The organism is Gulosibacter chungangensis (assembly GCF_008831155.1).
Classification (GTDB): domain Bacteria; phylum Actinomycetota; class Actinomycetes; order Actinomycetales; family Microbacteriaceae; genus Gulosibacter; species Gulosibacter chungangensis.
Genome location: NZ_WBKB01000011.1, coordinates 1 through 55,288 on the forward strand (window position 1 = coordinate 1; position 55,288 = coordinate 55,288).

63 protein-coding genes and 1 pseudogene (1 of these 64 cut by a window edge) are annotated in these 55,288 nt (G+C 62.5%); 52 read left to right on the plus strand and 12 right to left on the minus strand.

Annotated elements, in window-relative coordinates:
• Positions 1-163: 163 nt before the first annotated feature.
• Together F8O05_RS13495 and F8O05_RS13500 are read left to right on the plus strand one after the other, a co-directional pair.
• Entirely contained in the window at positions 164-355 is a 192-nt protein-coding gene (locus tag F8O05_RS13495) for an antitoxin (RefSeq protein WP_158053281.1), read from the plus strand.
• Positions 356-559: 204 nt separating this feature from the next.
• Complete coding sequence (locus tag F8O05_RS13500) at positions 560-2,407, plus strand: hypothetical protein (protein WP_158053282.1); 1,848 nt, start codon at positions 560-562, stop codon at positions 2,405-2,407.
• Positions 2,408-2,558: 151 nt separating this feature from the next.
• Here F8O05_RS13500 and F8O05_RS13505 read toward each other — a convergent pair whose 3' ends face one another.
• A complete protein-coding gene (locus tag F8O05_RS13505) occupies positions 2,559-3,197 on the minus strand; it encodes a TetR/AcrR family transcriptional regulator (RefSeq protein WP_158053283.1) in 639 nt (212 codons plus the stop codon).
• Positions 3,198-3,339: 142 nt separating this feature from the next.
• Between F8O05_RS13505 and F8O05_RS13510 the strand changes: the two genes are divergently transcribed.
• The 3 genes from F8O05_RS13510 (at position 3,340) to F8O05_RS13520 (ending at position 6,855) form a co-directional block, all read left to right on the plus strand.
• Positions 3,340-4,425 carry an agmatine deiminase family protein gene (locus tag F8O05_RS13510; RefSeq protein WP_158053353.1) on the plus strand — a complete coding sequence of 362 codons (1,086 nt, stop codon included), beginning with the start codon at positions 3,340-3,342 and terminating at the stop codon, positions 4,423-4,425.
• On the plus strand, positions 4,422-6,113 hold the full coding sequence (locus F8O05_RS13515; protein WP_158053284.1) for an amidase: 1,692 nt from the start codon (positions 4,422-4,424) through the stop codon (positions 6,111-6,113). The genes F8O05_RS13510 and F8O05_RS13515 overlap by 4 nt, the downstream gene beginning before the upstream one ends.
• 76 nt (positions 6,114-6,189) lie before the next feature.
• Complete coding sequence (locus F8O05_RS13520) at positions 6,190-6,855, plus strand: APC family permease (RefSeq protein ID WP_192497196.1); 666 nt, start codon at positions 6,190-6,192, stop codon at positions 6,853-6,855.
• On the opposite strand, the gene F8O05_RS13525 is transcribed toward F8O05_RS13520, so the two are convergent.
• The gene (locus F8O05_RS13525) at positions 6,848-7,618 is read right to left on the minus strand and encodes an isocitrate lyase/PEP mutase family protein (RefSeq protein ID WP_158053286.1); all 771 of its coding nucleotides are present in this window, start codon (positions 7,616-7,618) and stop codon (positions 6,848-6,850) included. The genes F8O05_RS13520 and F8O05_RS13525 overlap by 8 nt on opposite strands.
• A 580-nt stretch (positions 7,619-8,198) precedes the next feature.
• On the opposite strand from F8O05_RS13525, the gene rpsJ reads away from it, so the two are divergent.
• The 24 genes and pseudogenes from rpsJ to F8O05_RS13645 all read left to right on the plus strand — a co-directional run bounded on the left by rpsJ (position 8,199) and on the right by F8O05_RS13645 (position 21,055).
• Positions 8,199-8,507, plus strand: a complete 309-nt coding sequence (gene rpsJ / locus F8O05_RS13530) for a 30S ribosomal protein S10 (RefSeq protein ID WP_026935977.1) — start codon at positions 8,199-8,201, stop codon at positions 8,505-8,507.
• Between the two features lie 8 nt (positions 8,508-8,515).
• Positions 8,516-9,169, plus strand: a complete 654-nt coding sequence (gene rplC / locus F8O05_RS13535) for a 50S ribosomal protein L3 (protein WP_158053287.1) — start codon at positions 8,516-8,518, stop codon at positions 9,167-9,169.
• A gap of 4 nt (positions 9,170-9,173) precedes the next feature.
• Positions 9,174-9,824, plus strand: a complete 651-nt coding sequence (gene rplD / locus F8O05_RS13540) for a 50S ribosomal protein L4 (protein ID WP_158053288.1) — start codon at positions 9,174-9,176, stop codon at positions 9,822-9,824.
• Complete coding sequence (rplW, locus tag F8O05_RS13545; RefSeq protein ID WP_158053289.1) at positions 9,821-10,120, plus strand: 50S ribosomal protein L23; 300 nt, start codon at positions 9,821-9,823, stop codon at positions 10,118-10,120. Before rplD ends, rplW begins: the two co-directional genes overlap by 4 nt.
• A 20-nt stretch (positions 10,121-10,140) precedes the next feature.
• Positions 10,141-10,980, plus strand: a complete 840-nt coding sequence (gene rplB, locus F8O05_RS13550) for a 50S ribosomal protein L2 (RefSeq protein WP_158053290.1) — start codon at positions 10,141-10,143, stop codon at positions 10,978-10,980.
• Positions 10,981-10,998: 18 nt separating this feature from the next.
• Positions 10,999-11,280, plus strand: a complete 282-nt coding sequence (rpsS, locus tag F8O05_RS13555; RefSeq protein ID WP_026935972.1) for a 30S ribosomal protein S19 — start codon at positions 10,999-11,001, stop codon at positions 11,278-11,280.
• A 24-nt stretch (positions 11,281-11,304) separates the two neighbouring features.
• Positions 11,305-11,688: a 50S ribosomal protein L22 gene (rplV, locus tag F8O05_RS13560; protein WP_158053291.1), complete on the plus strand. Its 384-nt coding sequence runs from the start codon at positions 11,305-11,307 to the stop codon at positions 11,686-11,688.
• The gene (rpsC, locus tag F8O05_RS13565; RefSeq protein WP_026935970.1) at positions 11,688-12,437 is read left to right on the plus strand and encodes a 30S ribosomal protein S3; all 750 of its coding nucleotides are present in this window, start codon (positions 11,688-11,690) and stop codon (positions 12,435-12,437) included. Before rplV ends, rpsC begins: the two co-directional genes overlap by 1 nt.
• Before the next feature lie 2 nt (positions 12,438-12,439).
• Positions 12,440-12,856 (plus strand): 50S ribosomal protein L16, encoded by a 417-nt coding sequence (rplP, locus tag F8O05_RS13570; protein WP_158053292.1) that lies wholly within the window; start codon positions 12,440-12,442, stop codon positions 12,854-12,856.
• Between the two features lie 3 nt (positions 12,857-12,859).
• Positions 12,860-13,165, plus strand: a complete 306-nt coding sequence (rpmC, locus tag F8O05_RS13575) for a 50S ribosomal protein L29 (protein ID WP_158053293.1) — start codon at positions 12,860-12,862, stop codon at positions 13,163-13,165.
• Positions 13,165-13,470 (plus strand): 30S ribosomal protein S17, encoded by a 306-nt coding sequence (gene rpsQ / locus F8O05_RS13580; protein ID WP_158053294.1) that lies wholly within the window; start codon positions 13,165-13,167, stop codon positions 13,468-13,470. Before rpmC ends, rpsQ begins: the two co-directional genes overlap by 1 nt.
• A gap of 43 nt (positions 13,471-13,513) precedes the next feature.
• Positions 13,514-13,882, plus strand: coding sequence for a 50S ribosomal protein L14 (rplN, locus tag F8O05_RS13585; RefSeq protein WP_158053295.1), 369 nt, complete (start codon positions 13,514-13,516; stop codon positions 13,880-13,882).
• 3 nt (positions 13,883-13,885) lie between these two features.
• Positions 13,886-14,212, plus strand: a pseudogene (gene rplX / locus F8O05_RS13590) (50S ribosomal protein L24); the annotation flags it as partial.
• A gap of 93 nt (positions 14,213-14,305) precedes the next feature.
• Complete coding sequence (gene rplE, locus F8O05_RS13595) at positions 14,306-14,890, plus strand: 50S ribosomal protein L5 (protein ID WP_158053297.1); 585 nt, start codon at positions 14,306-14,308, stop codon at positions 14,888-14,890.
• 104 nt (positions 14,891-14,994) lie between these two features.
• Positions 14,995-15,393: a 30S ribosomal protein S8 gene (gene rpsH / locus F8O05_RS13600; protein WP_158053298.1), complete on the plus strand. Its 399-nt coding sequence runs from the start codon at positions 14,995-14,997 to the stop codon at positions 15,391-15,393.
• A 6-nt stretch (positions 15,394-15,399) separates the two neighbouring features.
• A complete protein-coding gene (rplF, locus tag F8O05_RS13605; RefSeq protein ID WP_158053299.1) occupies positions 15,400-15,936 on the plus strand; it encodes a 50S ribosomal protein L6 in 537 nt (178 codons plus the stop codon).
• Positions 15,937-15,938: 2 nt separating this feature from the next.
• On the plus strand, positions 15,939-16,298 hold the full coding sequence (rplR, locus tag F8O05_RS13610; RefSeq protein ID WP_158053300.1) for a 50S ribosomal protein L18: 360 nt from the start codon (positions 15,939-15,941) through the stop codon (positions 16,296-16,298).
• Positions 16,295-17,023, plus strand: coding sequence for a 30S ribosomal protein S5 (rpsE, locus tag F8O05_RS13615; RefSeq protein ID WP_263970331.1), 729 nt, complete (start codon positions 16,295-16,297; stop codon positions 17,021-17,023). The genes rplR and rpsE overlap by 4 nt, the downstream gene beginning before the upstream one ends.
• The gene (gene rpmD / locus F8O05_RS13620) at positions 17,023-17,211 is read left to right on the plus strand and encodes a 50S ribosomal protein L30 (protein ID WP_158053301.1); all 189 of its coding nucleotides are present in this window, start codon (positions 17,023-17,025) and stop codon (positions 17,209-17,211) included. Before rpsE ends, rpmD begins: the two co-directional genes overlap by 1 nt.
• The gene (gene rplO, locus F8O05_RS13625) at positions 17,211-17,681 is read left to right on the plus strand and encodes a 50S ribosomal protein L15 (protein WP_158053302.1); all 471 of its coding nucleotides are present in this window, start codon (positions 17,211-17,213) and stop codon (positions 17,679-17,681) included. Before rpmD ends, rplO begins: the two co-directional genes overlap by 1 nt.
• A gap of 73 nt (positions 17,682-17,754) precedes the next feature.
• Positions 17,755-19,116 (plus strand): preprotein translocase subunit SecY, encoded by a 1,362-nt coding sequence (gene secY / locus F8O05_RS13630; RefSeq protein ID WP_158053303.1) that lies wholly within the window; start codon positions 17,755-17,757, stop codon positions 19,114-19,116.
• Entirely contained in the window at positions 19,113-19,715 is a 603-nt protein-coding gene (locus tag F8O05_RS13635) for an adenylate kinase (protein ID WP_158053304.1), read from the plus strand. Before secY ends, F8O05_RS13635 begins: the two co-directional genes overlap by 4 nt.
• A gap of 350 nt (positions 19,716-20,065) precedes the next feature.
• On the plus strand, positions 20,066-20,308 hold the full coding sequence (locus F8O05_RS13640) for a hypothetical protein (protein ID WP_158053305.1): 243 nt from the start codon (positions 20,066-20,068) through the stop codon (positions 20,306-20,308).
• 36 nt (positions 20,309-20,344) lie between these two features.
• Positions 20,345-21,055, plus strand: coding sequence for a sugar transferase (locus tag F8O05_RS13645; protein WP_158053306.1), 711 nt, complete (start codon positions 20,345-20,347; stop codon positions 21,053-21,055).
• Positions 21,056-21,140: 85 nt separating this feature from the next.
• Here F8O05_RS13645 and F8O05_RS13650 read toward each other — a convergent pair whose 3' ends face one another.
• The 3 genes from F8O05_RS13650 to F8O05_RS13660 form a co-directional block, all read right to left on the minus strand.
• Positions 21,141-22,301, minus strand: coding sequence for an acyl-CoA dehydrogenase family protein (locus F8O05_RS13650; RefSeq protein WP_158053307.1), 1,161 nt, complete (start codon positions 22,299-22,301; stop codon positions 21,141-21,143).
• A gap of 74 nt (positions 22,302-22,375) precedes the next feature.
• The gene (locus F8O05_RS13655) at positions 22,376-23,608 is read right to left on the minus strand and encodes a CaiB/BaiF CoA transferase family protein (RefSeq protein WP_192497197.1); all 1,233 of its coding nucleotides are present in this window, start codon (positions 23,606-23,608) and stop codon (positions 22,376-22,378) included.
• 54 nt (positions 23,609-23,662) lie between these two features.
• Complete coding sequence (locus F8O05_RS13660) at positions 23,663-23,878, minus strand: hypothetical protein (RefSeq protein WP_158053308.1); 216 nt, start codon at positions 23,876-23,878, stop codon at positions 23,663-23,665.
• 272 nt (positions 23,879-24,150) lie between these two features.
• Here F8O05_RS13660 and F8O05_RS13665 point away from each other — a divergent pair, with 272 nt between their 5' ends.
• Complete coding sequence (locus tag F8O05_RS13665; protein WP_158053309.1) at positions 24,151-25,743, plus strand: APC family permease; 1,593 nt, start codon at positions 24,151-24,153, stop codon at positions 25,741-25,743.
• A gap of 85 nt (positions 25,744-25,828) precedes the next feature.
• Here the strand turns inward: F8O05_RS13665 and F8O05_RS13670 are convergent, their stop codons facing one another.
• The 4 genes from F8O05_RS13670 to F8O05_RS13685 form a co-directional block, all read right to left on the minus strand.
• The gene (locus tag F8O05_RS13670) at positions 25,829-26,536 is read right to left on the minus strand and encodes a cache domain-containing protein (protein WP_158053310.1); all 708 of its coding nucleotides are present in this window, start codon (positions 26,534-26,536) and stop codon (positions 25,829-25,831) included.
• Positions 26,537-26,591: 55 nt separating this feature from the next.
• Complete coding sequence (locus tag F8O05_RS13675) at positions 26,592-27,341, minus strand: FadR/GntR family transcriptional regulator (RefSeq protein WP_158053311.1); 750 nt, start codon at positions 27,339-27,341, stop codon at positions 26,592-26,594.
• Positions 27,342-27,447: 106 nt separating this feature from the next.
• A complete protein-coding gene (locus F8O05_RS13680) occupies positions 27,448-27,921 on the minus strand; it encodes a flavodoxin domain-containing protein (protein WP_158053312.1) in 474 nt (157 codons plus the stop codon).
• Positions 27,922-28,041: 120 nt separating this feature from the next.
• Positions 28,042-29,364, minus strand: coding sequence for an FAD-dependent oxidoreductase (locus F8O05_RS13685; RefSeq protein ID WP_158053313.1), 1,323 nt, complete (start codon positions 29,362-29,364; stop codon positions 28,042-28,044).
• Positions 29,365-29,660: 296 nt separating this feature from the next.
• Here F8O05_RS13685 and F8O05_RS13690 point away from each other — a divergent pair, with 296 nt between their 5' ends.
• The 6 genes from F8O05_RS13690 to F8O05_RS13715 all read left to right on the plus strand — a co-directional run bounded on the left by F8O05_RS13690 (position 29,661) and on the right by F8O05_RS13715 (position 36,545).
• Complete coding sequence (locus F8O05_RS13690) at positions 29,661-30,869, plus strand: cytochrome P450 (protein ID WP_158053314.1); 1,209 nt, start codon at positions 29,661-29,663, stop codon at positions 30,867-30,869.
• Between the two features lie 157 nt (positions 30,870-31,026).
• A complete protein-coding gene (locus F8O05_RS13695; protein ID WP_158053315.1) occupies positions 31,027-32,520 on the plus strand; it encodes a glutamine synthetase family protein in 1,494 nt (497 codons plus the stop codon).
• Positions 32,520-33,299, plus strand: a complete 780-nt coding sequence (locus F8O05_RS13700) for an ABC transporter substrate-binding protein (RefSeq protein WP_158053316.1) — start codon at positions 32,520-32,522, stop codon at positions 33,297-33,299. Before F8O05_RS13695 ends, F8O05_RS13700 begins: the two co-directional genes overlap by 1 nt.
• The gene (locus tag F8O05_RS13705) at positions 33,296-34,258 is read left to right on the plus strand and encodes a gamma-glutamyl-gamma-aminobutyrate hydrolase family protein (protein ID WP_225735920.1); all 963 of its coding nucleotides are present in this window, start codon (positions 33,296-33,298) and stop codon (positions 34,256-34,258) included. Before F8O05_RS13700 ends, F8O05_RS13705 begins: the two co-directional genes overlap by 4 nt.
• Complete coding sequence (locus tag F8O05_RS13710) at positions 34,245-35,063, plus strand: gamma-glutamyl-gamma-aminobutyrate hydrolase family protein (RefSeq protein ID WP_225735921.1); 819 nt, start codon at positions 34,245-34,247, stop codon at positions 35,061-35,063. The genes F8O05_RS13705 and F8O05_RS13710 overlap by 14 nt, the downstream gene beginning before the upstream one ends.
• Positions 35,064-35,153: 90 nt before the next feature.
• Positions 35,154-36,545: an NAD-dependent succinate-semialdehyde dehydrogenase gene (locus F8O05_RS13715; RefSeq protein WP_158053317.1), complete on the plus strand. Its 1,392-nt coding sequence runs from the start codon at positions 35,154-35,156 to the stop codon at positions 36,543-36,545.
• Positions 36,546-36,720: 175 nt separating this feature from the next.
• On the opposite strand, the gene F8O05_RS13720 is transcribed toward F8O05_RS13715, so the two are convergent.
• Positions 36,721-38,196, minus strand: coding sequence for an APC family permease (locus F8O05_RS13720; RefSeq protein WP_225735922.1), 1,476 nt, complete (start codon positions 38,194-38,196; stop codon positions 36,721-36,723).
• Between the two features lie 198 nt (positions 38,197-38,394).
• Here F8O05_RS13720 and map point away from each other — a divergent pair, with 198 nt between their 5' ends.
• From map to F8O05_RS13795, 15 genes are all read left to right on the plus strand, one after another.
• A complete protein-coding gene (map, locus tag F8O05_RS13725; RefSeq protein WP_158053318.1) occupies positions 38,395-39,228 on the plus strand; it encodes a type I methionyl aminopeptidase in 834 nt (277 codons plus the stop codon).
• A gap of 240 nt (positions 39,229-39,468) precedes the next feature.
• Entirely contained in the window at positions 39,469-39,690 is a 222-nt protein-coding gene (gene infA / locus F8O05_RS13730; protein WP_124970725.1) for a translation initiation factor IF-1, read from the plus strand.
• Positions 39,691-39,774: 84 nt separating this feature from the next.
• Positions 39,775-39,888: a 50S ribosomal protein L36 gene (rpmJ, locus tag F8O05_RS13735; RefSeq protein ID WP_087004896.1), complete on the plus strand. Its 114-nt coding sequence runs from the start codon at positions 39,775-39,777 to the stop codon at positions 39,886-39,888.
• Positions 39,889-40,009: 121 nt separating this feature from the next.
• Entirely contained in the window at positions 40,010-40,384 is a 375-nt protein-coding gene (rpsM, locus tag F8O05_RS13740; protein ID WP_158053319.1) for a 30S ribosomal protein S13, read from the plus strand.
• Between the two features lie 52 nt (positions 40,385-40,436).
• Positions 40,437-40,832: a 30S ribosomal protein S11 gene (gene rpsK / locus F8O05_RS13745; protein ID WP_158053320.1), complete on the plus strand. Its 396-nt coding sequence runs from the start codon at positions 40,437-40,439 to the stop codon at positions 40,830-40,832.
• A 164-nt stretch (positions 40,833-40,996) separates the two neighbouring features.
• Positions 40,997-41,992 carry a DNA-directed RNA polymerase subunit alpha gene (locus F8O05_RS13750; protein ID WP_158053321.1) on the plus strand — a complete coding sequence of 332 codons (996 nt, stop codon included), beginning with the start codon at positions 40,997-40,999 and terminating at the stop codon, positions 41,990-41,992.
• A gap of 39 nt (positions 41,993-42,031) precedes the next feature.
• Entirely contained in the window at positions 42,032-42,601 is a 570-nt protein-coding gene (gene rplQ / locus F8O05_RS13755) for a 50S ribosomal protein L17 (protein WP_158053322.1), read from the plus strand.
• Between the two features lie 643 nt (positions 42,602-43,244).
• A complete protein-coding gene (locus F8O05_RS13760; protein ID WP_318655829.1) occupies positions 43,245-44,069 on the plus strand; it encodes an NUDIX hydrolase in 825 nt (274 codons plus the stop codon).
• A 381-nt stretch (positions 44,070-44,450) separates the two neighbouring features.
• Positions 44,451-45,929, plus strand: a complete 1,479-nt coding sequence (nadA, locus tag F8O05_RS13765) for a quinolinate synthase NadA (RefSeq protein WP_158053323.1) — start codon at positions 44,451-44,453, stop codon at positions 45,927-45,929.
• Positions 45,926-47,662 (plus strand): L-aspartate oxidase, encoded by a 1,737-nt coding sequence (locus F8O05_RS13770; RefSeq protein ID WP_158053324.1) that lies wholly within the window; start codon positions 45,926-45,928, stop codon positions 47,660-47,662. The genes nadA and F8O05_RS13770 overlap by 4 nt, the downstream gene beginning before the upstream one ends.
• A gap of 7 nt (positions 47,663-47,669) precedes the next feature.
• On the plus strand, positions 47,670-48,521 hold the full coding sequence (gene nadC / locus F8O05_RS13775; RefSeq protein ID WP_158053325.1) for a carboxylating nicotinate-nucleotide diphosphorylase: 852 nt from the start codon (positions 47,670-47,672) through the stop codon (positions 48,519-48,521).
• 14 nt (positions 48,522-48,535) lie between these two features.
• Complete coding sequence (locus F8O05_RS13780; RefSeq protein WP_158053326.1) at positions 48,536-49,723, plus strand: cysteine desulfurase family protein; 1,188 nt, start codon at positions 48,536-48,538, stop codon at positions 49,721-49,723.
• 20 nt (positions 49,724-49,743) lie between these two features.
• A complete protein-coding gene (locus F8O05_RS13785; RefSeq protein ID WP_158053327.1) occupies positions 49,744-51,186 on the plus strand; it encodes an AAA family ATPase in 1,443 nt (480 codons plus the stop codon).
• 2 nt (positions 51,187-51,188) lie between these two features.
• The gene (locus F8O05_RS13790) at positions 51,189-51,788 is read left to right on the plus strand and encodes an RloB family protein (protein ID WP_158053328.1); all 600 of its coding nucleotides are present in this window, start codon (positions 51,189-51,191) and stop codon (positions 51,786-51,788) included.
• 155 nt (positions 51,789-51,943) lie between these two features.
• Positions 51,944-53,131, plus strand: a complete 1,188-nt coding sequence (locus tag F8O05_RS13795; protein WP_158053329.1) for a hypothetical protein — start codon at positions 51,944-51,946, stop codon at positions 53,129-53,131.
• Positions 53,132-53,149: 18 nt separating this feature from the next.
• On the opposite strand, the gene F8O05_RS13800 is transcribed toward F8O05_RS13795, so the two are convergent.
• Both F8O05_RS13800 and F8O05_RS13805 read right to left on the minus strand, forming a co-directional pair.
• A complete protein-coding gene (locus F8O05_RS13800; RefSeq protein ID WP_192497198.1) occupies positions 53,150-53,713 on the minus strand; it encodes a PIN domain-containing protein in 564 nt (187 codons plus the stop codon).
• A gap of 9 nt (positions 53,714-53,722) precedes the next feature.
• Positions 53,723-54,229, minus strand: coding sequence for a helix-turn-helix domain-containing protein (locus F8O05_RS13805; protein WP_158053331.1), 507 nt, complete (start codon positions 54,227-54,229; stop codon positions 53,723-53,725).
• A gap of 140 nt (positions 54,230-54,369) precedes the next feature.
• Here F8O05_RS13805 and F8O05_RS13810 point away from each other — a divergent pair, with 140 nt between their 5' ends.
• Positions 54,370-55,288: the 5' portion of a glycosyltransferase family protein gene (locus F8O05_RS13810; RefSeq protein WP_158053332.1), read on the plus strand. It continues 305 nt past the right edge of the window; only the first 919 of its 1,224 coding nucleotides appear in the window; it begins with the start codon at positions 54,370-54,372; the stop codon falls past the right edge of the window.

Genomic DNA, 55,288 nt, shown 5'->3' on the forward strand with positions numbered 1-55,288 from the left:
CTCTCGTCCAGGAGACGAGTTCGTCGTGATCACCATCGTAAAGAGCAAGGGCCGGGGCTGGAGAATTCGCCATGCATTATTCTCTCAACCCACTAACCATTTAGGAACTAACGACACGCGACACTAGTCTCTTTCCACAAGCACATCTATGAAAGGCAACGTGATGGTAGATTTCGGCAAGCTCGGGGACCAGCTCGGCGACGCAGCGAAGAACATTGACCCGAAGCAGGCGGACCAGGTTATCGACAACGTCGCTGACGGCGCGAAGAAGGTAACTGGCGGTAAGTTCGACGAGCAGATCGACACCGCAGCAGACAAGGCTTCGGACCTCTTCAACAAGGGCGAAAACAAGTAGCCACTGCATAAAGTTCAACGGCGGGACGAGTGAGCAAACTCGTCCCGCCGTTCCTTATTTCTCGAGAGAAACACCAACGCTCTCGGCCTACCGTGCGATCTCGGGTCAACTCCATACAACTCCGGTATAGAACTCGCGATCAGCGCGCACATCCGTTGCTAACCTCAGGCCAACGCTATTCGCAGCGACCGATATGGGGGAGCCATGACTTACGACCCGAATGCCCCACGGCATCCCGACTCCCCGCAAGGTAGCGGCCAGAACCAGCTGGGATACGGAAATCAGCAGTATGGGCAGTCGCCGAGGTACGGCCAGCACGATGCACAGGGCCAGTTCGGCCAGCAGCCCGGTTACGGCAATCAGCAGTCTGGGCAGAACCCTGGCGGGTATCAGCAGGGTGGATACGGTAATCAGCAGCCGGGGCAAAGTCCCGGTGGTTACCAGCAGGGTGGTCAGCAGCCCGACGGTACATACGGCGGGAACTACAGCGGCGGTACTTACGACTCAGGCCAGCAGAACCCGGGGTATGGATCCAACCCACAGAACTCCGGCTACGGTGTCGGGCAACAGAATCCGACCTATGGCTATGATCAGCAGAGCCCGACCTATGGCTCCGGTCAGCAGGATCCGACCTACGGGTCTGGCCAGCAGAACCCGGCCTACGGCGCTGGTCAACAGAACCCCAGCTATGAGCAACCGCCCCAGCCCACTCAAGGCAACGCGACCTACGGACAGTACGCCGCATCCAGCCCCGCCCAACCACCGAAGAAGGGCCGCAAAAAGTGGTGGATCATCGGCACCGCGATCGTCGTTGTGCTCGGGCTTGCGACCTGGGGCGGCATCGCGCTGTTCGGCAAATTCGGGGGAGCGCGCACCCCGGAAGCCGCGGTCGAAAACTACCTCTCCTCGGTCGCATCCTTCAACATCGTCGACGCCGCGCTCGGCACCGCACCCAGCGAGCGGGAGATCTTCCAGGACGCCGTGCTGCAGATTCGCGACGCCGGCCTCGGCGAAGCTGAGGGTGACGGCGAGCGGGAAATTCCGTCGATCTTTGATTCACTGAAGGATGCGCAATCGGCGTTGAAGATCACCCGTGACGGGTTCGAGTACGAGACCGAGGAACTGGTCGAAGGTGTCGAAGTCGTGAATATCACCGAAGGCGTGATTACCTTCGATGGCGATGAGGAGGCGTTCAAGGAAGCGCTCGTGAACCTCGCCCGCGGCATGCGCTATGAGGCGGAAGTCTCGAGCGGTACTCCCGAAGACGAGGCGCTCGACCTCGCCTTCGAGATGACCGACGCGGACTTGGATGTTGAGTTCCCGTACGAGTACGACCTCGCGAAGGGTAACGATGACCTGCAGGCCTTCCCCGAGGGGCTGAGCATGGTGACCGTGCAGGAGGGCAGCGGCTGGTACGTCAGCCAGATCATGACCGGCATTCACCTGGCCGCCACCGGGCTCGGCACGAGCTTGACCGGCTCTGAAGGCTGGCCGATCGGCGACACGGTGATCGACGCACAGCCCGCCGAGAGCCCGGCGGCCGCGGGTATGCAATTTGCGGATGGTCTCGCGAACTACTTCTCGATGGCAGGCGGGGTATCGGGTGTGGACACGGAGCTCGGCATCAGCACGCTGACCGAGGCAGAGCGTACGGTCGCCTCTCTTTATCTGCTGCCGTGGCTGCAGGGCTTCGCCGAGAGCAGCGCTGGCGGTGCGAGCTTCGAATATGAGGTCAGCGGCGACTTCGAAGAATTCGAGTTCGGCGGGAAGACAATGGTCCTGCCAGACGGGCTCGCGATCTCCTATGACGGCGACACCGCGCTCGAGGTAGACGGCTACTGCGCCTCGGTACTCCGCGAGGAAGTCGGGTGTCTCACCGACTGGGATGCATACTCGCAGCTCGGCTGGGATCAGCTCGGCCTCGTGGTGGTGCAGGAGGGCGGCGGTTGGCTCGTGAGCCCGTACCAGACGGTCGAGATCTTCCTCGAGACCGGTGTTGACCGCTACCTAGAGCTGCGCGAAGACGGCGATCTGCACCTGCTTTACGGCTAGGGGGCAGCGAGGTAAGGGACGGCGTAGCGCGAGCGTTTCCTCACCGGTTACCACCCGATATCTAGTCGACTGCTTTCAGGAAAGTGGCCGACTAGATATCGGGTGGTATTTCGTGGAGAGAGCGCAGCCGGCGGCGGTGTGCGCTTTACGGCTAGGGGGCAGCGAGGTGGCGTCGGACCGTATCGGGTTCGGCGCCGACGAGGGTCTCGGATGCTTGGGCCAGCCGGGTTGCGAAGAGCGCGGCATCGGTGCCGCGGGTCAGCGCATGCGCGGCGATGCCGTCGATCATTGCCAGTAGTTGCCAAGCCACCGCAGCCGCGTCGTCCACACGGAAGGCGCCTTCGGATTCACCTACAAGAATGATCTCGGTGATGGCGTCCTGCCATGCCGCCATCTGCTCCTCAATCGCGGTGGCGAGCGCCTCGTTGCTTCGGCCGAGGGACCAGGCGTCGACCCACACGAGGGTGATGTCATTGTGGTCGCGGCGCAGCACCGTCGCGATCATGCGCGCGAGCCGGGCAGCGGCGCCGGGTTCTGCCGCGATTTCGGCGCACACCTCCGCAAGCTCGGCGCCAACGAGGTCGTGGAAGGTCCGCGCGACCAGCTCATCCATGCTGCTCGCGTAGTGAGCTACCAAGCCGGATGCGACACCCGCCCGGGTGGCCACGGCCCGCAAGGTCAACGCCGATAGACCGCCTTCGCGCGCCAGGGCGGTGGCTGCCGCGTAGATCTCCTCGGAGCGCTGCTGTGGGCTCTTACGGACGCGTGGTCGGGACGTGGCTGTTGACATGGTGTCTTCAGTCTAGGATCATTAGTTATTGATCGGATGATCAATAACGCGAAATCGAAGTGGATTTGAAGCGGAATCCAGCTGACCAAGACGGTCCGCTCCCGCATCCCGAACGACACGAATGATCGACAAAGGAGACGACATGGCCTGGCGGATGCCGCACGAACGTGACCCGCACGAGCGCACTTGGATGGCTTTCCCGCGTGCAGGGAAGACGCTCGGCGAGGGCGCTGAGCATCAAGAAACGGCGTATCGCGCCTGGAGCGAAACGGCCCTCGCGATCGCTGAATTCGAGCCGGTCACGATGGTGGTCGACCCGACCGAGACCGCCCGCGCGAAGAACCTGCTCGGGCAGGACGTAGAAATCTACGAGGCACCCCTCGACGAGTTCTGGATGCGCGACTTCGGCCCGACCTTCGTGATCGACGATGAGCGCCCCGGCGTGCTCGGCGCGGTCGACTGGATCTTCAACGGCTGGGGCGCACCGGCTTGGGCCGAATGGCAGGTCTCGGCCGGGATCGCGCGAATCATTGCCGCGGAAGTCGGCGCGGAGCTGGTCAGCTCGGTGCTCGTCAACGAGGGCGGCGGCATCCACGTCGACGGCGAGGGCACGGTGCTGCTGACCGACACGGTGCAGCTCGACCCGAACCGCAATCCTTTCGCGGATAAGCTGCGGGTTGAGGCGGAACTTGCGCGCACCATCGGCACTGAGAAGGCGATCTGGCTGCCTCGCGGCCTTACCCGTGACTACGACGACTACGGCACGAACGGTCACGTCGACATCGTGGCGACCTTCGCCGCACCCGGCCAGGTGCTGCTGCACCGGCAGGACGACCCCGCGCATCCCGATTTTGCGGTTACGCGTGACCTGAAAACGCTCCTCGAAAACGAGACGGATGCCGCGGGCCGCACCCTCGAGATCATCGACGTGCCCGCCCCCGCCACACTGCGGGATGCGGAAGGTTTCGTGGACTGGAGCTACCTCAATCACCTCGTGGTCAACGACGGCATCGTCGTCTGCGGCTTTGGCGAGCCGGCGGCGGATGCGCGCGCCCGGGAGATCCTCGAAGGTGCCTACCCGGGTCGGCGCGCCGTGACGGTGGATGCACGCCCGATTTTCGCGCGCGGCGGCGGCATCCACTGCATCACTCAGCAGCAGCCTCGCGTGCCTTCGCAGCAGCCTGGGGTGCCGGAGCAGCAGCCTCAAGTGGCAGGGGGACAGTCATGATCGACGTGGTGGAAACCGGCATCGCTGACCTGCGGGCAGCACTAGAGTCGGGCGCGACAACGAGCGTGGAGCTCGTGCGGGCCTATCTCGCGCGGATCGACGCCTATGACGGCCTCGACACCGAAACCGCACTGAACTCGGTTGTGGTGCGCAATCCCGAAGCGCTCGCGGAGGCAGAAGCGGCAGATGCGCGGCGAGCGGCGGGGGAGTCGCTCGGTCCGCTCGACGGCATCCCCTATACCGCCAAAGACAGCTACCTGGTCAAGGGGCTCACAGCGGCGGCGGGGTCGCCCGCCTTCGCTGAGCTTGTCGCCCAGCGGGACGCCTTCACGATCGAACGGCTGCGCGCAGGCGGCGCGATCTGCCTGGGGCTGACGAATATGCCGCCGATGGCGAACGGTGGGATGCAGCGCGGGGTCTATGGGCGGGCCGAAAGTCCGTACAACGCCGAGTGGCTCACGAGCGCGTTTGCATCCGGGTCTTCGAATGGTTCCGGCACCGCGACCGCTGCAAGCTTTGCGGCGTTTGGACTCGCGGAGGAGACCTGGTCGAGCGGCCGAGCCCCCGCATCCTGCAACGCGCTGTGCGCGTATACGCCGAGCCGCGGCGTGATTTCGGTGCGCGGGAACTGGTCGCTCGTGCCGACCATGGATGTCGTCGTGCCGCACACTCGCACGATGGCTGACCTGCTCGAAGTGCTCGACGTGATCGTCGCGGACGATCTCGAAACCCGCGGGGACTTCTGGCGTGCCCAGCCGTGGGTGCAGATTCCGCAGGCCTCGGAAGTTCGCCCCGAATCGTTCACCTCGCTCGCGCCGGCCGACCTGCGGGGCAAGCGCCTGGGCGTTCCACGGATGTACATCAATGCCGATCCGGATGCGGGGACCGGCACGACCATCGGCGGCCCGACCGGGCAGCGCATCCAGACCCGCGACTCAGTGATGCGGCTCTGGAAGGCCGCGCGCCGCGACCTCGAGGCCGCGGGGGCTGAGGTCGTTGAAGTCGATCTCCCGGTGGTCACGAACTATGAGGGCGACCGTGCTGGGGCCCCAACCTTGGCCACGCGAGGCCTCGTTAGCCCGGAGTACTTGCGCCAGGAGATCGTCGACCTTTCGGCCTGGGCCTGGGATGACTTCCTGCGCGCGAATGGCGACCCGCGCATCCCGTCACTCGCCGCGGTCGACGGGGCTGAGATCTTCCCCGCGCCGGAGGGGGCGCTGCCGGATCGCTATGACGGGTTTGATGACGATATCGCGACCTACCCCGAGCAGGTGGCCGCGCATCCTTATGAGCACTTCACCGAGATTCCGCACCTCGAAGCGGGGGTGCGGGGCCTGGAAGAAACTCGTCGGGTCGACCTCGAAGCGTGGATGGACGACCTCGGTTTCGACGCCGTGGTATTCCCCGCGATGGCCGATATCGGCCGGGCTGACATGGACGTCAATCCGGAGTCAGCGGATGCGGGCTGGCGCAACGGCGTCTGGGTCGCGAACGGCAATCTCGTGCCTCGGCATTTGGGGATACCCACGGTGACCGTGCCGATGGGCACGCTCGACGATATCGGGATGCCGGTCGGGCTCACCTTCGCGGGACGTGCCTATGACGATTCCGCGCTACTCGCGCTCGGGCTCGCCTTCGAGGTCACCGGGCAGCGCCGCAGCGAGCCGCCCCGGACCCCGCGGCTGTAGATCGCATCCGACAACCTGCATCGGCCAGCTGGCGTCAGGTAGCCGCGACCCGGCATCAGGTGCAGCATTCTTTGTCGTGATCACCTACATCATGCAAACCTTCGTGCCGGACCTCGTCGCGCTGCAGGCCATCGCGGATGACATTGAAGGTGCGTCCCCTTATATAGCGCTCGCTATCGGTGGCATCGTCTTCCAGACGATCTTCCTCGCCGGGGCGACCATCTCGGTGCTGTTCTCGGGCCTCGCATCGCAACTCAGTGCATCCCGGCTGCTTTATGCGATGGGGCGGGATGGGATTCTCGCGCGGAAGCTCTTCGGATACGTGCATCCGCGACTGGGTACGCCGGTGTTCAATATCGTGCTGATTGCGGTGATCGGGTTAGTGGCGCTGGGGTTGGATTTGAACGCGGCGACCTCGCTGATCAACTTTGGTGCCTTCACCGCCTTCGCATTCGTGAACCTCTCCGTGATCGCGTTATGGCTCCGGCACCGTAGGACCGGGCACGTGGCCGGATCGACGCTCGCATGGACGCTCGTACCTGCGATCGGGTTCCTAATTAACGCAGCGCTGTGGGTGAGCCTCGATCAGCTCGCGATGACGGTGGGCCTGCTCTGGGCTGCGGTGGGGGTCCTCTATTTGCTGTGGATCACGCGGATGTTCCGCCGGCCCACCCCGGACCTCGCCTTCGACGAGGCCGAGGAGCTCCCCACCGGCATGGTCCGCACCGAAAACGTTAGTTGAGGGCGGGGGTGTCTTCCGGGATTACGCCGTTGCCGTAGAGGTCGGTGGCGAGATCGCGGTAGGCGCGCAGGGCGACGCGCTGTGTGGTCGGGCCGTAGGAGATGCGGGCCACTCCGAGCGCCTCGTACTCTGCGGCGGGGAGCGCACCGGGTAGACCGATCACGCTGAGCTTGCCGCGTCCGAGACCTTCAACAAGGGTTTCGGTTGCCGCGCGATCCAGCACGCCGGGGACGAAGACCAGCGACGCCCCCGCATCCAGGAAGGCCTTGCCGCGCTCGATCGCATCCTTGAGGCTCTCCTCGAGCGGCCGGTCGCCGCCGCGGACAATCGCGTCGGTGCGAGCATTCAGCTGGAAGTCGACGCCCTCCGCTTCGCCGGCCGCGACAATTGCGTGCACATTCGCGACGGCCTCATTAAGAGGTACAAGCCGATCTTCCACGTTCGCGCCGACCACGCCCACGCCGATCGCGCGACGGACAGTCTCGCCCGGGTTCCCGAACCCGGCATCGAGGTCGGCGGTTACGGGGAGCTCGGTTGCCTTCACGATGCGCTCGAGTGCGGGTAGGGCAAGGTCCAGCGGAATTTCACCGTCGGGGTAGCCGTGGGATGCGGCGATCGAGTGGCCTGCGGTGGCGATGGCTTTGGTGCCGGGTAGGTCGGCGACGACTTTGGTGGTGATCGCGTCCCAGACGTTGACGACGCGCAGAATTTCGTCGGCTTCGTGGAGCTGCTTGAGAGTGAGGGCCTTATCTTGAGTGGTCATGGGGTGAACCTAACTAGGCCAGATCAGTATTGGCTGCGACGTGGGGGCCTCGATACGCCGCTGCGCGGCACTCGGCCGGCGACAAGCACGCAGTCGGGCGGCTGGAGGGGGCCTCGATACGCTCCGCTACTCGGCCAGCGACAAAGAGCAGGGGGTGACGGGATGAGGAATAGCGAGTAAACTTGATCGGCCTTCACATGCGAGAGCAACCGTGTGAGCCCGGGTAAAAAGATCTTGAAAAATCCGACACGCCCGGGTTGCATGATGTCGAAATCACGGTCTACACTTGCATAGTTCAACATTTCGGGCGTGCCTTAGGCAGGCGCCCGGATCACTGTCGCGATTGTGACGTGTCCACCGCTTCTTGCGGGGCAGACATTTCCTCCGGCAGCAGAGCACGGCTCCGGTATCACCGGGCAAGGCCTACGGGCCTCACCCACTGATGCCGTACATCTGCCCGAGCGTACGCGCTTACGGGCCGGTGAACTTGACAGAAAAACAGTGGTGCACGCGAACTGCAAGCGCAGTCCGGTAATGCATGTGAGGCCAATTAATAGCCCCAACTAATGAGGAGTAGGACATGGCGGGACAAAAAATCCGCATCCGACTGAAGTCGTATGACCACGAGGTCATCGACAACTCCGCGCGCAAGATTGTAGACACCGTAACGCGCGCTGGTGCATCCGTCATCGGGCCAGTCCCGCTGCCGACGGAGAAGAACGTGGTGACGGTTATCCGTTCGCCTCACAAGTACAAGGACAGCCGCGAGCAGTTTGAAAAGCGCACCCACAAGCGTCTGATCGACATTGTCGACCCCACTCCGAAGGCTGTCGACTCGCTTATGCGCCTCGACCTTCCGGCCGACGTCAACATCGAGATCAAGCTCTAGAGGAATTCATGCCTACCGCTACTAAGACCTACAAGGGCCTGCTCGGCACCAAGCTGGGCATGACCCAGCAGTGGGACTCCGAGAACCGGATGATCCCTGTCACCGTCATCCAGGTGAGCCCGAACGTTGTAACCCAGATTCTCAACACCGAGAAGAACGGCTACGAGGCAATCCAGATTGCCGCTGGCGCGATCGACCCGCGCAAGGTGAACAAGCCCGCCGCCGGTCACTTCGCTGCCGCAGGTGTGACCCCGCGTCGCCACCTCACCGAGATCCGTACCGCTGACGCAGCGGACTACGAGCTCGGCCAGGAACTTACCGTCGAGATCTTCGAAGCCGGCCAGAAGGTCGACGTCGTTGGTACCTCGAAGGGTAAGGGTTTCGCGGGCACCATGAAGCGCCACAACTTCAAGGGTGTTGGCGCATCGCACGGTCAGCACAAGAACCACCGTAAGCCCGGTTCGATCGGTGCTTCGGCTACCCCCAGCCGTGTCTTCAAGGGCACGCGCATGGCCGGCCGCATGGGCGCCGACCGCGTCACCGTGCAGAACCTCACGGTTCACGGTGTCGACGTTGAGCGCAACCTGCTCCTGGTCAAGGGTGCCGTTCCCGGCGCCAAGGGCCGCCTCGTATTCGTCCGTAACGCAGTGAAGGGGGCCTAGCCAAATGGCTGCCAACACCATTGACGTCCTCGACGCAACCGGTAAGAAGGCCGGCACGGTTGAGCTTCCCGAGTCCATCTTCGGTCTCGAAGCAAACATCGCGCTGATCCACCAGGTTGTTGTCGCGCAGCAGGCTGCTGCACGCCAGGGCACCCACAAGACCAAGAACCGCGGCGAGCGCTCGGGCGCCGGCCGCAAGCCGTTCAAGCAGAAGGGCACGGGTAACGCCCGTCAGGGTTCGATCCGTATGCCGCAGCACCGCGGCGGTGGTATCGTGCACGGCCCGACGCCTCGCAACTACGCGCAGCGCACCCCCAAGAAGATGATCGCGGCCGCACTGCTGCAGACTCTCTCGGACCGCGCCCGCAACGGTCAGATCCACGTCTTCACCGAGCTCGTCTCGGGTGACGTTCCCTCGACCCGCAGCGCGATCAACGCGTTCCGCACCGCAGCGCAGGGCAACAAGGTCCTCGTTGTCGTTGAGCAGGATGACCAGATCACCCGCAAGTCGGTCCGCAACGTCGAGTACGCCCACGTGCTCACCGCAGACCAGCTCAACGCATACGACGTGCTGAACGCTGACGACGTTGTATTCCTCAAGGAAGCCTTCGACGGTTTCGTTGACTCGAAGACCAGCAAGGAGCAGAAGGCATGAGCGCCATCAACAAGGACCCGCGCGATGTCATCATCCGCCCGGTGATCTCGGAGAAGAGCTACGGCCTCATTGACCAGGGTCAGTACACCTTCGAGGTAGCTCCGGAAGCGAACAAGGTTGAGGTGAAGTTTGCTATCGAGCAGATCTTCAACGTCGACGTTGAGCGCGTAAACATCATGAACCGACAGGGCAAGACTCGTCGTACCCGCTTCGGTACGGGCAAGCGCAAGGACACCAAGCGCGCCATCGTCACCCTGAAGTCCGGCACCATCGACATCTTCTCGAACGTCGGCTAACCGGAGGACTGAGATAAAAAATGGCGATTCGCAAATTTAAGCCCACGACCCCTGGTCGCCGCGCCGGTTCGGTTTCGGAATTCACCGAGATCACCCGCACGACCCCGGAGAAGTCGCTGCTGAAGCCGCTTCCCAAGACCGGTGGTCGCAACAATCAGGGACGCATCACCACCCGCCACATCGGTGGTGGCCACAAGCGTCAGTACCGTGTAATCGACTTCCGCCGTAACGACAAGGACGGCGTGAACGCGAAGGTTGCACACATCGAGTACGACCCCAACCGCACCGCACGCATTGCGCTGCTCCACTTCGTGGACGGCACCAAGCGTTACATCATCGCTCCGAACAAGCTCAAGCAGGGCGACATCGTTGAGTCGGGTCCCGAGGCTGACATCAAGCCCGGTAACAACCTGCCGCTGCGCAACATCCCCACGGGTACCGTTGTGCACGCTGTCGAGCTCCGCCCCGGTGGCGGCGCCAAGATGGCCCGTTCGGCTGGTGCCTCGGTTCGTCTCGTTGCTAAGGACGGCCCCTACGCGCAGCTTCGTCTGCCCTCGGGTGAAGTTCGCAACGTGGATGCACGCTGCCGCGCAACCGTAGGTGAAGTTGGTAACGCCGAACAGGCAAACATTGACCTCGGTAAGGCCGGCCGCAAGCGCTGGTTGGGTGTTCGCCCGACCGTCCGCGGTGTCGTGATGAACCCGGTCGACCACCCGCACGGTGGTGGTGAAGGCCGCACTTCCGGTGGTCGTCACCCTGTCAGCCCATGGGGTCAGAAGGAAGGCCGCACTCGCAAGCCGAACCTCGAGTCTGACAAGTACATCGTCCGCCGCCGTCCGACCGGCAAGAAGAAGCGCTAGTAGTAGGAGTTCAAGAAGATGCCTCGCAGTCTTAAGAAGGGCCCCTTCGTAGACGAGCACCTGCTACAGAAGGTGCTCAAGCAGAACGAAGCTGGTTCGAACAACGTCATCAAGACCTGGTCACGCCGCTCGATGATCGTGCCCGACATGCTCGGTCACACGATCGCCGTGCACGACGGTCGTAAGCACATCCCGGTATTCGTTACCGAGTCGATGATTGGCCACAAGCTCGGCGAATTTGCGCCGACCCGCACCTTCCGCGGTCACGAGAAGGACGACAAGAAGGGTCGCCGCCGCTAACGCGGGGGCAAGAAGGAGGAAATTATGGTGGAGTCGATCGCCCGCGCGCGACACATCCGCGTTACCCCTCAGAAGGCTCGCCGCGTCGTCGACCTGATCCGCGGTAAGCAGGCGCTGGAAGCGCTAGCCATTCTGAAGTTCGCACCGCAGGGTGCCTCGGAGCCTGTTTACAAGGCTGTTGCCTCGGCAATCGCAAACGCGCGCGTCAAGGCAGACAACAACAACGAGTACCTCGACGAGCGCGACCTGTACATCAGCACCGTGTTTGTTGACGAGGGAGCCACGCTGAAGCGTTTCCGTCCCCGCGCCCAGGGCCGCGCAGGACGCATCAACAAGCGCACCAGCCACATCACCGTAGTCGTGTCGACCCCTGAGGTAGACAACGCAGAGCAGGAGGCGGCGAACTAATGGGCCAGAAAATCAATCCGTACGGCTTCCGCCTCGGCATCACCACCGACCACCGGTCGCGCTGGTACGCAGACTCGACTAAGCCCGGTCAGCGTTACGCCGACTACGTGAAGGAAGACGTCCAGATCCGCAACTACCTGACCGAGTCGCTTGACCGCGCAGGTATCGCGTACATCGAAATCGAGCGCACCCGCGACCGCGTCCGCGTTGACATTCACACCGCCCGTCCGGGCATCGTGATCGGTCGCCGCGGTGCTGAAGCTGAGCGCATCCGCGCCGAGCTCGAGAAGCTCACCGGCAAGCAGATCCAGCTGAACATCCTCGAGGTGAAGAACCCCGACCAGGAAGCTCAGCTCGTCGCTCAGGGCATCGCCGAGCAGCTCGCCGCACGTGTGGCCTTCCGCCGCGCAATGCGCAAGGGCCTCCAGGGTGCACAGCGCGCCGGAGCCAAGGGTATTCGTATCCAGGTTTCGGGTCGTCTCGGTGGCGCAGAAATGAGCCGCTCGGAGTTCTACCGCGAGGGCCGCGTGCCCCTGCACACCCTCCGTGCCAACATCGACTACGGCTTCTATGAGGCCAAGACCACCTACGGTCGCATCGGTGTCAAGGTATGGATCTACAAGGGTGACCTGACCAACAAGGAGCTTGCTCGCGAGCAGGCCAATCAGAAGTCGTCGCGCGATCACCGTGGCGACCGTCCGCGCCGCAACCGTCGTAACGAGCAGGTTGCCGCGGGAGCGGAGGGCTAAGAATGCTGATTCCACGTCGAGTAAAGCACCGTAAGCAGCACCACCCGGGTCGTTCCGGCCAGGCTACCGGTGGCACCAAGGTGTCGTTCGGTGAGTTCGGCATCCAGGCACTGACCCCGGCTTACCTGACCAACCGTCAGATCGAAGCCGCACGTATTGCCATGACCCGTCACATCAAGCGTGGTGGAAAGGTCTGGATCAACGTGTTCCCGGACCGTCCGATCACCAAGAAGCCTGCCGAAGTCCGCATGGGTTCCGGTAAGGGTTCGCCGGAGTGGTGGGTTGCCAACGTCAAGCCGGGCCGCGTCCTCTTCGAGGTCGGTGGCGTTGATGAAGAACTGGCACGTGAAGCACTCACCCGTGCAATTCACAAGCTGCCGCTCAAGGCACGCATCATTACCCGTGAGGAAGGCGAGTAAGACATGGCGATTGGATCGAAAGAGCTCGCCATTAACGAGCTCGACACTTTTGAGAACGGCCGTCTTGTAGACGAGCTGAAGAAGGCCAAGGAAGAGCTGTTCAACCTGCGCTTCCAGGCCGCTACCGGCCAGGCTGAAGAACGCGGTCGCATCCGCGCCGTCAAGCGCGACATCGCTCGCATCTACACGGTTCTCCGTGAGCGCGAGCTCGGCATCCGGGCAACTCCGACGCCGGCTGAGAAGCCCGCGAAGAAGTCCGAGGCTGCGCCGAAGGCTGAGGCCGCCGAGACGATCGAGGAGACCAAGTAATGGCTGAGACCAACACCAACTCGGCTGCAGCCGAGGTCAGCGGCGAGAAGCTTCAGCGCAACTACCGCAAGACCCGCCGTGGCTACGTCACCAGCGACAAGATGGACAAGACCATCGTCGTCCTGGTTGAGGACCGCGTGAAGCACCCCCTCTATGGCAAGGTGATTCGCCGCTCCACCAAGATCAAGGTGCACGACGAGAACAACACCGCCGGTATCGGCGACCTCGTACGCATCGCCGAGACCCGTCCCCTGAGCGCCACCAAGCGCTGGCGTCTGGTCGAGATCCTCGAGAAGGCGAAGTAGGCCCTAGGCCACTTCGCTGGAATACAGCCAAGGAGACTGACACATGATTCAGCAAGAATCCCGACTCCGCGTCGCTGACAACAGCGGCGCCAAGGAGTTGCTCACCATCCGCGTGCTCGGAGGATCAGGCCGTCGTTACGCCGGCGTTGGTGACACCATCGTCGCAACCGTGAAGGATGCGATCCCCGGTGGCAACGTGAAGAAGGGTGACGTCGTAAAGGCAGTTATCGTTCGCACGAAGAAGCCGACCCGTCGCGTTGACGGTTCGTACATCAAGTTCGACGAGAACGCAGCCGTCATTCTGAAGACTGACGGCGAACCCCGCGGTACCCGCATCTTCGGCCCCGTGGGCCGTGAGCTGCGCGAGAAGCGGTTCATGAAGATCATTTCGCTTGCTCCGGAGGTGCTTTAAACCATGGCGAAGATTCGCAAGGACGACCTCGTTGAGGTTATCTCCGGTGGCGACAAGGGCAAGCAGGGCAAGGTCCTGGAAGTCCTCGTAGCGCAGGAGCGCGTGATCGTCGAAGGCGTCAACTACGTCACCAAGCACGTACGCGAAGGCCAGACCCAGCGCGGCACCAAGACCGGTGGACGAGAGACCGTTGAGGCTCCCATCCACGTGTCCAACGTTGCCCTCGTGAACCCCGAGACCGGCCGCGGTAGCCGCACCGGTATCGAGGTTTCGGAAGAGACGAAGGACGGCGCCACCAAGACCGTTCGTACCCGCGTCTTCAAGGACTCGCGTCGCGCTGCTAAGCCGGCCGAAAAGCCTGCCAAGAAGACCACGAAGAAGGCAGCCCCTAAGAAGGCCGCAGCAAAGGACAGCGAGTAGCGCATGACTGAAAATGCCACGGGAGCTGGCAAAATCCAGCCCCGACTCAAGGTGAAGTACCGCGAGGAACTCAAGGCTCAGCTGCAGGAGCAGCTCGGCGTTAAGAACATCCACCAGGTTCCGACTCTCGAAAAGATCGTCGTGAACATGGGTGTTGGCCGGGCCGCGCAGGATGGCAAGCTGATCGACGGTGCGGTCAACGACCTCACCCTCATCACCGGCCAGAAGCCGAAGATCACCAAAGCACGCAAGTCGATCGCGCAGTTCAAGCTTCGTGAGGGCCAGCCCATTGGTGCTCACGTCACGCTTCGCGGCGACCGCATGTGGGAGTTCCTCGACCGCCTGCTCTCGCTCGCACTGCCCCGTATCCGCGACTTCCGCGGTCTTTCGGACAAGCAGTTCGACGGTCAGGGTAACTACACCTTTGGTCTTACCGAGCAGGTTATGTTCCACGAAATTGATCCGGACAAGATCGACCGCCCGCGCGGTATGGACATCACCGTGGTAACGACCGCACAGGACGACGAAACCGGACGTGCACTGCTAACTGCACTCGGATTCCCCTACCACGCTGGGCTATCGAAGTAGTAAGATAGCTCGTTGGCCCGCCCACATCCGTGGGCGGGCCTTACACCTAAGGTCGGCGCCCCGTGTACGGGACGTCGAAACCAGGCGAAAGGAAATATCGCGTCATGACTATGACCGACCCCGTCGCAGATATGCTTACGCGTCTGCGCAACGCGAGCAAGGCGCACCACGACACCGTGGCACTGCCGAGCTCGAAGCTCAAGAAGAGCATTGCTGACATCCTCAAGCGCGAGGGTTACATCGCCGACTGGAACGCAGAGTCCGCTCGCGTCGGTGAGACCCTGAACATCGCACTGAAGTTCGGTCAGGACCGCCGCCCCGCACTGTCGGGCATCAAGCGCGTCTCGAAGCCGGGCCTTCGCGTGTACGCGAAGTCGACGGAACTGCCCACCGTTCTCGGTGGCCTCGGCATCGCAATCCTGTCCACTTCCTCGGGCGTCCTCACGGACCGCGAGGCAGATGCGAAGGGCGTAGGTGGGGAAGTCCTCGCCTACGTATGGTGATACATAATGTCGCGTATTGGTCGTCTCCCCATCCAGATTCCCGCCGGCGTCGAGGTCAAGATCGACGGCGCTGACGTCGCAGTCAAGGGCCCGAAGGGTGAGCTCTCGCTCACCATCGCATCCCCCATCGAGGCTTCCGTTGAAGACGGTCAGGTGCTGGTCACCCGCCCGAACGACGAGCGTGACTCGCGTTCGCTGCACGGCCTGACCCGTACCCTCATCTTCAACAACATTGTTGGTGTAACCGAGGGCTACAAGAAGTCGCTCGAGGTCGTCGGTACCGGTTACCGCGTCCAGGCCAAGGGCACCTCGCTCGAGTTCGCACTCGGCTTCTCGCACCCGGTCAGCTTCGACGCTCCCGAAGGCATCACCTTCGCCGTCGAGGGCCAGAACAAGATCACGGTCAGCGGTATCAACAAGCAGCAGGTCGGCGAGACCGCTGCGAACATCCGCAAGATCCGTCCGCCCGAGCCCTACAAGGGCAAGGGTATCCGTTACGAAGGCGAGCACGTTCGTCGCAAGGCCGGAAAGGCTGGTAAGTAAGCATGTCTCACACGAGCAAGCAAGCAGCCCGTGGCCGTCGCCACGCACGGTTGCGCAAGAAGATCACCGGAAGCGCGCTGCGCCCGCGTCTGGTTGTTACCCGATCGGCGCGTCACGTATTCGTCCAGCTCATCGACGACGTTCAGGGGCACACCCTCGCATCGGCTTCGACCATGGAAGCAGACCTGCGTGCGTTCGACGGTGACAAGACCGCAAAGGCACGTCGCGTTGGTGAAATCCTCGGCGAGCGCGCCAAGCAGGCCGGTGTTGAGGCAGCAGTCTTCGACCGCGGCGGTAACAAGTACGCCGGTCGCGTTGCGGCCATCGCTGATGGAGCACGAGAGGCAGGACTGAGCCTGTGAGCGAAAACATCGAAAACAACGTCCCCGACAACATTGCCGACAAGCCGGTTGAGACCGCAGCTTCGAGCGAGTCAAACACCCGCGAAGGCGACGACCGTCGTCAGCGCCGCGGTGGCAACCGTGACCGCCAGCAGGACGGCCGTGGCCGTGGCCGCGGCGGTCGCGACAACGCAGCTGAGAAGAACGAGTTCCTCGAGCGCGTAGTCACCATCAACCGCGTGTCCAAGGTCGTCAAGGGTGGTCGTCGCTTCAGCTTCACCGCACTCGTCGTCGTTGGTGACGGTAAGGGCCTCGTCGGTGTTGGTTACGGCAAGGCACGCGAAGTTCCCCTGGCAATCGCCAAGGGTGTTGAGGAAGCGAAGAAGAACTTCTTCCGCGTTCCCCGCGTACTGAACACCATCCCGCACCCCGTCCAGGGTGAGTCGGCTGCTGGCGTGGTTCTGCTTCGCCCGGCCGCGCAGGGTACCGGTGTTATCGCCGGTGGTCCGGTCCGCGCCGTACTCGAGTGCGCCGGTATCCACGACGTACTGAGCAAGTCGCTCGGTTCCTCGAACACCATCAACATCGTTCACGCGACTGTGACTGCACTCAAGATGCTCGAAGAGCCCGCTGCAGTTGCCGCTCGTCGTGGTCTCGACATCGAGCACGTTGTCCCGGAGCGCATCCTGCGCGACCAGGCCCGCGCCCGCGAAGAGGCTGCCAAGGCTGCAAAGGTTGGTAACTAATGGCTAAGTCGCTCAAGGTAACGCAGATTAAGTCGGTTATCAGCGAGAAGCAGAACCAGCGCGACACCCTCCGCTCGCTCGGTCTCAAGCGCATCGGCCAGTCGGTCGTGCGCGAGGACTCGCAGCAGCTCCAGGGTTACCTGCGTGCGGTTGCTCACCTCGTCAAGGTTGAGGAGATCAACGAATAATGGCTAACAACGAAAACGCTAACGAGCAGGAGCAGAGTGCACTGAAGCTGCACGACCTCCGTCCGGCTCCCGGCGCAAAGAAGTCGCGCATCCGTAAGGGTCGCGGTGAAGCATCCAAGGGTAAGACCGCTGGTCGCGGTACCAAGGGAACGCGCGCACGGACCACTGTGCCCCTCGGCTTCGAGGGTGGCCAGATGCCGCAGCACATGCGTACCCCGAAGCTGCGCGGGTTCAAGAACCCGTTCCGCAAGGAGTACCAGGTCGTAAACCTTTACACGCTCGCTGAGCTTTACCCGGAGGGCGGCGACGTCACGGTTGAAGATTTGGTGAACAAAGGTGCCGTTCGCAAGAACGAGCTCGTAAAGGTGCTCGGCACCGGCGAGATTACGGTTAAGCTGAACATTGCGGTTGACAAGGTCTCGAGCTCGGCAGAGCAGAAGATCGTTGCCGCAGGCGGCTCCGTCAAGTAAATTCCCAAATGCGGGGTCGGCTGCGTCCGACCCCGCATTTGTTACGTCACTAACGCGAAAGCAGGATGCAAGCGTGTTCAGCGCCATTTCCCGGGTGTTTAAGACTCCCGACCTTCGTCGGAAGATTCTTTTCACCCTCGCCATGCTCGCGATCTACCGTCTCGGTACCGCGATCCCGGCCCCGTTCGTGAACTACTCCAACGTGCAGCAATGCATCGCGGGTAGCGGCGCCGACGGGCAAGCAAGCCTCTTCAACATGCTCAACATGTTCTCGGGGGGTGCGCTCACGCAGCTGTCAATCTTTGCGCTCGGCATCATGCCGTACATCACCGCATCGATCATCGTGCAGCTGCTTCGCGTAGTGATTCCACACTTTGAGGCCCTCCACAAGGAAGGCCAGTCGGGCCAGGCAACGCTCACGCAGTACACGCGTTACCTCACCATCGGCCTGGCCGTTCTGCAGTCGACCACGCTGCTCACGGTGGCTCGCACCGGTGCCCTCTACGGCACCACCGGTAACGCCGCCTGCCAGAACGTGCTCAACTTCGTCACCGAGACCACGGGCCTCGACGTCACCACGAACGTGGTGCGGATGCTCATGATGGTCACGGCGCTGACGGCCGGAACCGCTGTGATCATGTGGTTCGGTGAGCTCATCACCGAGCGCGGCATCGGTAACGGTATGTCGCTGCTCATCTTCACCTCGATTGCCGCCATGTTCCCGACGGGCATGTGGTCGCTGATTTCGGGTGCCGGTGGTGTCTTCACCTTCGTGGTGATCATCCTGCTCGCCTTTGGCGTGCTGGTAGCGGTGGTCTTCGTCGAGCAGTCACAGCGCCGCATCCCGGTGCAGTATGCCCGCCGAATGATCGGCCGACGTACCTACGGTGGCCAGTCCACCTACATCCCAATCAAGGTCAACCAGGCCGGAGTGATCCCGGTCATCTTCTCCTCATCGCTGCTGATGATCCCGTCCTTGATCGCCCAGTTCAACCAGCCCGCGGCAGGGGAGTCGCCCGCCGAATGGGTTGTGTGGATTCAGAACAACCTGATGACCGGCGACAGCTGGATCTACATGGTCGTCTACTTCCTGCTCACGATCGCCTTCGCGTACTTCTACGTGTACATCGCGTTCAACCCGGATGAGGTCGCCGAGAACATGCGCAAGCAGGGCGGTTTCGTCCCGGGCATCCGCGCGGGGCAGCCCACGGCCGACTACCTCAGCTACGTGCTGAACCGCATCACCTTCCCCGGTTCGATCTACCTCGGCATCATCGCGCTGCTGCCATTGATCGCACTATCCACGGTCGGTGCCAACCAGAACTTCCCGTTCGGTGGGGCATCCATTCTTATCCTCGTTGGTGTCGGGCTTGAGACCGTCAAGCAGATCGACGCCCAGCTCCAGCAACGCAACTACGAAGGACTGCTTCGATGACGAACACCGCTCCCATCCGTCTGCTGATCGTTGGCGCCCCCGGCGCTGGCAAGGGTACCCAGGCCACCGGCCTTGCCGAGGCCTATGGCGTTCCTGCGATCTCTACGGGAGATATCTTCCGCGAGAACATCAAGAACGGCACCGAACTCGGGAAGCGCGTGCAGGAAATCACGGCGCAGGGGCAGCTCGTGCCCGACTCGCTCACGAACGACCTGATCTCGGACCGCCTCTCGCAGGCAGACGTTGCGCCGGGCTTCCTCCTCGACGGTTACCCTCGCACGGTCGGTCAGGTAGAGTTCCTCACCTCGGTGCTCGAGCAGGATGGCGCGGCGATTGACGCCGTTGTCCAGCTCGTGACCGACACGGATGCCGTGGTCGAGCGACTGCTCAAGCGGGCGCAGGAGCAGGGTCGCGTTGACGACACCGAGGAGATCATCCGCCACCGCCAGGAGGTCTACCTGCAGGAGACCGCGCCGGTGATCGACGTGTACGCATCCCGCGGCGTCGTGGTTGAGGTCGACGGCATGGGCACGGTCGAGGAAGTTGCCACGCGCATCCTCGACGCACTCAAGGCCAAGGGTCTCGAACCGCGTAACTAGCCAGCAATTTGAACAAAGCGCCCTCCTGGAATCCAGGAGGGCGCTTTGTTTCACCTATCCTGCGCTGCTGTGACACAAGATCGCTACCGGGTTCGATAGCCTCGAAACGAGCCAGGTTCCACAGTATTTATCTGGTCCCCACCTCGACGAGGGAGTTGAGGGGATGGCGGCCAATCGCGCACTCTTGGCTCGAATTGACGCGCTTTTTCCAGCGAGGGGAATTGACTTGTCTCAATATCGTGCTGTCCAAAACCGAGCGAATGGCAGACGGTCCTTGACCGTCTCACACCGGAAGAAGTGGGCCTGATCGACACCTTCATCCGGTTCAATCCGGCGTCCCACAATGAGCGGTGGGCATCGAAGGGGATGGAATCACCACCTTCCACCTCGGCGGGGGATTGGTGGCGGCCGCCGATTCGCTCTTCGACTTCAAACGTCGCTACGACCCGAGTAACGAGCCCTTGACCTTTCACCTCGGCAAGGTCGTGCACGACCCGGACCAGTACCGGGCGCTTGCCGGGACGGATTTCACAGAGGGCTATTTCCCGCCGTGGCGGGAACCAATCCCCGCTACCGACTTGAAGGCCGCTTGAAGGCGGCTTGAAGGTACGACGCAAGGTTGTGCGCTGATGGTTTCTATCAATGTAGGCAGACAGCAGTGGTCACATGCGACCGCTCAATACCTCAGGGTTCGCCGCGGTCTGGAGATGGCCGCGGCAGGCCTGTTGCTATTGGTGTTGAGTCCCGTGTTGGTGGCCGTTGCCCTCGATGTGCTGATCAGTATTGGGCGACCGATTATCTTCCGGCAGGTGCGGCAGGTGCGGCAGGTGCGGCAGGTGCGGCCGGTGCGGCAGGTGCGGCAGGTGCGGCAGGGGCATCAGGGAGAATTCATGATGCTGAAGTTCCGCACGATGATCCGTGGTGCTGAGAACGTAGGCGATGGTTTCAACATGAGCCAGCTGCGACTCATCACCCCGCTGGGGTCGGTGCTTCGCAAGACGAGCCTCGATGAGCTCCCGCAATTACTGAACATCTTTCGCGGCGACATGTCTTTCATCGGTCCCAGACCCGCGCTTTTGGAACATGTCGAGAAATACACGCTTCGGCAGCGTCAACGGTTGCTTGTTCCCCAAGGACTCACCGGACTCGCGCAGGTCCGCTATCGTGACGAGGCACCGTGGTCGCAACGAATTGAGTCCGACATTGAGTATGTCGAGAAGATTGGTCCCGTCACCGATCTGAAGATCTTGTACGCAACGTTGCGAGTGGTGACCACGGCAGCTGGAATCCGTGATGACCAAAGTGAAGAAGAAGTTGATGACCTTGGCTCTGAACCGTGAAACGCGTATGGGTGGTCAGGAGGGAGTATTTCCCTCCTGACCACCCATACGCGTCAGTTTTTGCGGGCAACCCGCAGTTCAGCCCCTATGCGAACGCGTTCTCGCCCGTGAGGTGCTGCCCCAGAATCAGCGTGTGTACCTCGTCGGTGCCCTCATAGGTGCGCACCGACTCGAGGTTGTTCGCGTGGCGCATGATCGACTGGTCGAGCAGGATGCCGTTGCCACCGAGGATCGTGCGGGCCTCGCGGCAGATGTCGATCGCGATCCGGCAGTTGTTGAGCTTGCCGACCGAGATCATGTGGCGTTCGAGCTTGCCGGCGTCCTTGAGGCGGCCGATCTGCAGCGCGAGCAGCTGGCCCTTGTTGAGCTCGAGCGCCATGTTCACGAGCTTCTGCTGCGTGAGCTGGAAGGCGGCGAGCGGCTTGTCGAACTGCTTGCGCTCCCCGGCGTACTTCGCGGCGACCTCGAAAGCGTCGCGCGCGGCACCGAGGGCACCGAAGGTGATGCCGAAGCGGGCTTCGTTGAGGCACTCGAAGGGGGCGCGCAGCGAGGTCGCACCCGGCAGGCGGTCAGCTTCGGTGAGGCGGATGTTGTCAAAGGTCAGCTCGGTCTGGATGGATGCGCGCATCGACATCTTCGGCTCGAGGGCAACGGCCTTGAAGCCTTCGGCGTCGGTGGGCACGATGAACCCGCGCACGCCCTCGTCGGTGCGTGCCCAGACGATGGCGATGTCGGCGATGGTGCCGAGGCCGATCCACCGCTTGGCGCCGTTGAGGATCCAGCCGTCGCCGTCACGGACCGCGACGGTCTCCATCCCGGCGGGGTCGGAGCCGGCGTTGGGTTCGGTGAGGCCGAAGCAACCGATCACGCGGCCCGCGGCCATCTCGGGCAGGAACTTCTGCTTCTGCTCTTCCGATCCGTGCTTCGCGATGGCGCTCATCGCGAGCGACCCCTGCACCGACACGAAGGTGCGCAGCCCCGAGTCACCGGCTTCGAGCTCCTGCATCGCAATGCCGTATTCGACCGAGCTGCGGCCCGCGCATCCGTATCCCTTGATGTGCATACCGAGCAGGCCCAGTTCGGCCATCTCGGGGATGATCTCGGTCGGGAAGACCGCCCGCTCGTACCAGTCGGTGATGTTGGGTCGGATGCGCCGGTCCACAAATTCGCGGACACGGTCACGGAGGGCGATTTCCTCGGCCGAGTACTCGGCCTCGAGGTTCAGTAGGTCAAAAAGATCCGACATTGCGGTGCCTTTCGGTATGGGTTGGGTAGTACATGGATGCTGGGGGAGCGTGGGGCCTGTCGCTGCCGAACGGCTTAGGGTCGGGGTATCCGGCTGCGGCGCGTTCGGGTCACCTCAGCGGGGGTTAAGGGGCTGATCGGCGCGCCGACGCCGTTTCGAATTGCCTCGCCATCGGCGTCGAGCGCGGGTGGCCCGAGCGTGGGGATCGCAAACTCGGGGGTGTACCGAATCGGGTGGCGGATTCCCTTTGAGGTGACCCCGTCGCGATCGAGTTCCACCACCGGGTCGATCCCGAGTGACTGCGCGAGTTCGATTCCCTCACCGATGGTGTTGACTTTGCCGACGGCGAGGTTCGCGGCGGTAAACCGTTCCTGCCAACCTTCGGCAGTGTCGGCTGCGAGGGCCTCCGCGAGGATTTCTCGCAGCTCGGGGCGATGCGCCACACGGTCTGGGTTCGTCGCAAAGCGCGGGTCTTCGGCAAGTTCGGGCCGGCCGAGTTCGGTGACGAAATCGCGGAACTGTTTGTTATTGCCGATTGCGACGGCGAGTTCGCCGTCCCTGGTCGGTAGCGACTCGTAGGGCATGATCGAGGGATGCACGTTCCCGAGTCGGGTGGGTTCGACCCCGGCTCCGACCGTGGCCTGAATTTGGTTGGCGAGGGCCGACTGGATGCTGGAGAGCAGGTTGACTTCCACGCGCATCCCGAAGCCCGTGCGGTCGCGGTTCCTCAGGGCGGCAAGGATACCGAGGGTGAGGTCTTTGGATGCGAGCACATCCACGAGCGCAACGCCGACCTTCATCGCTTCGCCTTCGTGTTCGCCGGTGATGTGCATGAGCCCGCTGAGTGCCTGGGCGACGAAGTCGTAGCCGGGACGGGTGGCACCGCCGGCGGAACCGAAGCCGGTCACGCTCGCAACGATGAGCCCGGGGTGTTGGATGCGCAGGGCCTCGAGGTCAATACCGGCGCGTTCGAGTGCGCCGGGGAGGTAGTTCTCCACCACGACATCGGCTTGTGCGATGAGGCGCAGGACGAGTTCGCGGCCGGAGTCCTCGCGGAAGTCGATGGCGATGGAGCGCTTATTGCGGTTCGAGGTTTGGAAGTAGGTGGCTGTGCCGTCTTCGGCAAACGGTGGCCCCCAGGCGCGGGTGTCGTCGCCAGCGCCGGGGCGCTCAACTTTAATGACATCGGCGCCGAGGTCGGCGAGGTTCATCGCCGTGAGTGGGCCGGCGAGGACTCGAGACAGGTCAAGTACGCGAATATCGCTGAGTGGGCCAGACGGTAATGGCTGCGACGGTGCGTCGGTCAAGAAAGTCTCCTCACTGAAACAACGGTGCGCGCTCCCGCGCGACGTGCGACGAGTCTATCGCGCCACGGCGGATTTGGTAAATCGATTTTGCAATTGCGGTTCCAGTCCGTGAAGCGGTGTCGAGGATGCGAGAATACTTGCCTGCACATCAGGGCAGTGCTTGCCGGGCATCAGTGAGAATTCTTGCCCGCACATCAGGGCATTTCCTCTGGTCGTGATGGATTTGCGGGCAAAGAACGTCAAAAACCCGAGGACAGTTGGGTTAAACATCTACTTTTGTTAGTATTCTCGACGAGCGGTCTTGAAGGGCTCTACGGCGAGCCTCATCGAGGCTTGCAAGCTATCTGTCGGAGTTCTGCGATCGAACCACGATCGAGAGGCAGATGGCGCACCTAAGAGTGGCAATTGTCGCAATGGAGTTGACAGGCAGCCCGCTTGGGTAAAACATGAATACCTAAAGGTTTAAACCTTGACACCGCTGTAGGACGAGCAATGACGGCTCGGGCAGCGGTTCCGACAGCCATGGCTAAAGGAATGAGCATATGGAGAGCCAAAGCAAAGCTGCTGAAGCGGCCCCAAACGAAACCGAACACTCCGCCTCGGAGTTCAAACGAGACATGGGATTCTGGGGCAACCTCGCCCTCGGATTCACCTATCTTTCGCCCGTGGTGGGCGTGTACGCAACCTTCGCCGCATCCGTCGCAATCGCGGGCCCACCCGCATTCTGGATGCTGATCATCGCCGGTCTCGGCCAGCTGCTTGTCGCCACCGTCTTCGGTGAGGTCGTCTCGCAGTACCCGGTCGCCGGTGGCATCTACCCCTGGAACCGACGCCTTTGGGGCGCCAAGTGGGGCTGGATCAGCGGTTGGATCTACATGATCGCGATCAACGCGACCATCGCATCCGTCGCCTACGGTGCCGGTCCCTTCCTCGGCGCCCTCCTCGGCATCGAGATGAATGCATCCGCAAACGTGCTGCTGGCACTGCTGATCATTCTGCTGGCGACCTTCGCAAACCTGGGCGGAACGAAGTTCCTCGCCAAGGTCGCCTTCGTCGGCTTCGTGCTGGAGATTATCGCCAGCGCAGTGATCGGTGTGTGGCTGCTCATCGCGGTGCGCAAGCACGACCTCTCGGTCCTCTTCCAGGACTTCCGCCCGGCCGACATGCAGGAAAACAGCCCCTTCCTCATCGCCTTCCTCGGCGCCGCGATCATGGGTATTTACCTCTACTACGGCTTTGAAGCCAACGGTGACGTGGCGGAAGAGGTTCGTGATCCGGGTCGCGTGATTCCCAAGGCCATGCGGATGACCATCTACGTCGGTGGTGTCGCATCCATGTTCATCGCCCTGGGTCTCATCCTTGCGGTCGGTAGCTTCGAGGACATCATTAACGGCACCATTCCGGACCCGATCAGCGCGATCTTCATGGAAGCCTTCGGCCCGATTGGCTTCAAGATCGTGATGGCAGTTGTGCTCGTGTCCTTCCTCTCGTGCACCATCTCGCTGCAGGCCGCGGCCTCGCGCCTGATGTTCTCGATGGGTCGCGACAACCAGTTGCCGGGCGCCAAGTACCTCAAGCGCTTCAACGCGAAGCGCGCGGTTCCCCCATACGCACTGATCGTGGCTGGCGTGCTGCCCGCAATCGTCGTGGTGATTTCGCTGCTGAGTGAGGATGCACTGATCGCGATTATCTCCTTCGCCGCCTTCGGTATCTACCTCGCCTTCGCCGCGGTGGTGCTCGCCTCGCTGCGGGCTCGCATCCTTGGCTGGAAGCCCTCCGGTCAGTTCCGGATGGGGAACTGGGGCTGGGCGATTACGATCGCCGCCCTTACCTACCAGATCTTCGCGATGGTGATCGTGGTCTGGCCGGTTGCTGGCGCACCGTGGTTTGAGGCCTGGCTGGTCGGCATCATGGGTGTCGTGGTGGTCGGTGTTGGATGCATCTACCTGTTCACTGCGCACCCTGAGACCAAGGGTGGGGCAGACGCGGGTATCGCCACAGGTGTGGTGGACACGCACCTCATCCAGCCAATTGCGCCGACCGAGGAGCTCGTCGACATGGCGATCCGACTCGACGGTGGCAAGCCGCACATCTACCCAGACAACCAGCGGAACTGGGACGAAGAGCGGAAGTAGCCGCACTCGAGCTAACAACACGAAATAGGGGTGCAGGAGAGTTTCTCTCCTGCACCCCTATTCGTATTGAGAGTGCCGACGTCGCCTAGACGCGATAGATGAGGCTCAGGTCGAGCCCGGGTGAGTCGATCCGCGTGCGGGCATAGCCCTGGGGGATCTGGGCCACGAGGATGCCGGTCGACAGCGACCCGGAGTTCCCGACGATCACCGAGTTGTGTCGATTCAAGAGGGCAGTGCCGGGGCCGAGCGGCGCAAGCATCCGCAGGAGCTTTGTCTCGACCTCGTTCATGACCATGTCCATGCCGGCCACGCCGATTTTCTTCCCATCGGCGTAGGCGGGCACGGTCATCGTGACGATGTAGTCGTCCACACCGAGGTGGTCAATATAGGGGCCGGCGATCGAGCGGCGCTCTTCGCGATAGCCGCCCTGCCACCATTCCAAGATCTCGTAGTCGTAGAACTGTCCCGAGCTCGGGTCGAGATTGAACTTTTGGCGCACGAACTCGATGCCGGAACGGATCCACCATTCGAGTCTCGCCTTGCCGGGTTTTTGGATCTCGACGGGAAAGATCAACCCCGCGCCGTCAAGCGAGGGGTGTTCTTTGAGGTGTTCAATTACGCGCGCTCGGAGTTTTGCGGAGGTTGTGGCCGCGACCTCATAGGGCGCGTCACCGGAAAAATCCGGAGCGACGGCCTCCGTGAGTTCGGCCCCTAACTGCTCCAGGTCGGAATAGAGCCCGTTAAACCAATGGGCGATGTCCTTGGCTACAGCGGCTACGTTGCTGCTTGTCACTGCCGGTTTGTCCTCTTCACTGTGGCTACTGTTTCACTGCGGCTAATCACTGTCGCTACTGCCCGGCCGTGTGATCAATCGTGAGTTTCACGTCGATCAGCCGGTACACCGTTTTGCGGATGTGTTCTTCGATGACTTGCTCAACTCGCGTTGAGTCATGCGCCGCGACGGCTGCCGTGACGTCGCGGAGATCTTGCAAGGTTTCTGCAGCAGAGGTTGCTGCCCCTGCGGGTGACCACTTTAGCGCGCTAATTTCGGACTGCAGTCGCATCTCGGCGGCGAGGAGGCGAGGCGATTGTGCACTCACCGCGAGTTGGATGTGGAAACGACCGTCGGCGCTCGCGGCGGTCTCGGGCGAGTTGGCGGACTCGAGCCGATTGGCGGCGACGAGCAGGTCGCGGATGGCCTGCTCGTGGGCGCGCTGACAGGCAAGCCGCGCGATGCCGGTGGCGATGGTCATGTGTTCGTCACCGTAGTCGCGGATCTGCACGATCGTCAGGTTGGCGAGGTAGTCGCGCACCTGCGTTTCGCTGGGGAAGGGCACGCGCACCACGAAAGTGCCGCCGCCACGCCCGCGTCGAGTCTCGACGATGCCCTGTTCGCGCAGGACCGCGAGACTCTTGCGGAGCGTGGCGACGGCAACACCAAATTCGGCCGCGAGTTCGATCTCGGAGGGGAGGCGTTCCCCGACCGCGATGGAACCCAAAGAAATGGCCGACACAATTTGATCAGCGAGCACGTCGCCAAAGGTGTACGGTGCGGAGCTGGCCCGAACCGCCGGGCCCATAACAATGCGTTGGCTCACTGACTGTTCCTCGTTCGTCTGTCCTGGGACGATACTAGCGGGGCGCAGTTGAGTGAGGGCCAGGGATTGGGCCACGGATGAGGTCACCGCGGTGCTAGCCCCTTGGCTAGTTACCACCGTTGGCCGGAGCGAGGCTGGTCGCGGCGGCTACGATTTCCGGCAGCCATTCGAGGGCAACATCGCTCGGGAGGTCCCAAGAGGATGCGTCGTGGCGGCCGTATTCGCCGACTCGCGTCGCACCGAGCTCGGCGAGTCGGTTGTCGATGTGCTCGCTGCCCTGGCTGTAGGTCTCTTCGTAGAAGGTGTCGCCGAGTCCGAACATCGCGTAGCGGACGCCCGAGAGGTCGGCTTCGAAGGACTTGAACTTTTCGAAGAAGGGCAGCGCGGTGTTCGGCAGTTCGCCCTCGCCGTGGGTGGAGCAGACGATGATGTAGAACTGCTCGGCGGTGAACTCTGCCGGTTCGAAGTCTTGCAGGTCTTTTACTTCGGCCTCGTGTTCTTCTTGCAGTTTGGCGCCGAGGTCCTGCGCGATGAGTTCTGAGTTACCGGATTCGCTGCCGTAGAGCACAGTGAATTTCATGATGAGTCTTCTTTCGTGTGGTTGTGGATGTGTCGTTCCCCGAGTAGGCCGGAGGCCGTATCGAGGGGATGCTGCGTGGGACGCGCTTCGATACGCTTCGCTACTCAGCGAGCGGCTTGGCTACTCAACGAGCGCACCGTGCGCGATGTCGAGCATGGCGTCGTGGCTGAGAATTTTGGTTCGGATGCGGTCGGTTTCGGCCGACTCGGTTTCGGCGGCGTCGATCTTCTGCCATTGGGCAAATGAGATCGCCTGCTCCCGCAGCGTCGAGGGCAACGCGGCAAATCCGCCGTGGTCCGGGTTTGCGAAAAGTTCGCCGGATTCGCTGGCCGCGATGATTTCTTTCGCGACCTTGTTCGAGTCGGCTCGGTTCGCGGGGATCGCTCCCACCGGCCCGCGCTTGAGCCAACCGACGCGGTAGAGCGCCGCTTCGGGGCGGCCGCCGGCTTCCACCTGCCCACTGCCTTCCGAAGGCCCGAAGTCATATTCTTCGGCGTAGTTGAGGTGGCCGGGGGCGTTGACGTCGAAGCCGATCGCCGAGATCACGGTGTCGGCGGGGATGACGCTCGCTTCGCCCGCGGGAGCAACGCCGAGGTGGACCTGTCCCACGCGCCCGTCGCCGGTGACCTTGCTCGGTTCGGCGCCGAAAATGAAGTGCACGTGCGCGCGCGGTTCGGTGACCTCGATGGTCGTGAGACTTTCGAAGGCTTCCTCGCGTTTGCGGCCGAGCGCGTTGTCTTCGGTCGCGGGGCTCGAGTTCGCCACGCTGAAACGCACGCCGGGGATCTTCCCGAGTTCCTTAACCATGGCGACGTCGGCCTTGGCGGTCGCAATGGGGGAGCGGCTGAGCACCGTGATGTTGGATGCGGGGGATGCGAGGTACTGCTTGAGCGCCTCGGGTGCGATGTCGCTACCGGAGTAGTCCTCGGCAGTTTTTACGAGGAAGCGCACCATGTCGATGGCCACGTTTCCGGCGCCGACTACGACCACGCGCTCGCCAATTTCGGGCAGCGGGATGCTCGGGCGGGGTACCGCGTTGAGCGCATTAATGATGTCGCCCGAGGGTACGACGCCCGGCAGCCGTGAGCCCGGTACCGAGAGGTGGCGGTCGCGCCAGCGGCCGCTGGCAAGGATGACCAGGTCAAAGTGGGAGCGCAGCTCCGACAGTGTGATGTCGGTGCCGATTTCAATATTGCCGGCGAATCGCACCGCGTTGGGTGCGGCGGGGCTGGCCGCAAACATCCGGTCAAACTGCCGAGTGATGGCCTTGGTGTGCTGGTGGTCTGCCGCCACCCCGTAGCGAATCAGTCCGTAGGGGACCGCAAACCGATCGAAAACGGTAATCTCTGAATCTTTCCAGGCGCGCTGGAGTGACTGGGCGACAAAGCATCCGCTGGGACCACTGCCCACGATTGCGATGTGTTTAGGGGGAAGTTTGCTCACGTACGATTCCTTCCGGTCTCCTACAGTCGCGCCGCGTTGCGCACTGAGACATGAACTATAAAGATCTGGAAATCAATCATTACGCAAATTTGCCGCTCAGGCAAGCCGGAGTGGCTGAATGATGCGCCTTGCTTACGTGTGATTTGGCAATTCCAGCTGTGAATGTCGGTGGTGGCGGGGTTGCACAAATCATTTAGTCGTGATTTTATACATTCACCAATGAAGGTTTCGGTTCGTGGTTAAGTCACGCACCAAATCCCGAGTCTTATCAACGCTGATGAGTCAGAGAGGACACAATGAGCGCTATCGCAGCAACCGAGTTGCCATACTTCGACATTGCAGACCCATCCTTTGCGATGCAGTCGGAAGCCGTTCGCGCAGCTCGCGACGCTTCGTGGATCGCCCGCACCAACTACGGCTACGCCGTGCTTCGCTATGAGGAAGTTTCGGAGCTGCTCAAGAGCCCCAAGCTCTCGCAGGGGAGCAAGAAGTGGCCGGACCACCACGGGGTTCACTCGGGCCTCTTCTACGACTGGTGGGAAAAGAACCTCCTCGTGCTCGAGGGAGATGAACACCACCGCATCCGCCGTCTGCTCAACCCGGCCTTCTCGCCGTCGATGGCACGCAAGCTCGAGCCCGAGTTCAAGGCGCTCGCGGAAGAGCTCATCGCGAATGTCGTCGACAAGGGGGAGATGGAGTTCGTGAGTGACTTCTCGGAGCCGTTTGCGACCCGTGCGCTGTGCATCATGATGGGCCTTGACCACAAGCACTGGGAGTTCATCGCCGACCGCGCGAACACCGTCGGCTATGCCCTGAGCGTCAACATCAAGGAAGACATTGACCGTGTTGACTATGCGGTCAAGGAACTCTACGACTTCGTTGAGGAACTCATCCAGGAGCGCCAGGCGAACCCCGGCCAGGATGTCGTGTCTCGCCTCGTGCAGTTCAGCGAGGGTGGCGACAAACTCAGCGCCGAAGAGCTGCGTAATGCTCTCGTGCTGATGCTCTTTGGCGGCATGGACACCACCCGCAATCAGCTCGGGCTGATGCTGCACACCTTCATCCACAACTCCGACCAGTGGGAGAAGCTCGCCGCGAACCCGGAGCTCACGAAGGCTGCGCTCGAGGAGACCCTGCGCGTGAACCCCACGACTCGCTGGGTGACGCGTGAAGCGCTTGAAGACTTTGAGTACAAGGGTGTGGAGATCGCGGCCGGCACGACCGTGCACCTCTTTACCTTCTCGTCCGGTACCGACCCCGAGGCCTTCCCGAATCCCGAAATCGACATCGAGGCCGAGGACCGCAAGCCGCACTTCACCTTTGGCGGTGGCGTGCACCACTGCCTCGGGCACTACATCGCGCGTGCCGACATGAGCCAGGCACTGCCGGTGCTCGCGGCGAACCTCACGAACATCCAGGTCGTCCCCGGCGGCGACGAGTGGCTTCCGGACTCGGGTAACACCGGCCCCGTCAAGCTCACCGTCACCTTCGACAAGCGCGCCTAGCCCGCCCTGATCGCTGAGTAGCGCAGCGTATCGAAGCGCAGCCCCTCGATACGGCCTCCGGCCTACTCGGGGAACGACTTCCCCGCCCCTCGATACGGCCTTCGGCCTACTCGGGGAACGACCCCAAAGCATCCAAACCCCAACAAAAGGTAAATCAATGACGATTACAAACGACACCATTACCGAAACTTCGACGCCGATCGAGCCCTTCCTCGAGTCGCTGAAGACTCGCGAGCTCAAGAACGCCGGCAACCTCGCCGAAAACTATCGCGAGCGCATCGAAGCCGACCTCAACGACAACAACGCGCTCTCCCGTCACCGCGAGCGCAACCTCGAGAACGACACCGTTGAAGCGCTCAAGGAAAAGATTGAGCGCTCGGGCGTCGAATACCTCTACTACATGGTGCCGACCCTCCGTTCGCGCACGGTCGCGAAGATGGTGCCGGCGAAGCACTTCCTGCGCAACCTCGAAAGCGGCGTGAAGTTCACCCGCAACGCGCTGATGGACTTCCAGCTGGACGTCTTCGGCAACCCGATTGGCGCCGACATCCACTCGAAGGAATTCGTCGCGATGCCGGACCCTGAGTCCTTCAACGCGCTGCCCTGGGACACTTCGGTCGGTCGGATTTTCTCGACCGCCTATGAGCCCGACCACCTGCCGGTCGTCGGCGGTCGCCCGAACGCGGTGGACTCGCGCGCAAACATGAAGCGCACACACCAGCTACTCAAGGACATCTTCGGGCTCACGATGAAGTCGGGCCTGGAGCCGGAAATGGTGTGGGTCGGCGACTCGATCACCCCGAAGACGATCCCCGGCTACAACCCCGCCTACCAGGTCGAGTACCTCGAGGGCATGCGTCCGATCTACAAGCGCGTGCACGAGTACGCGAACCAGCTCGGCTTCGACATGATCGAGGGCGACTACGAGGACAAGGGCCAGATCGAGCTGAACTGGATGTTCGACGAGATCGAATGGACCGCCGACCGCATGGTCACCTACCGCCAGATTTGCTCGCAGGTGGCGCGCGAATTCGGTGTGGAAGCATCCTTCATGCCCAAGCCCTTCCTCGGTGAGATGGGCGCCGGTTGCCACCACAACATTTCGCTGTGGGACGAGCAAGGCAACAACACCCTCGAGACCCCGGGCGTGACCGAACTGCACCTCTCGCAGGTGGGTCGCTGGGCCGTCGGCGGCATCCTGAAGCACGCTCCGGGCATGATGCTGATCATGGCCTCGACCGTGAACTCCTACAAGCGCTTCTGGGACCCGGGACAGTTCGCCCCGGCCCGCGCCGACTGGGGTCTGGACGACCGCGCATCCATGGTGCGCATCTCGGCAAATGGCCGTGCCGAGGTTCGCGTGCCGGATGCATCCGTCAACCCGTACCTTTCGCACTCGCTGCTGACGGCTGCTGTGGCCGACGGTATCGGCAACCAGATCGAGCCGATCGGCCCGGGCGAGCAGGGCGAAGACCTGCCGCGCACCCTCGGCGAGGCGGTCGAGGCGTTCCGTGCGAACCCGTTCGTGCAGGCGCACTTGCCGAATGAGCTCGGTGAGACCTTCGCGACGATGAAGGAAAACGAGTGGGCACAGTACTGCGCGACCGTGTCGCAGTGGGAGTTCGACCAGTACTGGCAGGCGATCCCCTAATGGCCGACATTTCAACTGGTGCCGTGGCGAGCGACGCGAATGTCACTCGCCCGGCGGCGGAACTGACTACGATTCGCTTCGCCTGCATCGACTCGGAAGCTGCCCCGCTCTTTGATCTTTCGCCCGATGGCGGCAAGACCCGCACCGGCTACGAACCTGAGGCAGCGGCGATCGTTGCCGAGGAACTCGGGGTCGCGCTCGAGTGGGCCGTGATGGCTTGGGATGACATGATTCCGGCCGTGCAACGCGGTGAAGTGGATGCTGTGTGGTGCGGTCAGGGGATCATCCCTTCGCGCCAGGAACAGGTGAATTTCACCCGTCCCTATGCGGTCTTTAGCGAGACCGTGCTGGTGCGTGCCGGGGACCCGGCGCGGAAGCCGGAAGACCTCGTCGGCTACAAGGTCGCGGCCATTGAAGGCAGCGCGAACATGCGCCTGGCCGAGACTTTCGAGGGCGCCGAGACCGTGGCCTTCAACGGTGACGATGTCTTCGGCGACATGATCCAAGCCGTGCGCGACGGCACCGTCGACGCGATGGTGGACGACGATGTCGTGACCATCCCGCTCGGCGACGAACCCGAGTTCGATGTGGCCTTCACCGTGCAGACCCGGAACCCCTGGGGTGTCGGTGTTGCGAAGGACCGCGACGACCTCCTCGAGCTCCTCGACGGGGCGCTCGAACGAGTGATTGCCGACGGCCGCCTCGAAGCGGTATGGAATAAGTGGATGACGTCGCTCCCGTATCCGGGGGAGACGTTGCGAGATGGGAGACCCTCTTGAGCGGTAAACCGCTGATCGCAGTCCCCGGGATGGCTTCGGCTCAGATCCGGGGACTTCGGTTCTCTGGAACCGTGGTTGCGAACGCAGTATTGGAAAGCATTGTCCGCGCCGGCGGCGAGCCGGTGATCGTCTCGCCGGTCGCCGAGTCGGGGATCTGGGATCGCGTGGACGGCATCGTGTTGCCAGGCGGTTCGGATATCAACCCGGCGCGCTACGGCGCGGAACCGGATGAGACCCACGCGGGCACCGATTTCGATATTCAAGATGATGCGGATGCGCGCGCGATCGCGGCCGCCGAGTCGCGAGGACTACCGGCACTGCTGATTTGCCGCGGGATGCAGCTGTGGAACGTCGAGCGCGGCGGCACCATGATTCAGCACTGGCCCTCGGACCAGCAGGAGCACGTTGGGACCGTGCATGCTGTTGAGGTGGATGCTGAGTCTCGCTTGGCAGCGGCGCTCGCGGATGCTGCACCTGCACCTGCACCTGCGGCTGCGGCTGCGGCGGAGCTGCCTACGGCCGAACTGCCCGCCGCTGAACTGTCTGCGGCCGAGTCCGTCACGGTGTCGAGCTACCACCACCAGGCAGTGGGCGAACTCGGCCGTGGCCTGCGGGTCGTGGCCCGCGCATCCGACGGCTGTGTTGAAGCGCTCGAAGACCCATCGCTCAATATCGTCGCCGTACAGTGGCACCCGGAAGACCGGGCCGAAACGCTCGCCGTCGACCAAGTGCTGTTCGACTGGGTCGTGCAGCAGGCCGCCGAGTTCCGCGCGGCGAAGGCGCAGCGCGCGGGATCGACGCAGCGCACTGGATCGGCTCCGGTTGCCCGACCAGCGGCCGACGCGGTATCAGCGCCAGAAGCTGGATCCGCTCCAGCTGCTGACTCAGCAGCCGACGCGGGATCGGCATCCGCCGCCGAACCAGCACAGAAAGAGGACATCAACGTTGCCACGGTATGACAAGGTGCTTCGTCCGGAGGACGTATTCCTGACCGCCCCGCGCGCGGACGCGGACGTGCGGATCGCGGTGGTCGTGCAAATGACGACCCCCGACCAGTCCAAGTTCAGTTATGAACTCAACCGCGACCTGATTCGCACCGCGATCGCATCCCTGCACGAGCACGGGGCAAGCGTAGCCCTGCACGATGTCGCGACAGACTCCGAGCCCGACTACGCGGAGGTTGCCGCGGCCGACGGCATCCTCGTGCTCGGTGGCGGCGATGTGGACGCCACGCTTTACGGCCACTTCGACCCAGTGCCCAATGAGGGCGGTAAGGATCGCCGTGCGGATGACCGCGAGATCGCGATCATCCAGGAAGGCATTGAGGCGGACGCGATCATGCTGCACCTGTGCCGCGGCTCGCAGTTGCTGAACGTGGCCTGCGGAGGTTCGCTGATTCCCGATGTGGAGTCGGCGGACCTGAACCCACCGAACCTGCACAAGGGTGCGAAGGGGTCGCCGCTTTTCCTCGACGAGGAAGTGCAACTGGTTGAAGGTAGCCGCGTGCGGGAGCTGTATGGTACGCCCACGCTCACGGTCCGAAACGGCCACCACCAAGCGGTGGACCGCGTCGGTGAGGGTCTGCGCGCATCCGCCGTCGCCCATGACGGCGTGGTTGAAGGCACCGAGCGCATCGATAACACCTGGATTATCGGAGTGCAGTGGCACCCCGAAGAAGCCGACGCGTCGAAAGCAGACCGCGACATCCTCTTCGCCGAGTTCCTCGCCCAAGTCCGCGCCCGCAAGTCCGTCCCCGCGGTCTAGGTCCCGCACATTTAGCTAGGCATCTGCTGTGCTAATCAATGAACGGGGCCTGCGCCCAACCAAGACATCCAATTAACAAAGAGGTAAGCAATGGCTGGATATCAAGTACTCAACCCCGCGACCGGCAAAGTCGAGTCGGAATTCCCCCGCGCATCCGACGCCGAGGTGCGCGAGGCGATCGACCTCGCTCACCACACCTACAACTCCTGGCGCGACACGAAGCTCGAGGAGCGCGTCGCGATCATCAAGCGCGTCGCCGAACTCTACCGCGAGCGTCGCGGCGAGCTGGTCGAGATCATCGCCCGCGAAATGGGTAAGCCCGTGCGGCAGGGTGCCGGTGAGATCGGCATTTCGGCAGACATTTTTGACTACTACGCCGACAACGCGGCCGAGTTCCTAAAGGAAGAGGAACTCACGGTGGCCTCGGGCGGCCGCGCGGTGGTGCGGATGGCGCCGACCGGCGTGATTCTCGGCATCATGCCTTGGAACTACCCCTACTATCAGGTCGCTCGCTTTGCCGCCCCGAACCTGCTGCTCGGCAACACGATCGTGCTGAAGCACGCATCGAACTGCCCCGAATCGGCGCAGGCGATCGCGAAGATCTTTGACGACGCCGGACTTCCCGCGGGTGCGTACGTGAACATTTACGCGTCGAGCTCGCAGGTGCCGAGCATCATTGAGGACCCGCGCGTGCAGGGTGTCTCGCTCACAGGTTCGGAACCGGCCGGCCGCTCGGTCGCCGAAGTCGCGGGCCGGAACCTGAAGAAGTGCGTGCTCGAGCTGGGCGGCTCGGACCCGTTCCTCGTGCTCAGCACCGAAGACGTCACCGCGGCCGCGAAGATCGCCGTCGGCGGTCGGATGGCGAACTCGGGCCAGGCCTGCAACGCCTCCAAGCGCGTGATCGTCGTCGACGAGTACTACGACGAGTTCCTGCAGGCGTACCTCGAACGGATGAAGCTGTTCGCGCCCGGTGACCCGCTTGATGGCGGCACTCGGTTTGGTCCGCTTTCGTCTGCCGGTGCGGTGGATGAGCTGGTCGAGCTGGTGGAGGACGCGGTTGCTAAGGGTGCGAATCTGCTGCTCGGCGGCAATCGCATCGAGCCGGATGAGGGCGACTGGGCCGAGGGCGCATGGATGGAGCCGACCGTGCTTACCGACATCACCCCCGAGATGCGCATTTACCGCGAGGAGGCCTTTGGGCCGGTGGCGTCGATCTATCGTGTGGCCGATGAGGTCGAGGCGATCCGCCTCGCCAACGACTCGCCCTTCGGGCTCGGCTCGTCGATCATCACCAATGACGAAGAGCAGGCGAACCGCGTCGCCGACCAGATCGAGGCCGGGATGGTCTACATCAACTCGGCTGGCGAGTCGGAGCCCGATCTGCCCTTCGGTGGCGTGAAGGCCTCCGGGATCGGCCGTGAACTCGGCCGCTTCGGCATGGAAGAGTTCGCGAACCGCAAGCTCGTCCGCTGGAGCAACTAGCCCGCTCCGCTCATTGAGTAGCCGCGGAGCGGCGTATCGAAATGTGCCCAGCGCAGTACCTCTCGATACGCGCCTACGGCGCTACTCGAGGGACGGAGGGGCTACAGCGCTACTCGTAGAGCAAGAGTGCCCCGTCGCGAATGGCGACGGGGCACTCTTCACGTACCGCAACGAACTACGGTCGGCGGCGGGGCCACTTTGCGTAGACCTTTTCGAGGAGTTCTTCCTCGGCGTTCGGGCCCGGTTTCACGCCGCCCGGAATTCCGGCGAAGAAGACCGCACCGACGAGCCACCACACCCCGAAGATGACCCACGGCTGCACGCCGAGCCCGGCGGGCATCCCCGGCAGGTAGAGCAGCACGAGGAACGCGGTGATCGCAACCGAGGTCGCTCCAACGACCACACCGAAGTTGCCCTTGCCACCGACGCGCAGTGGGCGTGGCATGTCGGGTTCGCGGCGGCGAAGAATCACGAAGGAGATCGAGACCAGCAGGTACGCGATCACGATCATCGGGGAACCCGCATCCACAATCCAACCGAGGGCCTTGTGGCCGAAGAATGGCGCGATCGTCGCAACCGCACCGAGCACGACCAGCGCGTTGACCGGGGTTCCGAACTTGGGGTGGAGCTTGCCGAGCCAGGCGGGGAGCATCCCACCCTGCGCGAGCGAATACATCAGTCGCGAGGCACCCATCTGCAGCGAGTTCCACGAGGTGACGATGCCGGCGATACCGGCGGCGACCATCAGGTTGCCGAAGAACTGACCCCCGAAGAGCGTGGCCATGGCGTCGGCGGCGGGGAGGGTCGAGCCGGAGACCTCGTCGGGTGTGAGTGCCGAGGACACGGTGAGGATGATCATGATGTACCAAGCCGCGGCGATGATCACCGAGATGAACGCGATGCGACCGGTCTTCTTCGGCGGCAGGTTCACCTCTTCGGCGGTCTGCGGAATCACGTCGAAACCGACGAACATGAACGGCACGATCACAAGTACCGCGAAGAACCCGGTCCAGCCGTTATTAAAGAAGGGCTCCATCGTGGCGACTTCACCCGCGTTGAAGGATCCGAACAGCTGCAGGAAGCCGATCGCGAAGAGGAAGATCACTACGAACATCTGGAACGAGCCGGCGATTTTCACGCCGAAGATGTTGATGATGGTGATGAGTACCGCGGTGACGGCGCCGACGAGTGCCCACGAGAGGTAGACGTCCGAGTCGCTGATGCTCCACAGGTGGAAGTGGTCGAGCGGCACGACGTATTCCATCGCGGTGGGTAGCGCGACCGCTTCGAACGCCACCACGGTGGTGTAGCCGCCGGTGATGCCCCAGGAGCCAATGAACGACCAGCGCGGTCCGAGCGCACGCAGAATGTAGTTGTGCTCACCACCGGCCTTCGGCATCGCCGCAACCATTTCGGAGTAGACGAGGGCGACGACCGCCATCATCACACCACCGGCAAGCATTGCGGCGGCGGCTCCGAATGATCCGGCATCTTCGATCCAACCGCCGACGAGCGTGACCCAGCCAAAGCCGACCATTGCGCCGACACCGAGCGCGAGGGTTGACCAGGTTCCGAGTCCGCGCTTGAAGCCGGGACCCTTGTTGGGCGCTGGCGGTGAATTGTGAACCGTACGAGATTGCTGGATACTCAAGTAGCTGTCCCATCATTGCGACGCAGCGACACCTTGTGCCGCTGAAATTCCAAGAAAAAGCAGGCGTACTGACGTCTGCTAAATCGATTTTGCATCGCAGTGACACGCCTGTCAAGCGGTTGGGATGCACGGCCCGTTTCCGCGCGTATTTCGAGGCCCACTTTCGGCGACAGGTCTGGCACGGCCTAGACTTGAAGGATGGCCTCGATCTACAAGACTCCTGACGAACTCCGCCTCATGGTCCCCGCGGGCATCCTCACCGCACAGGCGCTGGATGCCGTTGGCGAGGCGATTCGTCCGGGAATTTCGACGCTCGAGCTGGATGCGATCGCCGAGCGGGTCATCCGCGACGGCGGGGGAGTGCCGAACTTCCAGCTCGTCGACGGCTACCACCACACGGTCTGCGCATCCGTGAATGACGCGATTGTGCACGGCATCCCGAACGAGACGCCGCTGAAGCCGGGCGATGTGGTCTCGATTGACTGCGGTGCGATGCTAGACGGCTGGAACGGCGACTCGGCGCGCACCTGGATTGTCCCTGGCGAGGTCGAGGGTGAGGATGCGGCGGGTTGGCTTTCCGAGGCGAACCGCGTGTCGGATGCGACCCAGGCGGCAATGTGGGCCGGGATCGCGGCCGTGGCCTCGGCCCGGCACCTCAATGACGTGGGTACGGCGATTGAGGAAGCCACGAACGAGCAGCCGGGAACGCTTGGGATCCTCGAGAACTACACGGGCCACGGGATCGGCCGGAATATGCACGAGGAGCCGACGGTGTTCAACTACCGGGTGCGGCGTCGCGGCCCGGTCGTGAAAGCGGGCCTCGCGATCTGCATCGAGCCGATGCTCACCGGCGGCAGCGCTGACACTCTTGTAGATGATGATGACTGGACGGTGCGCAGCGCGGACGGTTCGGTCGCGGCGCACTGGGAGCACACGGTGATTCGCCACAAAACGGGAATCTGGGTGACCACCGCGCACGACGGCGGCGCCGCAGGCCTCGCGGCCCACGGCGTCACCCCCGTCGCCCCGTAAATCGGAGCGCGCTTCGATACGGTCGCTGCGCTCCCTACTCAGCGAGCCGCTCCTTTCGTTCCCCGAGTAGGAGCGGAGCGACGTATCGAGGGGCGCCCAATATCACATCTTGCGTAAATACGACGGGGCAACTTATACTCGATAGTCGGTGTGTTTCGGTGACGCTTTTGCGTTCGCAAAAACACCTGACTTCCGCATGACTGGCATGCGGGCGTTCGACAAGCTAGCGACAGTGAGGCTATGGCCAAGAAAGACGGCGTCATTGAGATCGAGGGCACAGTAGTCGAGGCATTGCCTAACGCAATGTTTCGGGTAGAGCTCTCGAACGGACACAAAGTGCTCGCGCACATTTCCGGAAAGATGCGGCAGCACTACATCCGCATTCTCCCAGAAGACCGAGTGATCGTAGAGCTCAGCCCCTACGACCTCACGCGTGGGCGAATCGTCTACCGCTACAAGTAAGCAAGTCCCTCGCCCGGCCAGATAAGGAACGGCCGGCGCATCCCCGTGCCGGTACGAGGCCAGCGATACAAAGGAATATGACTCATGAAGGTCAAGCCCTCCGTGAAGAAGATCTGTGACAGCTGCCGTGTGATTCGTCGTCACGGTCGCGTCATGGTGATCTGCTCGAACCCGCGCCACAAGCAGCGCCAGGGTTAAGCACAACTCAATACTGAAGTCGCAGTGATAAGACGCTCGGGATACCGAGCTGACACCTCCGGGCGCGAGGCCGGGGCCCAGTCGCTGCACCAAACCTCAACACCAAACAGGAGACCACTCCATGGCACGTCTAGCAGGCGTTGACCTCCCCCGCGAAAAGCGGACCGAGGTCGCTCTTACCTACATCTACGGCATCGGCCGTACCCGTGCGCTCAAGACGCTCGAAGTTACCGGCATTGACGGCAACACCCGCGTGAAGGACCTCACCGACGAACAGCTCGTGGCACTTCGTGACCACATCGAGGGGACGTATCAGGTAGAGGGTGACCTCCGCCGTGAGGTTGCCGCCGACATTCGCCGCAAGGTCGAAATCGGTAGCTACCAGGGCATCCGTCACCGCCGTGGCCTTCCGGTTCACGGCCAGCGCACCAAGACCAACGCGCGTTCGCGCAAGGGTCCGAAGCGTACCGTCGCCGGCAAGAAGAAGGCGAAGTAACCCATCCGTCTTATCGGATGTGAGTGAACCGAATTTCGTAGGAGAGTAAGAATTGGCTACCCCAAAGACTGCGCGCAAAACGCGTCGCAAGCAGAATAAGAACGTTGCCGTAGGTCAGGCGCACATCAAGTCGACCTTCAACAACACCATCATCTCGATCACCGACACCACCGGTGCCGTCATTAGCTGGGCATCCTCGGGTGGCGTTGGCTACAAGGGCTCGCGTAAGTCAACTCCGTTCGCCGCACAGCTGGCCGCTGAGGCAGCTGCTCGCCAGGCGCAGGAGCACGGCATGAAGAAGGTTGACGTCTTCGTGAAGGGCCCGGGCTCGGGTCGTGAAACCGCAATCCGTTCGCTCCAGGCTGCTGGCCTCGAGGTTGGACAGATCAGCGACGTTACCCCGCAGGCGCACAACGGTTGCCGCCCGCCGAAGCGCCGCCGCGTCTAATTGTGTCTAGTCGCCCGTACTCACGAGTGTGAGGCCGGGCGACTACGCCGGTGACGACACCGGATTCCGATTGTCCTCCGCATCCTCCCTATCTCCCAGCAGGTCTTTCCTGTTGGATACGCCAAGCGTCATATAGCGGACGCTTTGCCGAAAGGAACCACACAGTGCTCATTGCACAGCGCCCCACACTCACCGAGGAGAACGTATCCGATCACCGCTCACGGTTCGTCATTGAGCCGCTAGAGCCGGGCTTCGGTTACACGCTCGGAAATTCGCTGCGTCGTACGCTGCTCAGCTCCATCCCCGGTGCGGCAGTCACGAGCATTCGTCTCGACAACGTTCAGCACGAATTCACCACCATCCCGGGTGTGAAGGAAGACGTTACGGAGATCATCCTGAACGTCAAGGGTTTGGTCGTCTCGAGCGAGCACGACGAGCCCATCACCGCGTACCTGCGCAAGACCGGTGCAGGTGAAGTTACCGCAGCGGACATCTCGGCTCCCGCCGGTGTTGAGATCCACAACCCGTCGCTGGTTATCGCGACGCTCAACGACGACGCAAAGTTCGAGCTCGAGCTCACCATTGAGCGCGGCCGCGGCTACGTGTCGGCACAGCAGAACCGTAACGAGTACTCGGACACCGGCCAGATTCCGGTTGACTCGATCTACTCGCCGGTGCTGAAGGTTACCTACCGTGTTGAGGCCACCCGTGCGGGTGAGCGCACCGACTTCGACCGTCTCATCGTTGACGTTGAGACCAAGCCGTCGATGGCTCCGCGTGACGCGATTGCTTCGGCAGGTACCACCCTCGTTGAGCTGTTCAGCCTCGCGCGTGAACTCAACGTCGAAGCAGAAGGTATCGAAATTGGCCCGGCCCCGGTCGAGCAGGTCATCAGCGATGAGCTCTCCATGAGCATCAACGACCTTGACCTTTCGGTGCGCTCCTACAACTGCCTCATGCGTGAGGGTGTGACGACTGTTTCGCAGCTCGTTGCGCTGAGCGAGAGCCAGCTTCTGAACATCCGCAACTTCGGCCAGAAGTCGGTGGACGAGGTACGCGACAAGCTCGCATCCCTCGGCCTCACCCTCAAGGACAGCGTTCCGGGCTTCGAAGGCACCCACTTCTACGGTGCTGGCGAAGACAGCGGCGAATACATCTAAGCCGCACTAGCGGCCCGTACCTGAGAAAGAGAACTACGAATGCCTAAGCCCAACAAGGGACCGCGCCTCGGAAGCGGCCCGTCTCACGAGCGTCTCCTGCTTGGCAACCTCGCTGCGCAGCTGTTCACGCACAAGCGCATCCAGACCACCGAGACCAAGGCTAAGCGCCTGCAGCCGGTGGCCGAGCGCCTCGTGACTCACGCAAAGAAGGGCGACCTCGCAGCACGCCGTCGCGTGCTGCAGGTCATCACCGACCGCGGCGTCGTGCACGAGCTGTTCACCGAGATCGCTCCGCTGGTGGCTGAGCGTCCGGGTGGCTACACGCGCATCATCAAGACCGGCTACCGCAAGGGCGACAACGCTCCGATGGCCGTGATTGAGCTCGTGCTCGAGCCGGTTCAGTTCAAGAACAAGGCAGCTGCTCCCGCTGCGGACGCTCCCGTCGTTGAGGAAGCCGAAGAGACCGCTGAGGTCGAGGTAACCGAGGCAGACGAGGCTGCAGTTGAGGCTGCAGAGGCTTCGGCTGACGAGGCTGCTTCGGAAGAAGCTGCTGACGCTCCCGCCAAGGAAGCCGCTTCGGAAGAGGCTGCTGAGGAAGAGACCAAGTAGTCTCCACTCGCGCTACGCAAGGAACCCCGCACTCCGGTGCGGGGTTCCTTGCTTTTCCGGCGAGTTCTGCGGTTCCTCTTGCCGCTTTTGCCGCTTTTGCCGCTTTTGCCGCTTTTGCCGCTTTTGCCGCTCTTGCCGCTTTTGCCGCTTTTGCCGCTTTTGCCGCTTTTCCGCGCGCCCCGCGCCTTCTGTTGTCGTCTTTCCTTCTGCGGCTCGCTACCTGCCGCCTCGCGCGCCTCTGCAACCCCTCCTCCCAGCTGGGCGGCTAACCCACGCAGCTAACTCGCCACTCGATGCAGTTTTTCACTGCTCCCAGAGCGTCCAGTGACGAGTTGCTGCTCCGGTCCTCCGTAACTCGTCACTCGATGCTGTTGAAGCGGGCTGCGGCAGCATCTAGCGACGAGTTATTGAGGCAGGTTCCGGTGAGTCGTCGATGGATGCTGTTGGTTGCGGCCGCGCCTACATCGAGTGACGAGTCTGCGGCGTGTCCCTCGGTAACTCGTCAGTGAATGCTGCTGAAACGGCTCGCGGCAGCGTTTAGTGACGAGTTAGCGGGCCCGCCGCCCGTTAATTCGTCTATGGATGCTTGAAATTGACTTTGGGTCACTATGACACTAACCTCGCTCTAACAGTTAGGGTGAAAATGACTCAAAGTACTGAAGGTGCTGGCGCCAATATGACGAGCTTCAGCGACGACGACGCGATGAACAGGTCCAATGCAAGCGAATCCTCCACGGCCACCAGCGAAGTCGGCCACACAAGCGAAACCGGCAGCAATACAACGCAAACCAACGACATCCGCCTCGCGGTGTCGACGGTGATCTTCGCGCTGCGCCCGGCCACGCATCCATCGAAGAAGTGGGACATCGTGATGCCGGTGGTCCGCCGCACGCGCGACCCGCACGAGGGGGAGTGGGCGCTGCCGGGCGGTTGGCTGCAAGCTGACGAAGGCCTCTCGGCCGCCGCGAGCCGCACCCTCGCCGAAACCACGGGCCTGCATCCGGCCTACCTCGAACAGCTCTACGCGTTCGGTGCCGTCGATCGCTCGCCGACCCGGGTCGTCTCGGTCGTGTATTGGGCCCTCTTGCGGGCGGATGCGGTGGAAGAGCGAGCTGAGCTCGAAAACGTCGCCTGGTTCTCGGTTGACGGACTCTGGGGCCTCGCCTTCGACCACGATGAAATCGTGCAGTATGCGCTTTGGCGGCTGCAGAACAAGCTCGACTACAGCGGCATTGCGCAGGGCTTTTTGCCGGAGCTGTTCACGCTCTCTGATCTCCGTGAAGTGCACGAGGCCGTGCTCAATAGACCGCTCGACCCCGCGAACTTCCGCCGTCAAATCGAAAGTTCCAAAGAGATCGTGGCAACCGACGAATTTCGCAAGGGGAGTCACCGCCCGGCTCGGCTCTACCGGACGAACAGCGAGATCGCCCTCGCAAACCACGGCCCGCTCAAGCCAGAAACGCAGTAGCGCTTTGGTCTCGCCGAATGGGCCTTAGCGAGCGCGTGCCTAACCATTGTCGTTTTCGCTAACCCGGGTCGGCCTACCGGCAATGCCTACAGCAAGCGGCAATACCTCCCTGTCCGACCCATTGCCGTTGTGGCTAACCCGGGTCGCAATAGCGGCAAGGGATGCAGGTAACGGCAATGGCGCCAACGCCAACGCCAACGCCAACGCCAATGCCAACGCCGCCCCGAATCTCAACGCCAACGCCGCCCCGACCTGAATCGCAGCGCCAAGGCCAACGTCAACACCAATCTCAACTTCAGTTCCGAACCCAACGCCAACCTCAGACCCAAACCAAAGCAGCACAGCAGCTGCACACAAACCCAACGCAAAGAGGAGACACCGATGTCCCAGACCACCGCACCGCGTACGACGACCACCGGAGTCCGCACCACCGCATCCGCACAGCAAACGAACCCCGCCTCGGTCGCGCAGACCATCGAGCTGATCGCCAGCAAGAACGCCAAAGGCAGCAACTGCGGAACCACCCTCGCCGAGCCGACCTGGAACTTCGACCGGGTCCCCGGCTACGGCCCCGGCGCATCCATTGGCGACACGATCCCGCTCTCGGCACCGCGACAGGGAACGCTCCCGGCGGAATACCGCGAGGCGAGCGAGGAGGAGCTGCACGAGCGCATCCAGCAGGCGAAGGCGACGCTGGGCGAGAAGCTCGTGATCCTCGGGCACTTCTACCAGCGCGACGAGGTGGTGCAGCATGCCGACTATGTGGGCGATTCCTTCCAGCTCGCGAAGGCGGCGCTGAACCACCCGAACGCCGAGGCGATCGTGTTCTGCGGCGTGCACTTCATGGCCGAGACTGCCGACATGCTGAGCCAGCCCGACCAATCGGTGGTCCTGCCGAACCTGGCCGCGGGCTGCTCGATGGCCGATATGGCGAACATCGACCAGGTTGAGGATGCGTGGGAACAGCTCATGGAGATCTACGGCGAGGAGCCGGATGCCGAAGGAAAAGCGCCGCTGATTCCGGTCACCTACATGAATTCTTCGGCGGCGATCAAGGCGTTCTGTGGCCGCAACGGCGGGATCGTGTGTACGTCTTCGAACGCGACGACGGTGCTGAAGTGGGCGTTCGAGCGCGGCCAGCGGGTGATTTTCTTCCCCGATCAGCACCTCGGCCGGAACACCGCGAAGGCGATGGGAATCAGTCTCGACGAGATGCCGCTGTGGCGTCCGCAACTGCCGCTTGGCGGCAACACCGAAGAAACGCTCGAGGACGCAAAAGTCCTGTTGTGGAACGGATTCTGCTCGGTCCACAAGCGCTTCACCGTCAAGCAGATCGACCAGGCGCGCGAGCAGTTCCCGGACGTGCGCGTGATCGTGCACCCGGAGTGCTCGATGGAGGTTGTCGACGCGGCCGATGAGGCGGGCTCGACCGACTACATTCGCAAGGCAGTCGAGGCGGCGCCGGCGGGTTCGACGATCGCGATCGGCACCGAAATCAACCTCGTGCAGCGCCTCGCGGCCGAGTACCCGCAGCACAACATTTTCTGCCTCGACGACGTGGTCTGCCCCTGCTCGACGATGTACCGGATCCACCCCGGCTACCTCGCGTGGGTGCTCGAGGGCCTCGTCGACGGCGAAGTCCGCAACCAGATTTCAGTGGATGCTTCGGTCTCGGAGCCTGCCCGCGTCGCCCTCGAGCGGATGCTCGCGGCCACTCCCGCGCCCGGCGTCAAGGCCGCGACCTTCGGCGTTCAGGCTGCCGCGGATGCGTCGGGTTCGGGTTCGGCGGCGGGTGCGGATGCTGACCCCGCGTCGGCTTCGACGGCACGCGAAGTTGTGACGGAACAGGCCCGCTCATGACGCACAAAGTTCTGGTGGTCGGTAGTGGCATCGCAGGCCTAACCGCGGCCCGCCACGCTCGCGAAGCTGGTCACGAGGTGACGCTGGTCACCAAGCTCGGTCTCGGCGATGGATGCACGGTCCGGGCACAGGGCGGAATCGCCGGCGTGGTCTTCCCCGACGACACGGTCGCTTCGCACGTGGCCGACACGATCGTCGCCGGTGCCGGTCACTGCGATCTCGACGCCGTGCAGGTGCTCTGCGAAAACGGCGGCGACTCGGTGCACGAGCTCGCTGCACAAGGGGTGGTTTTCGACACCGATGAGAACGGTCAGTGGTGCCGCGGTCTCGAGGGCGCCCACTCGATCGCGCGCATCGTGCACGCCGGCGGCGACGCCACCGGCGCCCGCATCCACGAGGCGCTCGTCGCCGCGGCACGCCGCGAGGGTGTCCGAATGCTCGAGCACCGCGAGCTGCGTTCGCTCACCGTCCGCGATGGCCGCGTCACCGGCGCCAGCTTCGCGCGAACCGACTCGTTCGCCGAGCCGGGCCCTTCCTCGGTCGAGCCCACCACCTCGTCCGCCGAGCCTGTCGAGGCGCCTGTTGAGACCTACACCGCCGATGCCGTCATCCTCGCCACCGGCGGCTACGGCGCCCTCTACCCCTTCACTACAAACCCCGACTCCGCCACCGGCGACGGCATTGTCATCGCAGCGCGAGCGGGAGCAGAAGTGCGGGACCTGGAGTTCATGCAGTTCCACCCCACCGTGCTCGCGGTAGGGGAGCCGTTCCTTATCTCGGAGGCAGTCCGCGGCGAGGGTGCGAAGCTGATCGACAAAACTGGCCACGCCTTCATGCAAGACGTGCACCCGCAAGCCGACCTCGCCCCACGCGACGTCGTAGCCCGCGCCATCGCAGAGAGATCACCTCTCGATACGGCCTCCGGCCTACTCGAGGACCCGGACCGTTCGCCGAGTAGGAGCGTAGCGACGTATCGAGGCGTCCCTCTCGATACGGCCTCCGGCCTACTCGTGGAACGAGCGCCAGGCGTCTACCTCGACACCACGCACCTCAGTGCAGACTTCCTGCAATCCCGCTTCCCAACCATCGACGCCGCACTCAAGTCCCGCGGTCTCGACTGGTCCCGCGACCCGATCCCAGTCCGCCCCGGTGCGCACTTTGCGATGGGCGGCATAGCCACGGACGTCTGGGGACGCACTACGCTCCCCGGCCTCTACGCCGTCGGCGAGGTCGCCTGCACTGGAGTGCACGGTGCAAACCGTCTCGCGTCAAACTCGCTCCTCGAGGGCGCCGTCTTCGGCAAGCGCGTCGTCGAAGCAATTGGAATCGACCTGCCGGTCGACGCTGCTGCTGATTCACCTCTCGATACGGCCTCCGGCCTACTCGAGGAACAACCCCGCTCGCCGAGTAGCGGCGTAGCCGCGTATCGAGGCGCCCCCTTCACCCGCACAGCCCTGCAATCGCTCATGTGGGAAAACGTCGGCCTAATCCGCACGACAGACGGCCTCACCGAAGCCCAAACCCAAATCACCGCCTGGCTGCAAAACGAACAGCCACGCACCATGCAAGACCAAAACCTCCTCGAACTCGCGGCGCTGGTCACACAGTCCGCAATCGATCGACCCGAGTCCATCGGCGCCCACTTCCTCAGCGACGCGGCAGCCCCGATGCCACCGACTGCCAACATCAACACAGCGGTCAGCACCCAACAAACTTTCGCCCCAACCCACTAGGACCTCCATGCTCACCACACCCGAAATCACCCGCGTCATCGACATCGCCCTCGAAGAAGACGCACCCTGGGGCGACCTCACCGCACTCGCACTCATCCCCGAAGAAGCGACGGCGAAAGCCGAACTCCGCGCCCGCGAACCCGGCGTCTTCTCCGGCACCGAGGTCTTCACCACGGCGTTCACCCGCACCGACCCCACCATCACCACCACGTTCAACATCCAAGACGGCGACCACTTCAACACCGGTGACAAGCTCGCCACCGTCGAAGGCCCAGCCCGCGGAGTCCTCACGGGGGAGCGGATCGCTCTCAACTTCGTGCAGCGAATGTCCGGCATCGCGACGCTCACCGCCGAATACGTCAAACGAACCATGCACACCAAAGCCCGTATCGTCGACACCCGCAAAACCACTCCAGGCCTTCGCGCGCTCGAACGCCACGCGGTTCGTTCCGGCGGCGGACACAATCACCGCCGCAACCTCTCGGACGCCGTGATGGCCAAAGACAACCACCTCGCAGTCCTCCTCAAGCAAGGCCTGAACCTCACCGAGGCAATCCAGCAGGTGCGCAAAAACATCCCACACACCACCCACCTCGAGGTCGAAATTGACCACCTCGACCAACTCGACGCGGTCCTCGCGGCGAACGTCGACTCGATCATGCTCGACAACTTCTCGCTCGCAGACCTCCGCGAGGGAGTCAAACGCATCAACGGCCGCGCGATCGTCGAAGCATCCGGCGGCGTGAACCTCGAGACGGTCCAAGCGATCGCCGAAACCGGCGTCGACGTCATCTCGGTCGGCGCGCTCACGCACTCGGCGCGCGCGCTCGACCTCGGCCTCGACATGCACATCTCCTAGACGGGAGCCCCACCATGAGCACGATCCACGACACCCTCCGCTATCTCGATAACGCCGCAACCACCCCCGTGCGTCCCGAGGCGCTCCAGGCAATGCTGCACACCTACGCCACGGTCTACGGCAACCCCTCGAGTCACCACGAGGTTGGCGAGCAGGCGAAGACCGTGCTCGAGGACGCCCGGGCTCGCGTCGCGCGCATCCTGAACGCCCGCCCGGGCGACGTGGTGTTCACCTCGGGCGGGACAGAGTCGAATAACCTCGCGCTCAAGGGCATCGCGCTCGGCAACCCGGCGGCGCGGCACGTGGTCACGACCCCGATCGAGCACGATTCGGTGCTCGAGTCGGTCGATTTTCTGGTGCGGATGCACGGCTACGACGCGACGCATCTCACGGTGGATGCGCAGGGCCTGGTCGATCCGGCCGAGGTCGCCGCGTCGATCCGAGAGGATACGGCGGTGGTGTCGATCGGCCTCGCCAATAACGAGGTCGGCACGATCCAGCCGATCGCCGAAATTTCCGCCGCGATCAAGACCCTGAATCGCCCCCGCACGCACCCCGGCAAAGCCTGGCTCCACACCGACGCAGTCCAAGCCGCAGGCTGGCTCCCCCTCGATTTCAAAGCGCTCGGAGCAGACGCGCTCACCCTCGCCGGCCACAAGGTCGGCGCCCCGCGCGGCATCGGGCTGGCCGTGATCCGCGGCCGGATCGCGCTCGAGCCGATCCTGCATGGTGGGGGACAGGAACGTAATCGCCGTTCCGGCACCGAGCAGGTCGCCGGTGCCGTGGCGCTCGCGGTCGCCCTCGAGCTCGCCGAGGCCGAGCGGATGCACTCAGCAGCGCAGACCGCCGCCGCACTCGAGCAGTTCATCACCGAAGTCCACCACCGGCTCCCTACTGCCCAACTCACCGGTCCCGAACCGGGCGCAACTCGTCTCCCGAATCTTGCGAGCTTCGTGTTCCCCGGCACGAGCGGCGAAGCGGTCCTCCTCGAACTCGCCCGCCGCGGCGTGATCGCCTCATCAGGTTCCGCCTGTGCCGCCGGCAGCGACGAGCCCTCGCACGTGCTCACCAACCTCGGTTACGACCGCGAGCTCGCACAAACCTCCGTCCGCTTCACACTCCCGCACCAGGGCGCCAACCTCAGCGCCCTCCCCGCCGCCCTCGAAGCAGCCGTCACCACCATCGAGCAAACCGGCCGCTGAATGAATCGCGCCAGCGATTCGTGTCAAACCAGCTCAACGTGCACTTCTTTGAAAAAGCAAGCCTGAGAGGTGTGATTCTTGCGAAAAACGTGCAGAACATCCTCATTAGATATAATCTATGGATCATGCTCATCCTTAGCTTCTCGATTGAGAACCATAAGAGTATCCGGGACCAGCTCGTGCTCGACCTTGTAAAGCCGTCGTTGAAGACGTTGCAGCCGCGCGAGAAGTCCACTTGGGGCGAGCAGGTGTACGCGATTGCAGGTATCTTTGGGCCCAACGCGTCCGGCAAGTCAGCGATTCTGGATGCTTTCGGTTACTTCTTCACGGCAATTGCGGAGTCCGCGACAAGTTGGCAGGCACACCCTGTCATGTATCGAGCGCCATTTAAGCTGGAGCTCAGTTCTCTAGAGCGATCGAGTACTTACGAACTTGAATTCGTTCATGCCGAACGTCGTTTTGCGTACGGGTTTTCAGTCGATGATGCGGGTATTAGTCGTGAGTGGTTGCGAGATATTCCATCCAGTAGGTGGCGGACGTTGCTCGACCGGAGTCGAGACCAAAAGCGTCCATATATACATCCTTCGATACCTAAGCTAGGCAATGTTACGGATCGAGAATTGGTGCTGAGTCGTGCGATTCTGCTCAATCATCCAGTGCTGGGTGCTGTTGGAAAGGACCTCGTTGAATCTTTCGATTCGATGACTGTGAAAGATACCCATCGCGAACGTCGCCTGTCGTCGATTACTGAGTCTCTGGCCACTGGATCGATTACGTTTGATGACATCGTCACGCTTCTTCAAGTCGCAGATATCGGTGTTGTAGACGTCGAGATTCAAGAAGACCGTCTGCCAATTGAAGTCCAAGAGGTGTTCAAAGGGTTCCAAGAAGTGATCGCAAGACAGGCTGAATCGGGTGACAGGGCAGAGGGTCGTGGACACCGGATACAGGTCGATATTGGGCTCGAAGGGTCGGATGCAGTAATTCGCAATTTGACCTTTAAGCACCAGGGGGAAAGTCCGGACAGGCCATCCCTCTTTATTCAGGAGGAGAGTGACGGGACCGTTGCTTGGCTGGCGACGATTGTTCCTGCAGTTGAGATACTCCGCAACGGGGGACTTTTCTGCGTAGACGAGATCGACGCAAGTTTGCACCCACACTTGGTAGAGGTATTGTTGTCGATTTTTGCGGATCCAGAGATCAACACCAATGGGGCTCAACTTGTGTTCACGAGCCACGACGCTTACTTGTTATCGCCATTGAGCGATGTTGAACTCGCTCCTGAACAGGTTTGGTTTACGGAGAAGTCGGGCGCAGGTGTCACGTTGTTGTCCTCCTTGGCAGATTTCCCACGGCATAGGGACGCAAACGTTGCCAAGCGCTACTTGACTGGTCGGTATGGCGGCACGCCTCGTCTTGCCCCCAGTGGAATTGACCGAGTTCTGCGAAGGGAAGACGCTTAGGAATGGCCCGCCGTAAAGGCGCAAGACGCCCCAAACGTAACTTGAATCGACGAGGGTTGGTGGTTACCGAAGGAACTGTTACTGAACCCACCTACATCGAGCGACTTAATCAAGTCCTCCGAGATAGCGGTGTGTCGATATCGGTTACTTCGGTGCCTGTGGGGCGGGATCCGGTGTCCGTTGTCAGAAAAGCCGCTGAGAAGCGGCGCGACGCCGAGAAACGGGACAAAGCGTATGACTGGACTGTCTGTCTCGTAGACCACGATAATCACGCCAATCTGACCGATGCAGTCAAGCTTGCGGAGAAGGAGAGGATTGACCTCCTCGTTTCCAATGTGAGTTTCGAGGTGTGGTTGCTATGGCACGTGACAGATGTCCGGGCGCATCAATCGGCTTCGATGCTTGAAAATCTTGTCCGCAAGCATGAGGTTGTGACTAAGAAGCATCTACCCCTCAACTTCCCCATTCACGCGTACCTGGAGGCGTACCAAATTGCTCGGGCAGTTGATCCTGATTTAGCAGCGGGACGTGTTGGCCCTAACCCATCATCAGCGATGCCGGTCCTGATTGATCTCATGTCCAGCGCATCAAAGCGCAGCTAGCAATCGTCAGTCGAAATCGCAGACCCAACGGTTGTTCGGTTTCTTCAATGTCCGCTTTCGCCAAATCGCATGCGCATTCACATTGCTGAAAGTGAACGCTCGACCACGTCGTCAGGCTCAGCCACCTCAGACCAGCTCGCACGCACAATACCTATATGCATCCCGCCCAGCGAAGCGCCGCCGCCAGCAACCACAGCAGCACCAACACCAAAACCAAGCGCTCCCTGCTCCACCGGCTCTTCAACCGCAGCAGCTCAGCGAGAAGCCGCCCGAGCACCCCACCTCAACCCACCTGGCCGCATCCACCCCTGCTCGACATCGCGCGCCAAACCGCTGACCTCCCGCCGCAGCGAATCCGCGAGCGTAAAACGAACTGGCTGCTCATTGCACTTGCCGTCCTCGCGCTCGCCGCAGTACCCGCCAGCATCACGCTCGCGGGCAGGAGCGAGGGGGAACCCGCAGAGGATTGGTGGGTACTCGGTGCCATCCTGAGCGCAGGCGCCGCCTTCGTATGTATCAATTTCGGCATCGGACCGACCGGCACACATTTCCTCGCCCGGAAGGCCCGCGCAATCCGCAGTCCGACAATGGTGATCGCGGTGATCCTCGCGGGCCTACTCACGCTGTTTGCCACGGTGGTCGCTCTGGGTGCGGCGATGGATCCTGACGACCCCGAGTTCGTTGACTACATCGAGTTCGCGGTCATGCTGTTCGGCATGGCCCTACTGCTGACGCTCTTCGCGGAGTTGCTCGTCGCCCCGCCGCTCACGGTCCGCCCGAACCAGAGGCCAGGCCATTGGGTGCTGAACTGGACGGCCTGGTACTTCGGTGCGTTCGCGGTGTCGGCCACGGCCGGAGCGGTCACCGTGCTCGTGCAAGCGCGTGATGATCAGGGCACGTCGTTGGTGCTGCAGCTGATAGTGAGCCTGTTGATTCCGCTTTCGTGGATTCCGGTTCGCTGGGCTGGCCGTCGCCCGGCCCGGTATCGGGATGCGCGCCCCGAGATCGCGTCCCAGCTCATGCGGCTGAGTTCAGCGGCGCAGCTGGCCCGGGCGGATGCGCAGGTCGCCGAGATCACGCACCTCGCCGACGAGGTGTCCACGCTTCGCGCCACGCTACGCAAGTTCCGCGACGAGAGCCCGCTCGCGACTCGCTCGGGCGCCGACACCAAGTTGCTCGAGCTCCTCGACGTGGTCGAGTTCCGCCTCCGCGGCCGAACTCCACAAAGCAAGTTCACCCTGAACTACCCGCAAGAGCTCGCCCCGATCCTCGCCGCGCCTCCCGCAGAGCTTGCCCACGCCGTCGAGACCCTCTACAACGCGCTCCTTAAACAGGTGCAATAACACCGCTTCCGCCTCTACCTACCCATTACTCAATTCAGCACGAACGCGCGCAGCAAACTCAGGTGCCCCCGATCGTGAAAGTCGTTCAAGTAATTCGTCGATTGCGACGGGTGGGTTCGTCATTGCTTCAGTCTGTTCCGTGATGACGCGCAGGCACCTAGACGGATTGAAATGGAACTGGTCCAGCAAAAAATCATCAAGCCGTACTGCCGTCATGCCGAACATACGCAAAGTCTCGTCTGGGAAGTCTTTGGTGTTCTGGGTGACGATCACGTCTGCTCGGCCGAGTATGGCGGCTGCGACAACATGTCGGTCATCTGGGTCAGGGAGCGTGACGCTTTGCTGGATCGTCTCCCACCCTTCGACCGATGCGTCTTCGAAGGCATTGTTCATTGATCGAAAACGGCTTTGAAAGCGACTCTTGTCGATATTGGGATGGATGCGCTCTAGCGCGGTTTGCGCCTCATCAATTACGCGGGGTGACCACAATGGTCTGAACGCGCCATTGTCGGCAAGTCGCAATAGCGTGTCGCAAGTCACTACTGGAACCAGGACGTTGGCGTCTAGAAACGCGCTAAACAACCCCACTGCTTACGACTTTCTGGCCTGTTTCAAAGCGTCGCGATAGGTCTCTGCGTCTACGTCGTAGAGACCATCTTCTTGAGCCTGTCGTGTGAGTTCGTTCAACCGGTGTCGTCGCTCAGCGCGTTTTCGGTCGCGGTACGCCAAGACGTCGTTAAGGCGTAGGCGACGGTGCCTTGATTCACCGAGGCGCTCGTAAGGGAGCTCGTGTTCGTCCAGAAGACGGATAAGTGTGTTTCGGCTAATCCCGAGAATGTTTGCAGCTTGTTGCGTGGTCAGTTGTCGGTCAACTCGTTCGATGCTAACTGATTCGCCACGTTGCATTGCGCTCGCCACTTGCCGAAGGACTTCATAAATAGGAAGTGGCAGCGGCAATTGTTCACCGTCTGGACCGAGCAGAACCGCGGGTGCTGAATGACTTTCTAAAAAACGTGACAGTTCAAGCAGCTCATTGAGGTCGGCCGGTGGATTCACTACGGGGGAGCCGTTGCTCGTCGGATGATTGCTTGCATTCATGTCCTAATTATCGCCCAATTCGTGCAAAACGTCCATATCGTCAGCATTACCTCAAGTCGAATTCACACAACCCCCAGCCTCCCGCGGTAAACCAGCTCAACAGCTCCTTCCGGCTACGAGTATCAAAGGCTCACACCCCCATGAGTGCGACGAAACCCTCCCAACTCCTCGAGACGGATGCCTGGCAACTGCGGGTGCCCGATGGCCTGTCCCAGAAGTCCCCCCTGTTAGTGATCCCGACGGTGCATCCGCGCGGCGATCGGCGCATCCTTCGCTGCGCGCAGGTGGCGTTGGATGCGGGGTTCAGGGTGCATTTCATCTGGCTGGGGGAAGGGAGCCGTTCCGAGCATCCGTTCGTGCGGGAGACGCTGCTGCCGTCGCCGGCAGATCGGTGGGAGCGGATGCGCATGGCCCGCAAAGTAGGTCGGATCGCGAATCTGCTCGATGGCCAGCTGTGGCATATCCACGACTACTACATGCTGCCGGTGGCGAACCGCTGGAGTAAGAAGACCGGGAAGCGTGTCCTCTATGACGTGCACGAATATTACGGCGACGAGTACGCCTCGAGCCTCCTGAATCCCGAGGTGCTCCGTCCACAAGCTGCCAAACTGATCGACGCCTACCAGTTCCACAGCGCAAAGCGGCTCGGCGCCGCAAACGTGGTCACTGAGAAAATGGCCGGGCCCTTCCGCGACAACGAGATTCCGGTCACGGTCTCCCCGAACTACCCACTGCTGGAGAGCTTCGACACGGCGCCGAAGATCCCGTTTCGTGAGCGGCGCTGGAAGACGCTCCACATCGGCACACTGAACCCCGGCTACGGCACGCAGCTGCTGATTGATCTGGCCCGGCGGGCCACGGAGCGCGGGCTGCCGTTCGAGTTTGAGGCAATTGCGCGGTTCCATTCGGATGCTGATGAGACGGATTTCGCCGAGCGGCTCGCGCAGGCGGGTAATCCCAATAATCTGGCTCTGGTGCCCTCGCGGTCGGTGCACGAGATGCCGGCGTTCATGGCGTCGGGTGGGTTTGGGCTTTCGCTGCTCTCTCCCGGCGGCCAGA

Bases quoted from the DNA above. Each gene is read 5' to 3' on its own strand.
- F8O05_RS13495 (WP_158053281.1), top strand. From the start codon at position 164: ATGGTAGATTTCGGCAAGCTCGGGGACCAGCTCGGCGACGCAGCGAAG.
- F8O05_RS13500 (WP_158053282.1), top strand. From the start codon at position 560: ATGACTTACGACCCGAATGCCCCACGGCATCCCGACTCCCCGCAAGGT.
- F8O05_RS13505 (WP_158053283.1), bottom strand. From the start codon at position 3,197: ATGTCAACAGCCACGTCCCGACCACGCGTCCGTAAGAGCCCACAGCAG.
- F8O05_RS13510 (WP_158053353.1), top strand. From the start codon at position 3,340: ATGGCCTGGCGGATGCCGCACGAACGTGACCCGCACGAGCGCACTTGG.
- F8O05_RS13515 (WP_158053284.1), top strand. From the start codon at position 4,422: ATGATCGACGTGGTGGAAACCGGCATCGCTGACCTGCGGGCAGCACTA.
- F8O05_RS13525 (WP_158053286.1), bottom strand. From the start codon at position 7,618: ATGACCACTCAAGATAAGGCCCTCACTCTCAAGCAGCTCCACGAAGCC.
- rpsJ (WP_026935977.1), top strand. From the start codon at position 8,199: ATGGCGGGACAAAAAATCCGCATCCGACTGAAGTCGTATGACCACGAG.
- rplC (WP_158053287.1), top strand. From the start codon at position 8,516: ATGCCTACCGCTACTAAGACCTACAAGGGCCTGCTCGGCACCAAGCTG.
- rplD (WP_158053288.1), top strand. From the start codon at position 9,174: ATGGCTGCCAACACCATTGACGTCCTCGACGCAACCGGTAAGAAGGCC.
- rplW (WP_158053289.1), top strand. From the start codon at position 9,821: ATGAGCGCCATCAACAAGGACCCGCGCGATGTCATCATCCGCCCGGTG.
- rplB (WP_158053290.1), top strand. From the start codon at position 10,141: ATGGCGATTCGCAAATTTAAGCCCACGACCCCTGGTCGCCGCGCCGGT.
- rpsS (WP_026935972.1), top strand. From the start codon at position 10,999: ATGCCTCGCAGTCTTAAGAAGGGCCCCTTCGTAGACGAGCACCTGCTA.
- rplV (WP_158053291.1), top strand. From the start codon at position 11,305: ATGGTGGAGTCGATCGCCCGCGCGCGACACATCCGCGTTACCCCTCAG.
- rpsC (WP_026935970.1), top strand. From the start codon at position 11,688: ATGGGCCAGAAAATCAATCCGTACGGCTTCCGCCTCGGCATCACCACC.
- rplP (WP_158053292.1), top strand. From the start codon at position 12,440: ATGCTGATTCCACGTCGAGTAAAGCACCGTAAGCAGCACCACCCGGGT.
- rpmC (WP_158053293.1), top strand. From the start codon at position 12,860: ATGGCGATTGGATCGAAAGAGCTCGCCATTAACGAGCTCGACACTTTT.
- rpsQ (WP_158053294.1), top strand. From the start codon at position 13,165: ATGGCTGAGACCAACACCAACTCGGCTGCAGCCGAGGTCAGCGGCGAG.
- rplN (WP_158053295.1), top strand. From the start codon at position 13,514: ATGATTCAGCAAGAATCCCGACTCCGCGTCGCTGACAACAGCGGCGCC.
- rplE (WP_158053297.1), top strand. From the start codon at position 14,306: ATGACTGAAAATGCCACGGGAGCTGGCAAAATCCAGCCCCGACTCAAG.
- rpsH (WP_158053298.1), top strand. From the start codon at position 14,995: ATGACTATGACCGACCCCGTCGCAGATATGCTTACGCGTCTGCGCAAC.
- rplF (WP_158053299.1), top strand. From the start codon at position 15,400: ATGTCGCGTATTGGTCGTCTCCCCATCCAGATTCCCGCCGGCGTCGAG.
- rplR (WP_158053300.1), top strand. From the start codon at position 15,939: ATGTCTCACACGAGCAAGCAAGCAGCCCGTGGCCGTCGCCACGCACGG.
- rpmD (WP_158053301.1), top strand. From the start codon at position 17,023: ATGGCTAAGTCGCTCAAGGTAACGCAGATTAAGTCGGTTATCAGCGAG.
- rplO (WP_158053302.1), top strand. From the start codon at position 17,211: ATGGCTAACAACGAAAACGCTAACGAGCAGGAGCAGAGTGCACTGAAG.
- F8O05_RS13635 (WP_158053304.1), top strand. From the start codon at position 19,113: ATGACGAACACCGCTCCCATCCGTCTGCTGATCGTTGGCGCCCCCGGC.
- F8O05_RS13645 (WP_158053306.1), top strand. From the start codon at position 20,345: ATGGTTTCTATCAATGTAGGCAGACAGCAGTGGTCACATGCGACCGCT.
- F8O05_RS13650 (WP_158053307.1), bottom strand. From the start codon at position 22,301: ATGTCGGATCTTTTTGACCTACTGAACCTCGAGGCCGAGTACTCGGCC.
- F8O05_RS13660 (WP_158053308.1), bottom strand. From the start codon at position 23,878: ATGTTTAACCCAACTGTCCTCGGGTTTTTGACGTTCTTTGCCCGCAAA.
- F8O05_RS13665 (WP_158053309.1), top strand. From the start codon at position 24,151: ATGGAGAGCCAAAGCAAAGCTGCTGAAGCGGCCCCAAACGAAACCGAA.
- F8O05_RS13680 (WP_158053312.1), bottom strand. From the start codon at position 27,921: ATGAAATTCACTGTGCTCTACGGCAGCGAATCCGGTAACTCAGAACTC.
- F8O05_RS13690 (WP_158053314.1), top strand. From the start codon at position 29,661: ATGAGCGCTATCGCAGCAACCGAGTTGCCATACTTCGACATTGCAGAC.
- F8O05_RS13695 (WP_158053315.1), top strand. From the start codon at position 31,027: ATGACGATTACAAACGACACCATTACCGAAACTTCGACGCCGATCGAG.
- F8O05_RS13700 (WP_158053316.1), top strand. From the start codon at position 32,520: ATGGCCGACATTTCAACTGGTGCCGTGGCGAGCGACGCGAATGTCACT.
- F8O05_RS13715 (WP_158053317.1), top strand. From the start codon at position 35,154: ATGGCTGGATATCAAGTACTCAACCCCGCGACCGGCAAAGTCGAGTCG.
- map (WP_158053318.1), top strand. From the start codon at position 38,395: ATGGCCTCGATCTACAAGACTCCTGACGAACTCCGCCTCATGGTCCCC.
- infA (WP_124970725.1), top strand. From the start codon at position 39,469: ATGGCCAAGAAAGACGGCGTCATTGAGATCGAGGGCACAGTAGTCGAG.
- rpmJ (WP_087004896.1), top strand. From the start codon at position 39,775: ATGAAGGTCAAGCCCTCCGTGAAGAAGATCTGTGACAGCTGCCGTGTG.
- rpsM (WP_158053319.1), top strand. From the start codon at position 40,010: ATGGCACGTCTAGCAGGCGTTGACCTCCCCCGCGAAAAGCGGACCGAG.
- rplQ (WP_158053322.1), top strand. From the start codon at position 42,032: ATGCCTAAGCCCAACAAGGGACCGCGCCTCGGAAGCGGCCCGTCTCAC.
- F8O05_RS13760 (WP_318655829.1), top strand. From the start codon at position 43,245: ATGACTCAAAGTACTGAAGGTGCTGGCGCCAATATGACGAGCTTCAGC.
- nadA (WP_158053323.1), top strand. From the start codon at position 44,451: ATGTCCCAGACCACCGCACCGCGTACGACGACCACCGGAGTCCGCACC.
- F8O05_RS13770 (WP_158053324.1), top strand. From the start codon at position 45,926: ATGACGCACAAAGTTCTGGTGGTCGGTAGTGGCATCGCAGGCCTAACC.
- nadC (WP_158053325.1), top strand. From the start codon at position 47,670: ATGCTCACCACACCCGAAATCACCCGCGTCATCGACATCGCCCTCGAA.
- F8O05_RS13780 (WP_158053326.1), top strand. From the start codon at position 48,536: ATGAGCACGATCCACGACACCCTCCGCTATCTCGATAACGCCGCAACC.
- F8O05_RS13790 (WP_158053328.1), top strand. From the start codon at position 51,189: ATGGCCCGCCGTAAAGGCGCAAGACGCCCCAAACGTAACTTGAATCGA.
- F8O05_RS13795 (WP_158053329.1), top strand. From the start codon at position 51,944: ATGCATCCCGCCCAGCGAAGCGCCGCCGCCAGCAACCACAGCAGCACC.
- F8O05_RS13805 (WP_158053331.1), bottom strand. From the start codon at position 54,229: ATGAATGCAAGCAATCATCCGACGAGCAACGGCTCCCCCGTAGTGAAT.